Source organism: Pseudomonas sp. GM48 (assembly GCF_000282335.1).
Taxonomy (GTDB): Bacteria; Pseudomonadota; Gammaproteobacteria; order Pseudomonadales; family Pseudomonadaceae; genus Aquipseudomonas.
Genome location: NZ_AKJM01000108.1, coordinates 1 through 57671, shown reverse-complemented (window position 1 = coordinate 57671; position 57671 = coordinate 1). Strand labels below are relative to the sequence as shown.

Sequence of the window (57671 nt, the reverse complement as noted above, 5' to 3'; positions counted from 1 at the left end):
GACCCACGTCGTACAGACACCTGCGATCTGGCTGACCTGCACCTGGCGATTTTGCCTGGCACCGATGTCGCCTTGTTCCATGGGATTTTGCATCTGCTGCTGTGGGAAGACTGGATCGACCGTGACTTCATCAAGGACCATACCGAAGGCTTACCCGAGCTGAAGAAACTGGTGCGCGATTACACGCCGCAGATGGTGTCGCAGCTCTGCGGAATCAGCGTCGGGCAATTGCAGCAATGTGCCGAGTGGATCGGCACATCACCGAGCTTTCTGTCGCTGTGGTGCATGGGGTTGAACCAATCCACCGCCGGCAGCGCGAAAAACAGTGCCTTGATCAATCTGCACCTGGCCACCGGGCAGATTGGCCGTCCGGGTGCAGGTCCTTTCTCGTTGACCGGTCAGCCGAATGCCATGGGCGGACGGGAAACCGGCAGTTTATCCAACCTGCTGCCCGGCCATCGTGACGCCGCCAACCCTGAGCACCGTGCCGACGTGGCCGCTTACTGGGGTGTTGATCAACTGCCTGAAAACCCGGGGCTGTCTGCCATCGAGTTGTTTGAGCAGGTGGCCAGCGGCAAGATCAAAGCCTTGTGGATCGCCTGCACCAACCCCGCGCAATCTCTTCCCGATCAAACCGCCGTGCGCGCAGCACTGCAAGCCTGCCCGTTCGTGGTCTTGCAGGAGGCCTTTCGCACCACCGAAACCGCCAGGTATGCCGACCTGTTGCTGCCCGCCGCCAGCTGGGGCGAAAAGGACGGCACGGTGACCAACTCCGAACGGCGTATTTCCCACGTCCGTCGCGCGATTGTCGCACCGGGTGAAGCGCGTCCGGACTGGGCGATCACGGTGGATTTCGCACAGCGCCTGGAGAAACATCTGCGTCCGCAAGCGACCAGCCTGTTTGCCTTTGACACCCCGGCGCAGATCTTCGACGAATACAAACAGCTGACGCGTGGACGGGATCTGGACTTGTCCGGGATCAGCCACGGGCTGATCGACAAAATCGGCCCGCAACAATGGCCCTTTCCTGCGGGGTCCAGTGCTGGCACCGCCCGCCTCTATCTCGACGGCATTTTCCCGACCTCCAGCGGCCGCGCGCAGTTCGTGACCGATCCGTATCGCGCCGCCAAGGAACAACGGGATGCGCGCTTCCCGCTAACGCTGATCACCGGTCGTCTGCGCGATCAATGGCACGGAATGAGCCGCACCGGTACCGCCGCGCAGTTGTTCGGTCATGTCAGTGAAGCCGTGTTGAGCCTGCACCCGGATGAGCTGCGCCGGCATCGCCTGCAAACGGGAGATTTGATCAGCCTGAAAAGCCGCCGCGGCGCGGTGATCGTGCCGGTCGCCAGTGACGACAGCGTACGTCCGGGCCAAGCCTTCTTGCCGATGCATTTTGGTGACCGTTTTCTCAAGGGGGGCGTAAACAGCCTCACCCTGCCCGCCTTCGACCCGTTGTCGAAACAACCGGAGCTCAAACACAGCGGCGTGCGACTGGAGCCGGTGCAATTGCCCTGGCACCTTTTCGCGCTGATAGAGGGCGATGTCCAACAGCATTTTGAGACGCTACGCCCCCTCTGCGAGGCATTTTCCTACGTCAGCCTCAGCCTGACCGGTCGTGAGCGCCCTGCGCTGCTGATACGCGCTGCCAGCGCCACGGCGCCAGATCCGCAACTGCTGCGCGATATCGATCAATGCCTGGGGCTGAACGATGGACCGGTCCTGGCCTACGACGACCCGCGACGCTCCATCGGTAAGCGGGTGCGGATCGAGAACGGCCGGATCACTGCGATCCGCCTCGCGGGTGAAACCCTCGCCCGGCACTGGCTGCAGAGCCTCTGGCTCGAAGGTCGCGCCGACGAACAGCTACGGCGCTGGCTGCTCGCGCCACTGAGTGCCCCACCGGGCCAGGTCGACGCCGAAGCAATCGGCAACAAAACCCTGTGCAACTGCAAAAACGTCAGCCAAAACGCGGTCTGCGCCGGCATCCGCCGCGGCCTGGACTTGCAAGGTTTGAAACAAGAATTGGGTTGCGGCACGCAATGCGGCTCCTGCGTCCCGGAAATCAAGCGTTTGCTGGCCGCCACCGCGCAGCCGCAAGCCGCCATCTCGTGAGGAAAACACTATGAGCGCAAAAGTCTGGCTGGTGGGTGCAGGTCCCGGCGATCCTGAATTACTGACCCTCAAAGCTGTTCGGGCGTTGAGAGAAGCGGATGTGGTGCTGATCGATGATCTGGTCAACGATGCCGTGCTGGAACACTGCCCCGGCGCGCGGATAATTCCAGTGGGTAAGCGCGGTGGCTGTCGTTCAACACCGCAAGCCTTTATCCATCGCCTGATGCTGCGTTATGCCCGTCAGGGAAAATGCGTGGTGCGACTCAAGGGTGGCGACCCGTGCATCTTCGGGCGTGGCGGTGAAGAAGCGCAGTGGCTACGCGAGCGTGGTGTCGAGACCGAATTGGTCAACGGCATTACCGCCGGCCTGGCGGGCGCGACGCAATGCGATATTCCATTGACCCTGCGCGGCGTGGCACGAGGGGTGACGCTGGTGACCGCCCACACTCAGGATGACAGCAGCCTGAACTGGCAAGCGCTGGCCCAAGGTGGCACGACACTTGTGATCTACATGGGGGTGGCGAAGCTCAGCGAGATCCGTGAGCAACTGCTGGCGGGGGCAATGGCGGCAGATACGCCGGTGGCAATGATTGAAAATGCATCGTTGCCGCATCAACGGGAATGTCGAAGCAGCCTGATGGCAATGGAGGAAGATGCCTGTGCCTTCAAATTGAAAAGCCCGGCAATCCTGGTGATTGGCGCAGTCGCAGCCAACTCCATCCCCTCCTGTGGGAGCGAGCCTGCTCGCGAAGAGGCTCTGTCCGTCGACATCAATGTTGGATATCAACGCGCCTGACGCGTCCCTTCTCACCAAATCGCAGACAAAGAAAAGCCCGGCCTGAGCCGGGCTTTTCTCAGAGCTGCGAGCTAATTACTTAGCTTGAGCTTCAACCTGCGCTTCTACGCGACGGTTAACAGCGCGACCAGCTTCAGTTTTGTTGTCAGCAACTGGGCGGGATTCGCCGTAGCCAACGGACTGAACGCGGGACGACTCAACACCGTACTGGTTGGTCAGAACTTGCTTAACGGCGTTTGCACGACGCTCGGACAGTTTCTGGTTGTAAGCGTCAGGACCGACGTTGTCAGTGTGACCTTCAACAGTAGTGGTGGTGGATGGGTACTGCTTCATGAAGTCAGCCAGGTTCTTGATGTCGCCGTAGCTGTTTGGCTTGACTGCAGCCTTGTCGAAGTCGAACTTCACGTCCAGCTCTACACGAACAACTTCAGCAACAGCTGGGCAGCCATCAGCGTCAACAGTTACGTTGGCTGGGGTGTCAGGGCACTTGTCAACGTTGTCGCAAACGCCGTCGTTGTCGCTGTCGGAGCAGACTTCTGGTGCTGGAACCGGAGCAGCAGCAGGCTTGTTGCCGCCACCGAAGTTCACACCCAGACCTACGGACGGGATGTAGTCCCAACGGCCGTTGTCCAGTTTGTAGTCAGCTTCTACGCCAGCACGAGCGTAGACGTTTTCGAGGAAGTAGTACTTCAGGCCAGCGCCAGCAGTCAGGAAAGTCGACTGGTCACGACCGGTGTGGCCGTCAGCGGCTACGTTGGTCATGCTGCCGTGCTTGACACCACCTTGAACGTAAGGACGCAGAGCGTCGCCAGCGTTGTTGAAGTGGTACTGAGCGTTCAGACCGAACTGGTCGCCCTCGATTTTCTGGTTGCCGGTGTTGTTGTTCGAACGGGTGTGGTCATCGTTGTTGTAGGTCAAGTTCAACGATACGTCGTCGGTCAAGAAGTAACCGATGGAGGCGCCAGGAGTGTAGCCGTCTTCAACATTGTTAATGCTGTCGTTGTACTTCTTCCCGTAGTTGAGCTCGCCTTCAACTGCGCCTTGGCCTTGTGCCAGTGCGCCGAACGAAGTAGCGGCAATAAGAGTACCAATGGCCAAGCCCAAGGTGTTTTTCAGTTTCATCCGTTAAATCCCCATCTGGTGATTGTGAAGCAGTCCCGCAAACCGGGGGACAACTCGGCGGCAAGTCTAACAGAACTTGCCTACACGTAAGAGATATTTGCGCTGAACTAAGTTTCAGCAATGCCTGCAAATTTCTCACGCAATTTATCTAGAGCGCGTTTGTACCGCATTTTTGTTGCACTCAAACCCATATGCATGATGTCTGCGATCTCCTGAAACTCCAGCTCTGCGACAAAACGTAGCACCAGAATTTCGCGGTCAATCGGGTTCACATACACTAGCCAGCGATCAAGTCCACCCTTTTCCTCAGGTTTCGGCGCCTTTTCTTCGGACGCTTCCTCAAGGGGGTCAAGACTCAATGCGTCCATCAAGCGACGCTTTCGCCGTTCCTTCCGATACTGTGTGATGCATTCGTTGTACGTGATGCTATATAGCCATGTCTTGAACTTCGATTTACCTTCGAAGTTCTTCAGGCCATACAGCACCTTCAACATGACCTCCTGACAGACATCGTCTGCGTCGCGATCGTTCCCGAGATATCGTGCACACACATTAAATAATGTTCGCTGGTAACGCCGCATCAGTTCTTCATAGGCACGCGTTACGTGAAATAGCTCTGTATGCGCGCGCGCCACCAACTCCTCATCAGAGAGCTCGCGGGGGTCGTAGCGCATGGATAGCGATTGGGCTTTATTCAAAACAAGTCGGGCCGACAGTCAGGTCAATGTCCGCCGCAGCCAGCATCAGCAGGCATTTTGCGGCGGCATACATTAGCAGGGTTTGCCGGGTTAGCGGCTACTCACGTGCTGCTCAAGGAGGATCCGATTGGAAAGAGAGACTAGCTCACCCTCATCGGTCAGCAATGTGGTTTTAACCGTGCCGATCTCTTCGATCTGGCCTTCGACCTCGCCAACACGCACTTGTTGCCCAACCTGGTACAGCTCACGCACATAGATTCCCGCCAGAATCTGGCCGGCAATTTCCCGGCTTCCCAACCCCATGGCCAGCGCTACCGCCAGACCAACGGTTATCAATACAATCACGATCACATGGTTGAGCAGGTCAGTCTTGACCTCCAACTGGCTGATCGCGACCGAAATACTGATGATGATCACCAGGCCCTGGGCAATTCGTCCAAGCCCTGAAGCATAGTCCAGGCCCACGCCCTCTGCTGCTCCGCGCACCAGCCCGTTGGCCAGCTGCGCCAGCAAAACACCTACCAGCAGCACCAGCGCCGCGCCGAATACTTTCGGCAAATACAACGCAAGCATATCCAGCGTAGCTGAAACCCGCTCAAGACCAAGAGATTCTGCGGCAGAAACCAGAAAAATAAGCAGAACGAACCAATAGACGATTTTGCCGATCAGTGTCGAAATAGGGACATGCAATCCAGCGCGGGACAGCAGTTTGGTCAGGCCGGTGCCACCCATCAAGCGGTCAAGGCCCAGTTTGGCGAGCAACTTGGAGAGCAAGGTGTCCAGCAGTTTGGCCACGACAAAACCCAACAGCAACACAACCAGTGCGCCGAACAGGTTCGGAATGAAGTTCGCAACCTTGGTCCACAACGCAGTCATTGCAGTGACGAGGCTCTGAGTCCAGAGATCAAGTTCCATATTCAATCAGCCTTATCAGCAGTGCGAGCAGCAGGTTTACGAAGACGGGATACCGGCGCGACATGGGCCGATCCGTTATTCAGGGCGATCATCAGTGCAGGCAACCAACGCCCCAGCAGACTGAACAAATCACCGGCGCCGACCTGGCGGTTGGCGGTTTTCAGCACGCGCCCCAGGCACGCATCGTCGTCCCGGGTGGTCGGCGAAGCCTTGAGCATGTCGCGTAAAGACTGTTCAAACGGATCGTGCATACGCACCTCTCGTGATGTCTGTGGAAGACGCGGTCAGTTTTGCTCGGGTCACATGGTTTTCCTCAGACCCAGCGCAAACGTCGGAATAACCACCACTGTCCCAACGCCACCGAGACCATCATCAGGCAGGCGATCAGAAAGCCGTAAGGGCTTGCAGAGAATGGAATTCCACCGACGTTGATCCCCAAAAGCCCAGTCAGAAAACTCATTGGCAAAAAGATCCCGGTGATGATCCCGAAGCGATACATCGTGCGATTCATGCGCACGCTCAACCGACGGTCTTCGGCTTCCAGGACCAGCCCCACCCGCTCCCGGGTCAATTCCAGCTCCTCGAGGTAGCGGGTCAGGCTGTTGTTCAATTCGTTCCAGTAATCACCATCGTCCTCGACGAACCAGGGCAACTTGATCCGCGTCAACTGCCCGAAAATATCTCGCTGCGGAGCGAGAAAACGCTTCAACGCGGCGGCCCTGCGCCGGATCTGCAATACGGCACCGTGCTCCGGCGCATACCGTTCGTCGGCATCCAGTTTTTCTTCTTCCTCATCGACCACTTCCGAGAGGTCGCTGACCAGATCCTGCACCTTGTTGGTGAGGTACTGCGCCATGTACAGGATGAGTTCGGAGGTTGTTTTCGGCCCTTTGCCTTCGGACAGTTGCACCAGCAGCTCTTCAGTGGCACGCAACGGACGCAAACGCAGGGAAATGACACGCTGGGCAGAGCCGAAGATCCGCACCGACACCATGTCTTCCGGCTCGGCACCGGGGTTCAGATTGACCCCGCGCAAAAATAGCAGCAGTTCGCTGTCGGAAAGCTGTAAAAGTCGCGGACGGGTGTTTTCTTCGAGTAGCAGGTCACAGCTGAATTCGCTCAGACCGCTGGATTTGCGTAACCAGGTCTGGGTTTGCGGATGACTGCGATCCCAGTGCAACCACAGGCTTTCATGGGCCTGCAGCTGCAAGTCGTCGAGTTCTGTCCGGGCTATCGAACGCGCACCGCCTTTACCGTCCAGCACCAGGGCATGCACCAGCCCCCATTGCGCGTTTTCTTCCTCGAACATCCTCACCCCTTTGACTGGCTCAACGCTTTATTCAGGCATCTTCAGCGGGACTGGCGAGATGATCACGCCATTGTTGTCCGCATAAATGTATTCGCCTGGACGGAACGTCACACCGGCAAACGTCACCACAACGTTGAGATCGCCGAGCCCGCGCCTGTCGGATTTCCTCGGGTGGCTGGCGAGGGCCTGAACGCCCAGATCGGTCTGCGCGATGATATCGACGTCGCGGATGCAACCGTAGATCACCAGCCCTTCCCAACCGTTTTTCGCGGCTTTCTCGGCCAGCATGTCACCCAGCAACGCATGACGCAGGGAACCGCCACCGTCGACCACCAGCACTTTGCCATTCCCCTTGAGCTCGACTTGCTCCTTGACCCGCGAGTTATCTTCGAAGCACTTGATGGTCACGATTTCGCCACCGAAGGAATCACGGCCGCCGAAATTGCTGAACATCGGTTCCAGCACCTGCACCAGTTCCGGATAGGCGTCGCACAGGTCAGGCGTGAGGTAATGGATCATCGAGAAACTCCTGTAAAGAGGAAGACAGCACGAACATCAGTGATGGCTCAGTCACTGAAAGTGACCAGAACAGCTCAATGCGTCATATCTTAGCCGCAAGCCGACCAGAGCGAAATGCCCTTGTTAGAGCGTCAGGCTCAAACCGCCGCGGCCAAATCCCGCTGTTCTCCCAACAACGGTGTCTGCTGGTCCGCCAGCCAGCGGGCCACCAAAGGCCAGACTTCGGCCTGGGCGGGCTTGCTGACAAGCATTTCAACATGGCCGAAATTATCGGCAAAACCTTGATCGCGACCCAGATTGATAAATTGCTTGTGCCCGGAACCGAGCTGATCGAACAGTTTGCGACAAGCCCATGCAGGATCCTGATGATCACCCGCAGCGCTCACTGCAAGCACCGGCAACTTGACCTCGGCCAAACCCGCCCACCAGTTTTTATCGGCATCGCCAAAGCGCCCGAACAGGCCGTACCAACGCATGCTTTCCAGGGCCAGGCCGATTGGCTCGTCTTCCGGGCCACGCTTGAGTCTTGAACCGGACAACTGGGCAAAACGCTTGAGAATGAAGCGGCCGCCCCACTCCACCGGCGGAATCTTCAATGGCCAATAGTTGCGACTGACCTGGGTACCAAAAAACGCCGCCGAAGCCACGACTGGCTCACCGATGTACTCGCCGCCCAGCGCCGCCGCCAATGTAATGCCGCCCAGCGAGTGACCGATCCAGTGCGGTACCTGCCCGCTCTGCTCGCGCACGAACGCGCCAATGGCTGGCAGATCGTAGCGAGCGTAGTCGGCGACACGGTTCTTGCGGTAGTCGTGGTTACGCTGGGACAAGCCGTGACCGCGCATTTCCGGAATCCAGACGTCGAATCCCAAGCGAGCCAGATAAGCGCCCAACCCCAGGCCCTTGGGAGAAAACCAGAACCGGCGATTGGAAAAGCTGCCGTGCAGCAGGATCACCGGCACGCCGCGGGTTGCCGGTTCATCGGCCATGCCGAGACGCGTCACAGCCAGCTCGACGGTGAAGTCGGGGCTGTTGCCGGGTTTCAAACGATACACATCTTCGCTCAGATCGCCGCGCCGTTCGGCGCTGATCAGGGCGACAGGAAATAGGTTGCTGCTGCTTTGCATAATCTCTTGCACAAAAAAGGGCGGCATCCTACAGGAGCCCGCCCTACTTGAATCTCAAAAAGACCGCTCCCTGTAGGAGCGAGCCCTGCTCGCGAAGAACTTCAGGACACCACGTTTACCCAGGATAAACGCGTTATCGTTGACGTCCATCGCGAGCAAGCTCGCTCCTACAGAGAGAGAGCGGCCCGTTCACACAGGATCAAGCCGAAGCCTGACCCTCTGCCAGGAAGAACCAGGTTTCCAGTACGGAGTCCGGGTTCAACGAAACGCTTTCAATGCCCTGCTCCATCAGCCACTTGGCCAGGTCCGGGTGGTCCGAAGGGCCCTGACCGCAGATGCCGATGTACTTGCCGGCCTTGTTGCACGCGGCAATGGCGTTGGCCAGCAGCTTCTTGACCGCCGGATTACGCTCATCGAACAGGTGCGCGATGATCCCGGAGTCACGGTCCAGGCCCAGGGTCAGCTGGGTCAGGTCGTTGGAGCCGATGGAGAAACCGTCGAAGAATTCGAGGAATTCTTCAGCCAGGATGGCGTTGGACGGCAGTTCGCACATCATGATCACGCGCAGGCCATTCTGGCCACGGGCCAGACCGTTTTCCGCCAGCAGATCGACTACCTGGCTCGCTTCACCCAGGGTACGAACGAACGGCACCATGATTTCGACGTTGGTCAGGCCCATCTCGTTGCGCACGCGCTTGAGGGCGCGGCATTCGAGTTCGAAGCAGTCACGGAACGATTCGCTGATGTAACGCGAAGCGCCGCGGAAGCCCAGCATCGGGTTTTCTTCTTCCGGCTCGTAGAGCTTGCCGCCGATCAGGTTGGCGTATTCGTTGGACTTGAAGTCCGACAGACGCACGATGACTTTCTTCGGCCAGAACGCAGCCGCCAGGGTGCTGATGCCTTCGACCAGTTTCTCGACGTAGAAGCCGACCGGATCGTTGTAACCGGCAATACGCTTGTCGACGCTTTCCTTGATGTCCAGCGGCAGACCGTCGTAGTTCAGCAGTGCTTTAGGGTGCACGCCGATCATGCGGTTGATGATGAACTCCAGGCGAGCCAGGCCCACACCGGCGTTCGGCAGTTGGGCGAAGTCGAAGGCGCGGTCCGGGTTGCCGACGTTCATCATGATCTTGAACGGCAGCTCAGGCATGGCGTCCACGGAGTTCTTCTTGATGTCGAAGCCCAGTTCGCCTTCGAAGATGAAGCCGGTGTCACCTTCAGCGCAGGAAACGGTCACGCCCTGGCCGTCTTTCAACAGCTGGGTGGCGTTGCCGCAACCGACTACCGCTGGAATACCCAGCTCACGGGCGATGATCGCCGCGTGGCAAGTACGGCCGCCACGGTTGGTGACGATCGCGCTGGCGCGCTTCATCACCGGTTCCCAGTCCGGGTCGGTCATGTCGGACACCAGTACGTCGCCTGGCTGGACCTTGTCCATCTCGGACACGTCCTTGATGATGCGGACCTTGCCGGCGCCGATGCGCTGGCCAATGGCACGACCTTCCACCAGCACGGTGCCGGTTTCTTTCAACAGGTAACGCTCCATGACGTTGGCCTGGGTGCGGCTCTTCACGGTTTCCGGGCGGGCCTGCACGATGTACAGCTTGCCGTCGTCACCGTCCTTGGCCCACTCGATGTCCATCGGGCACTGGTAGTGCTTCTCGATGATCATCGCCTGCTTGGCCAGCTCGCTCACTTCGGCGTCGGTCAGGCAGAAACGTGCGCGCTCGGCCTTGTCCACGTCGACGGTCTTGACCGAACGACCGGCCTTGGCTTCGTCGCCGTAGATCATCTTGATGGCCTTGCTGCCCAGGTTGCGGCGCAGGATCGCCGGGCGACCGGCCGCCAGCGTGCCCTTGTGGACGTAGAACTCATCCGGGTTCACCGCGCCTTGTACGACGGTTTCACCCAGGCCGTAGGCGCCGGTGATGAACACCACGTCACGGAAACCCGACTCGGTATCGAGGGTGAACATCACGCCGGCGGTGCCGGTTTCGGAGCGGACCATGCGCTGCACGCCAGCCGACAGGGCAACCAGCTTGTGGTCGAAGCCCTGGTGCACGCGATAGGAAATGGCACGGTCGTTGAACAGCGAGGCGAACACCTCTTTGGCGGCGCGAATGACGTTTTCGACACCACGGATGTTCAGGAAGGTTTCCTGCTGGCCGGCAAAGGAAGCGTCCGGCAAGTCTTCGGCGGTGGCGGAAGAGCGCACGGCCACGGCCATGTCAGGGTTGCCGGCGGACAGCGTGGCGAACGCGGTACGAATTTCGGCATTCAGTTTTTCAGGGAACTCGGCCTCCATGATCCATTGGCGGATCTGGGCACCAGTCTTGGCCAGGGCATTCACGTCATCGACGTCCAGGGCATCCAGTGCATCGTGAATCTGCTGATTCAGGCCGCTCAACTCCAGGAAATCACGATAAGCCTGAGCGGTCGTGGCGAAGCCGCCGGGCACCGATACACCGGCACCTGCAAGGTTGCTGATCATCTCGCCCAGGGATGCGTTCTTGCCCCCCACATGCTCAACATCGTGTTTGCCGAGCTTATCGAGGGAAACTACGTACTCTACCAAGGTGATCTCTCCACTAACTGTGTTGGAAAAGCTCAGAAACCGGCTGCTTAAGTGAGCATTTGCCGGCTATATGGCCTGGACCTGGAAAATAAGTGAGAATGCGGGCCATTGGCGGCCGGCAAATCGCGCCTATCATATCCAAGATTCGTCACTAGCTTAAGGCCCAAGGTGCAAATGAAACGATCTGCTTTCTTTATCTCCGATGGTACCGGCATTACCGCCGAAACCCTGGGTCAAAGCCTTCTGGCGCAGTTCGAAAACATTACCTTCAGCAAAGTCACGCGGCCGTACATCGACAACGTGGACAAAGCGCGGGCCATGGTACAACAAATCAACAAAGCCGCCGAAACCGACGGCTTCCGTCCGATTATCTTCGACACCATCGTCAATCAGGACATTCGTGAGATTCTCGCAACTTCGAATGGTTTCATGATTGACATTTTCTCGACGTTCCTGGCACCGCTTGAACAGGAACTGACCGAACATTCTTCCTACACCGTGGGCAAATCCCACTCCATCGGCACCAGCTCCAATTACATGGAGCGTATCGAGGCCGTTAACTTCGCCCTCGACAACGACGACGGTGCCCGCACGCACTATTACGACAAGGCCGACCTGATACTAGTGGGCGTGTCGCGATGTGGTAAGACGCCGACGTGCCTGTACATGGCGATGCAATTCGGTATCCGCGCAGCCAACTACCCGCTGACCGAAGACGACATGGAACGCCTGCAACTGCCAAACGCCCTGCGCGCCCACCAGCACAAGCTGTTCGGCCTGACCATCGACCCGGACCGCCTCACCGCGATCCGTAACGAGCGCAAGCCCAACAGCCGCTATTCGAGCTACGCCCAGTGCGAGTTCGAAGTGCGCGAGGTCGAGAACCTGTTCCGCCGCGAAAACATCCCGAACATCAACTCCACGCATTTTTCCGTGGAAGAAATCTCCGCGAAGATCCTTGTGGAAAAAGGCGTCGAGCGGCGATTCAAATAATCCTGCGGAGCCTGATCTGCCGCTTTCGCGAGCAAGCCCGCTCCCACACTGGATCTCGGTCGTGCACAAATTTTGTGTTCACGGCAGACCCAATGTGGGAGCGGGCTTGCTCGCGAAGAACGATAACGCGGCATTTCAGATAACAAACAAATCCACAAACCGGTTCACCGCTGTCGCCTCAAACCTCTGCTGATCCTTGCACAGCGCAAAAATCTCCTCGCTACGCTGATCAGTGAATCGTGTCAGCAAGTTCGCCCTGAATTTCTCCTCCAGCAACGGTATTCCTTCAGCCCGCCGCCGCCGATGCCCGATCGGGTACTCCACCACCACATTCTCGGTGCTAGACCCGTCGTTGAAAAACACCTGCAGAGCATTGGCAATGGAGCGCTTGTCGGCCTCCAGATATTCACGGCTGTAACGCGGTTCTTCGACGATAACCATCTTGTCGCGCAGCACATCGATGAGCGGATGCGCCCTGTGGAAATCGTCTTCGTAGTGCTCGGCCACCAGGTTGCCGAAGATCAGCGGCACAGCAGTCATGTACTGGATGCAATGATCGCGGTCGGCGGCATTGGCCAACGGGCCGACCTTGGAAATGATGCGGATCGCCGATTCATGGGTGGTGATGACGATTTTGTCGATTTCATGCAGCCGATTACACACTTGCGGATGTAGCGTCACTGCCGCCTCGCAGGCCGTTTGCGCGTGGAACTCGGCGGGAAAACTGATCTTGAACAGCACGTTTTCCATCACATAGCTGCCGTACGGCCGCGAAAAGCTGAATGCCCGCTTATCTTCAGGCTTGAGCGCCAGATCATTGTTGGTATGGCTGAACAGTACGTCGTAAAAGCCCCACTGCCTGGCACTCAACACACCAGGAATACCCATCTCGCCACGCATCGCAATATCCGCCAGGCGCACGCCACGACTGGACGCATCGCCCGCCGCCCAGGACTTGCGCGAGCCGGCATTCGGCGCATGCCGGTACGTGCGCAAGGCCTGACCGTCAGCAAAGGCGTGGGACAACGCCGACAACAACTGCTCGCGATTGGCACCCATCAGCCTGGCCGTGACCGCGGTCGAGGCGACTTTCACCAGAATCACGTGATCGAGGCCGACACGGTTGAACGAGTTTTCCAGGGCGATCACGCCCTGGATCTCGTGGGCCATGATCATCGCCTCAAGTACCGTGCGTACGGTCAGCGGCGCCTCGCCATTGGCCAGGCGCTTTTGCGACAGGTGATCGGCCACCGCAAGAATGCCGCCGAGGTTATCCGACGGATGTCCCCACTCGGCCGCAAGCCAGGTGTCGTTGTAGTCGAGCCAACGCACGATGCAGCCGATGTCCCAAGCCGCCTTCACCGGATCGAGCCGATAAGACGTGCCGGGAACCCGGGCGCCGAACGGCACGACGGTGCCTTCGACCACAGGTCCCAGGTGCTTGGTGCATTCGGGAAAGCGCAGGGCCAGCAAGCCACAACCCAAGGTATCGATCAGGCAATTGCGGGCGGTGTCCAGAGCTTCCTTGGACTCGACTTTGTAGTTCAACACGTAATCGGCAATGTCCTGCAGGACCTTGTCGTAGTCGGGACGGTTGTTCAGGTCGACGTTGGCACTCATGTTCGATTCACTCTTGTAGGAGCGAGCCTTGCTCGCGATAGTCGTCAACGATAACGCTGGGTGCCTGACACCCCGTGGTGCTCTCAGGTCCATCGCGAGCAGGCTCGCTCCTACAGAGGGTATGGATCAGAACGAATCGCCCGGCACACGCACATAACCTTCCATCAACACCCGCGCACTGCGGCTCATGATGGCTTTGTTCACCGTCCATTCGCCGTTCACCAGGCTGGCCTCGGCGCCGACGCGCAGGGTGCCGGACGGGTGGCCGAAGCGCACCGCATTGCGTTCGATACCGCCCGCCGCGAGGTTCACCAGAGTGCCGGAAATCGCCGCCGCCGTGCCGATTGCCACCGCCGCCGTGCCCATCATCGCGTGGTGCAACTTGCCCATGGACAGTGCACGCACCAGAAGGTCGACATCACCTGCGGCAATCGCCTTGCCGCTGGACGCCACGTAGTCCGCCGGTTTAGCGACGAAGGCGACTTTCGGCGTGTGTTGGCGTTTGGCCGCTTCGTCGATGTTGGAAATCAGGCCCATGCGCAATGCGCCGTAAGCGCGGATGGTTTCGAACATCTGCAAGGCTTTCGGGTCGCCGTTGATTGCGCCCTGCAACTCGGTGCCCTTGTAGCCGATGTCTTCAGCATTGATAAAAATTGTCGGGATACCAGCGTTAATCATGGTCGCCTTGAAGGTGCCGACGCCGGGCACTTCCAGGTCATCGACCAGGTTGCCGGTGGGGAACATCGAACCGCCGCCGCCCTCTTCTTCCGCTGCCGGATCGAGGAACTCGATCTGCACTTCGGCCGCCGGGAAGGTCACGCCGTCGAGTTCAAAATCGCCGGTCTCCTGCACTTCACCATTGGTGATCGGCACGTGGGCGATGATGGTCTTGCCAATGTTGGCCTGCCACACGCGAACCACCGCCACGCCGTTGTGCGGAATGCGGTTGGCGTCCACCAAACCATTGCTGACCGCGAACGAACCGACCGCCGCCGACAGGTTGCCGCAGTTGCCGCTCCAGTCGACGAAGGGCTTGTCGATGGACACCTGACCGAACAGGTAATCGACGTCGTGACCGGCCTTGGTGCTTTTCGACAGGATCACGGTTTTGCTGGTGCTGGAGGTCGCGCCGCCCATGCCGTCGATTTGTTTGTCGTACGGGTCGGGGCTGCCGATCACGCGCAGCAGCAACGCGTCGCGGGCCGGGCCCGGGACCTGTGCCGCTTCGGGCAGGTCCTTGAGACTGAAGAACACGCCTTTGCTGGTGCCGCCGCGCATGTAAGTGGCGGGTATCCTTATTTGCTTTGGAAACGTAGCTGCGTGAGCCATGGTGCTCGTTACTCCTGATCTGAAAGCAGACACGGGACTTGAAGCCCCGTGTCTGTATTGCGTGCGTTAAACGGCAACCGCCGACTCTTCGAGGAAGTCCTGGGCGAAGCGTTGCAGCACGCCGCCGGCCTCGTAGATCGACACTTCTTCGGCGGTGTCGAGGCGGCAGGTCACCGGCACGTCGACGCGTTCGCCGTTCTTGCGATGGATCACCAGCGTCAGCTCGGCACGCGGAGTGCGATCACCGATCACGTCGTAGGTTTCGCTGCCGTCGATGGCCAGGGTGTGGCGGTTGGTGCCTGGCTTGAACTCCAGCGGCAACACGCCCATGCCCACCAGGTTGGTGCGGTGAATGCGTTCGAAACCTTCGGCGGCAATCGCCTCCACACCCGCCAGACGCACGCCTTTGGCCGCCCAGTCGCGGGACGAACCCTGACCGTAGTCGGCGCCGGCGATGATGATCAGCGGCTGCTTGCGATCCATGTAGGTTTCGATGGCTTCCCACATGCGCATCACTTTGCCTTCCGGCTCGACACGGGCCAGCGAACCTTGCTTGACCTTGCCGTTTTCCTGAACCATTTCGTTGAACAGTTTCGGGTTGGCGAAGGTCGCGCGCTGCGCCGTCAGGTGGTCACCGCGGTGCGTGGCGTAAGAGTTGAAGTCCTCTTCCGGCAGGCCCATTTTCGCCAGGTATTCGCCGGCGGCGCTGTCCATCATGATCGCGTTGGACGGCGACAGGTGATCGGTGGTGATGTTGTCCGGCAGCACCGCCAGCGGACGCATACCCTTGAGCGGACGAGCGCCGGCCAGCGCGCCTTCCCAGTACGGCGGACGGCGGATGTAGGTGCTCATTTCACGCCACTCGTACAGCGGCGCGACTTTCGGGCCGGTGTCTTCGTGGATGGCGAACATCGGGATGTAGACCTGACGGAACTGCTCGGGTTTGACCGAGGCTTTCACGACTGCGTCGATCTCTTCGTCGCTCGGCCAGATGTCTTTCAGGCGGATTTCCTTGCCATCCACCACGCCCAGCACATCCTTCTCGATGTCAAAACGGATGGTGCCGGCAATCGCATAGGCGACCACCAATGGCGGCGATGCGAGGAACGCTTGCTTGGCGTACGGGTGAATCCGCCCGTCGAAGTTACGGTTGCCGGACAACACGGCAGTGGCGTACAGGTCGCGGTCGATGATCTCTTGCTGGATCACCGGGTCCAGTGCGCCGGACATGCCGTTGCACGTGGTGCAGGCGAAAGCCACGACGCCGAAGCCGAGCTTGTCCAGCTCTTCGGTCAGGCCGGCTTCATCGAGGTACAGCGCCACGGTTTTCGAACCCGGTGCCAGGGACGACTTGACCCAAGGCTTGCGGGTCAGGCCGAGCTTGTTGGCGTTGCGCGCCAGCAGGCCGGCGGCGATCACGTTGCGCGGGTTGCTGGTGTTGGTGCAACTGGTGATGGCGGCGATGATCACCGCACCGTCCGGCATCTGGCCAGGCACGTCGTCCCACTGACCGGAGATGCCTTTGGCCGCCAGATCCGAAACCGCCACACGGGCGTGCGGATTGCTCGGGCCGGCCATGTTGCGCACCACCGAGGACAGGTCGAACGTCAGGCCGCGCTCGTATTGCGCGTCTTTCAGGCTGTCAGCCCACAGGCCGACCTGCTTGGCGTAGTTCTCGACCAACTGCACCTGCTCGTCTTCACGACCGGTGAGCTTGAGGTAGTCGATGGTCTGCTGGTCGATGTAGAACATCGCCGCGGTGGCGCCGTATTCCGGGGCCATGTTGGAAATGGTTGCACGGTCGCCCAAGGTCAGGGCCGAGGCGCCCTCACCGAAGAATTCCAGCCACGCGCCAACGACTTTTTGCTTGCGCAGGAACTCGGTCAGCGCCAGCACCATGTCGGTGGCGGTGATGCCCGGTTGCAGCTTACCGGTCAGTTCGACGCCAACGCTTTCCGGCAGACGCATCCAGGACGCGCGGCCGAGCATCACGCTTTCGGCTTCGAGGCCACCGACACCGATGGCGATCACGCCCAGCGCATCGACGTGCGGGGTGTGGCTGTCGGTGCCGACGCAGGTGTCGGGGAAGGCCACGCCGTCACGCACCTGAATCACCGGAGACATTTTCTCCAGGTTGATCTGGTGCATGATGCCGTTGCCTGGCGGGATCACGTCGACGTTCTTGAACGCCTTCTTGGTCCAGTTGATGAAGTGGAAACGGTCTTCGTTGCGACGGTCTTCGATGGCGCGGTTCTTCTCGAACGCGTCCGGATCAAAACCACCACGCTCGACCGCCAGGGAGTGGTCGACGATCAACTGCGTCGGCACCACCGGGTTGACTTGCGCCGGGTCGCCGCCTTGCAGGGCGATGGCGTCACGCAGGCCAGCGAGGTCCACCAGCGCGGTCTGGCCAAGAATGTCGTGGCACACCACGCGGGCCGGGAACCACGGGAAGTCGAGGTCGCGCTTGCGCTCGATGAATTGCTTCAGGGATTCGGTGAGCGTGGCCGGGTCGCAGCGACGCACAAGGTTTTCCGCCAGCACACGGGAGGTGTACGGCAGGGTGTCGTAGGCGCCAGGCTGGATCGCCTCGACCGCTGCGCGGACATCGAAGTAATCCAGGTGGCTGCCCGGCAGCGGTTTACGGAATTTTGTGTTCATCGTCAGGACTCGGTCACGGTAGTTACAAAAGGTGGGGCCTGGCACCGGTACTGATCTGGACTCGGTCAAATGTGGGAGCGGGCTTGCTCGCGAAAGCGGTGTAGCAGTCAACATCAATGTTGGATGTCAGTCCGTCTTCGCGAGCAAGCCCGCTCCCACAGTGGTTCCCGGTTCATTCAGTAACCAGCGCGGCAGCCCTCCACCATTCAGCGTTGTTCGATTGGTACGAACTTGCGCTGTTCAACGCCGGTGTATTCGGCGCTTGGACGGATGATGCGGTTGTTGGCGCGTTGTTCGTACACGTGGGCGGCCCAGCCGGTCAGGCGCGAGCAGACGAAAATCGGTGTGAACAACTTGGTCGGGATGCCCATGAAGTGGTACGCCGAGGCATGGTAGAAGTCGGCGTTCGGGAACAACTTCTTTTGCTCCCACATCGTCTTGTCGATGGCTTCGGACACCGGGAACAACACCTTGTCGCCCACTTCGTCAGCGAGTTTTTTCGACCAGCCCTTGATCACCTCGTTGCGCGGATCGTTGTCCTTATAGATCGCGTGGCCGAAGCCCATGATCTTGTCCTTGCGTTCGAGCATGCCGAGGGTGCCTTTGATCGCCTCTTCCGGCGACGAGAAGCGCTCGATCATTTCCATTGCCGCTTCGTTGGCGCCGCCGTGCAGCGGGCCGCGCAGCGAGCCGATGGCCGCGGTGATACAAGAATACAGGTCGGACAGGGTCGACGCGCAAACACGCGCAGTGAAGGTCGACGCGTTGAACTCGTGCTCTGCGTAGAGAATCAGCGAAACGTTCATCACCTTGACGTGCAGCTCGCTCGGTTTCTTGCCGTGCAGCAGGTGCAGGAAGTGGCCACCGATGGACTGCTCGTCGCTCACGCAGTCGATGCGCTTGCCTTCGTGGCTGAAGTGATACCAGTAAGTCATGATCGCCGGGAATGCAGCCAGCAGGCGGTCGGTTTTGTCGTGCTGCTCGGAGAAGTTGTTCTCCGGCTCGAGGTTGCCCAGGAACGAGCAGCCCGTGCGCATCACGTCCATCGGGTGGGCATCGGCGGGGATGCGTTCCAGCACTTCTTTCAGCGCTTGCGGCAGATCACGCAGCTTGCTCAGCTTGCTGATGTAGGCGTTCAGTTGTGCTTGGTTCGGCAGTTCCCCGTACAGCAGCAGGTAAGCTACTTCTTCAAACTGTGCGCCAGCCGCCAGTTCACGAACGTCGTAACCACGATAAGTCAGACCGGCACCCGACTGGCCCACGGTGGACAGTGCGGTTTGCCCGGCAACCTGGCCACGGAGCCCGGCGCCACTGAGTACTTTTGCTTCGGCCATTGCAGTCTCCAATCTTGAATTTGTTAGGGAATCGGCAAATTTATTGATCGGGATTCACCCCGACCTCTGTAGGAGCGAGCTTGCTCGCGATGGTGGACCGTACACCGCGGGGTACCAATTTTCCCGCGTCATCGTTAGCGACCATCGCGAGCGAGCTCGCTCCTACAATTATTTCTTTGACGCAAACAACGCATCGAGCTTCTGCTCGAAGGTGTGGTAGTCGATGCGATCGTAAAGCTCCATGCGCGTCTGCATGGTGTCGATGACGTTCTGTTGCGTGCCATCGCGACGGATCGCGGTGTAGACGTTTTCTGCAGCCTTGTTCATGGCGCGGAACGCCGACAGCGGGTACAGCACCAGCGATACATCCGCCGCAGCAAGCTGCTCGGTGGTGTACAGCGGCGTCGCGCCGAATTCGGTGATGTTGGCCAGGATCGGCGCTTTCACGCGGCTGGCGAACAACTTGTACATTTCAAGTTCGGTGATGGCTTCCGGGAACACCATGTCGGCGCCGGCTTCGATGCACGCCGCGGCGCGATCCAGGGCAGACTCCAGACCTTCCACCGCCAGGGCGTCGGTACGGGCCATGATCACAAAGCTGTCATCGGTACGCGCATCGACGGCCGCCTTGATGCGGTCGACCATTTCCTGCTGGGTCACGATTTCTTTATTAGGACGGTGGCCGCAACGCTTGGCGCCGACCTGGTCTTCGATGTGAATCGCCGCCGCGCCGAACTTGATCATCGACTTGACGGTGCGAGCAACGTTGAACGCCGAGGAACCGAAACCGGTGTCCACGTCCACCAGCAATGGCAGGTCGCAGACATCGGTGATACGGCGCACGTCGGTCAGCACGTCATCCAGGCCGGTAATGCCCAGGTCAGGCACGCCGAGGGAGCCGGCAGCCACCCCGCCACCCGACAGGTAGATCGCCTTGAAACCGGCGCGCTTGGCCAGCAGCGCGTGGTTGGCGTTGATCGCACCGACCACTTGCAGTGGATGTTCGCTGGCGACCGCATCGCGGAAACGCTGGCCTGGTGTGCTCTTGTTCAAACTCATGACTCACCTCGTTTGGCTGTCGGGTTAACGCCGTCCTGGTAGTGACGGGCGATATTGCGTTTGGAGGCGCCGATGTGACGGCGCATCAACAACTCGGCCAGCTCACCGTCACGGTCGGCGATGGCATCGAGAATGCGGTGGTGCTCGGCGAACGCCTGGTGCGGGCGATTGGGTGTGGTGGAAAACTGGATGCGGTACATTCGCACCAGCTGATAGAGCTCGCCGCAGAGCATTTGGGTCAGCGTGCGGTTGCCGCTGCCCTGGATGATTCGGTAATGAAAATCGAAATCGCCTTCCTGCTGGTAATAGCCTCGGCCGGCCTGAAACGCTTCATCGCGCTCATGGGTTTCCAGGACCCGACGCAATTCGTCGATTTCTTCGACGCTCATGCGCTCGGCGGCCAGGCGACAGGCCATGCCTTCCAGGGATTCGCGGATTTCGTATAGCTCAATCAGCTCGGCGTGATTGAGCGAGACCACCCGTGCGCCGACGTGCGGCACACGGACCAGCAGGCGTTGGCCTTCCAGACGGTGGATGGCCTCGCGCAACGGACCACGGCTGATGCCGTAGGTGCGCGCCAGTTCCGGTTCGGAGATCTTGCTGCCCGGGGCGATATCGCCTTTGACGATAGCCGCCTGAATGCGTCGGAAGACGTTCTCGGACAGGGTCTCCGTATCGTCTTGCGCTAAAACCGGGGGATCGAGTTGATCCAGCATATTGTCGACACCTTGTGAGCCAGTGCCGCAAAAACTAGCGAATACTGGCGCCACAGTCAAAGCATAAATCGATATTGTCGACAATCTTCTGATAGCCGGCTGCACCATAACGAAGCAACCCATCTATTTATAGCCACCGGCCAGCGCTGGCGCCAACAAACCACCGTGCTAGAATGCCGCCCGCATTTGTTTGTCACATCTGCACTGTCTGTCATAAAACCCTGATAGGCATACGAGGGAGCTTGCGCAGCGATGCCAGGGCCTTGAATCAAGTCGTACCGCTGCGCATCAGGATTTATGAGACTCAAGCCCTTCCCTGCCCTCCTTTGTTTCCTTTGTCTGCCTGGTTTCGCAATGGCCGGGGAAAAGACTGTGTATGGCCTTAATGAGTACGCATCGCTCAATGGCATCAATCTGGAAGTGGCGGCAAAACTCGACACCGGGGCGAAAACCGCTTCCCTGAGTGCGCGGGATATCAAGCGTTTCAAACGCAACGGCGAGTCGTGGGTGCGTTTCTACCTGGCCATCGACGCCGCCCATTCGCACCCGATCGAACGCCCGTTGGCCCGTGTCAGCAAGATCAAGCGCCGGGCCGGCGACTACGACCCGGAGGAAGGCAAGAAGTACACCGCTCGTCCGGTGATCGAGCTGGACATTTGCATGGGCTCGGCCCTGCGCAGCATCGAAGTGAACCTGACCGACCGCAGCGCTTTCCAATACCCGCTACTGATTGGCTCCGAAGCGCTCAAACGCTTCGATGCACTGGTTGACCCCAGCCTTAAATATGCTGCCGGCAAACCCGCCTGCACCACCGACGCTTATACCGCCGAGTAATTCAAATGCGCTCTCTTACCCTTCATCTGAAACTGCTGATCGCCATCCTGGTGGTGCTGGGCATTTCAGTTACGGCCTATCAGATCTTCGTCCTGGGCATCCCAGTGACCGAAGATGCCACTGACGACCTGTGGAACATCGACGCCAAGGTCGAGTTCGTCGCCAGTGCCAAGGACCCGGTCAAGATCCAGATGTTCGTGCCGCCGCTGAGCCGCGACTTCGTCAGCCTCAACGAGAGCTTCATCTCCAATAACTACGGCGTGGCTGTGAACCGGGTCGACGGCAACCGCAAGGTCACCTGGTCGGCACGCCGGGCCAAAGGTAATCAGACGCTGTATTACCGCCTCGTGCTGACCAAGCGTTACTCCGGCGAAAAAGCCAAGATCAAAGGCCCGACCTTCCGCGACAGCATGACCATCGAAGGCCCGGAAAAAATCGCCGCCGAAGCCCTGCTTGCCCCGATTCGCCAGCACTCGGCCGACGTCGAAACCTTTGTCGGCGAAGCCATCAAGCGGGTCAACAATCTCAATGACGACAACGTGAAACTGCTGCTGGCCGGTGATCCATCCACCGCGCACAAGGCGAAAATCGTCGAGTTGCTACTGTCCATCGCCCACGTCCCGATCGAAAAAGTCCACACCATCCGCCTGGTAGCCGACCAGCCGCAAATGCCGGAACTGTGGCTGCGCAGTTTCAACGGCACCGACTGGCTGTACTTCAATCCGGAAACCGGTGAACAGGGCCTGCCGACCGACCGCCTGCTGTGGTGGACCGGCGACGAAAACCTGATCACCGTCGATGGCGGCAAGAAAGCCAACGTGACCTTCAGCCTGAACAACAGCGAAATGAACGCCATTCGCCTGGCCAAGCTGACCGACGAAAACACCGACGCCAACTTCCTCGAATACTCGCTGTACGGCCTGCCGCTGGAAACCCAGCAGACCTTCATGATCATGGTGATGATCCCGATCGGCGTGCTGGTGATCCTGATCCTGCGCAACCTGGTCGGCATCCAGACCCTGGGCACCTTCACCCCGGTGCTGATCGCCCTGGCCTTCCGCGAAACCCAGCTCGGTTTCGGCATCATGCTGTTTACCATCATCACGGCGCTGGGGCTTTCGCTACGGTCCTACCTCGAACACCTGAAGCTGCAAATGCTGCCGAGGCTGTCGGTGGTGCTGACCTTTGTGGTGGTGTTGATCGCGGCCATCAGCCTGTTCAGCCATAAACTCGGCCTGGAGCGCGGCTTGTCGGTGGCGCTGTTCCCGATGGTGATCCTGACCATGACCATCGAACGCCTGTCGATCACCTGGGAAGAACGCGGCGGCGGCCATGCCATGAAAGTGGCCATCGGCACGCTGTTCGCCGCGTCCCTGGCGCACCTGATCATGACCGTGCCGGAACTGGTGTACTTCGTGTTCACTTTCCCGGCGATCCTGCTGATCCTGGTGGGTTTCATGCTGGCCATGGGTCGTTATCGCGGTTATCGCCTGACCGAACTGGTGCGTTTCAAGGCCTTCCTGAAAAAGGTTGACGCCTGATGTTCGGCTTCTGGAAAACCTGGAAGGCCCTGGAAGCCCAGGGCATCATGGGGATCAACCGGCGCAACGCAGACTACGTGCTCAAGTACAACAAGCGCAGCCTGTACCCGATCGTCGATGACAAGATCATCACCAAGGAGCGCGCCATCGCTGCCGGCATCCATGTGCCCGAGCTGTATGGCGTGATCTCCACCGAAAAGGAAATCGACAATCTCGAAGAGATCATCGGCGCACGCAATGATTTCGTGATCAAACCGGCGCAGGGCGCTGGTGGCGACGGCATCCTGGTGATCGCCGACCGCTTCGAGGGTCGTTACCGCACGGTGTCCGGCAAGATCATCAGCCATGAAGAAATCGAGCACCAGATTTCCAGCATCCTGACCGGCCTGTACTCCCTCGGCGGCCACCGCGACCGGGCGCTGATCGAATACCGCGTGATTCCTGACCAGATTTTCAAAAGCATCAGTTATGAAGGCGTGCCGGATATTCGCATCATTGTTTTGATGGGTTACCCGGTGATGGCCATGTTGCGTCTCCCGACGCGCCAGTCCAACGGCAAGGCCAACCTGCACCAGGGCGCCATCGGCGTCGGCGTGGACCTGGCCACCGGCCTGACCCTGCGCGGCACCTGGCTGAACAACATTATCAACAAACACCCGGACACCACTAACGCCGTTGACGGTGTGCAACTGCCCTACTGGGACGGTTTCATGAAACTCGCCGCTGGCTGTTATGAGTTGTGCGGGCTGGGCTACATCGGTGTCGACATGGTCCTGGACCAGGACAAAGGCCCGCTGATTCTTGAGCTCAACGCCCGGCCAGGGCTGAATATCCAGATTGCCAACGACTGCGGCCTGACGTCGCGTACTCATGCGGTCGAGGCGCGACTGGAAGACCTGAAGGCCCGTGGCGTGACTGAAACCGTCGGGGAGCGCGTGGCGTTTGTTCAAGAGATGTTTGGGCATATTCCTGCGGTCGAGGGCTGATTTTTTGTGGCGAGGGAGCTTGCTCCCGTTGGGCTGCGCAGCGGCCCTCTGGTTTATCAGGTAGACCGAGTCAGCCGGGTTTGCGACGGCTGCGCCGCCGAACGGGAGCAAGCTCCCTCGCCACAGCGTTTTATTTCAGCCGTTATCCATATGCTTCTTTCCGACACCCCTCTAGGACCAAATCCTGCAGAGGACTACAATCGCCACCCCGCCTCGATGGCTGATCTCCCCCACCCATGTTGACCTGCTCCGTACACCCGCTGCCCTATCGTGCCAACCCCGCCGAGTACTTCGCGGCGATTCGCCATGCCCCCGGTGCCGTGCTGCTCGACAGCGGCCGCCCCAGTGCGGACCGCGGTCGCTATGACCTGCTCAGCGCCTGGCCGCTGGAACAACTGACGGTATCGCCTGACGAAAGTGGCGACGATTTCCTGCAACGCCTGCGCGATAACCTGACACGCCTGGGCGAAGCCACTCTGCCGGCGCCCTACGAGTTGCCGTTTGTCGGTGGATTGATCGGCTACCTGAGTTACGATTTCGGCCGACATCTGGAGCGCCTGCCGAGCCAGGCTCGGGACGACCTGCAACTGCCTGACGCACGTTTCGGCTTGTACGGCTGGGCATTGATTAGCGATCACCATTCGCTGACCAGTCAATTGGTGTTCCACCCGACTCTGCCGGACAGCGAGCGTCAGCGCCTGATCGAGCTGTTCAGCCAGCCTGCTGCGGAAGTGGGCGCGCCCTTCAAACTGCTCACCCCGATGACTGCCGACTTGAGCGCTGACGAGTACCGACAGGCAATCGAGCGCATTCAGCAATACATTCAGGCCGGCGACTGCTATCAGGTCAATTTCGCCCAACGGTTTCGCGCGCCCTGCCAGGGTGATTCGTGGGCCGCGTACTGCGCACTGCGCGCCGCGTGCCCCACGCCTTTTTCCGGTTTCCAGAGTTTGCCTGACGGCGCTGCCGTACTCAGCCTGTCGCCGGAACGCTTCGTCAAAGTCAGCCAGGGCCATGTGGAAACCCGCCCGATCAAGGGCACCCGCCCTCGGGGCCTGACGCCTAAGCAAGACGCCGCGAACGCCGCCGAACTGCTGGCCAGTCCCAAGGATCGAGCGGAAAACCTGATGATCGTCGACCTGCTGCGCAATGACCTCGGTCGCACCTGCCGCACCGGTTCGGTCCGGGTACCGGAATTGTTCAGCCTGGAAAGCTATCCGAACGTGCATCACCTGGTGAGCAGCGTCACCGGTGAACTGGCGGACGGCCGTGATGCCCTGGACCTGATCGCCGGCAGCTTTCCCGGCGGCTCGATTACCGGTGCGCCAAAGATTCGCGCCATGCAGATCATCGATGAGCTGGAACCGACCCGGCGCGGGCTGTATTGCGGTTCATTGGTGTACCTGGACGTGCGCGGTGAGATGGACAGTTCCATCGCCATCCGCAGTTTGCTGGTCAAGGACGGCCAGGTGTGTTGCTGGGGTGGTGGCGGGATTGTCGCGGACTCGGAGTGGCAGGCCGAATATCAGGAATCGATCACCAAGGTGAAGGTGCTGCTCGATACCCTGCAAAACCTCTGACACACCACCCGCCCCTGTAGGAGCGAGCTTGCTCGCGATGAACCTGAAAACGCCGCGGGGTGTCAGTCTTGCCGCGTTATCGTTGACGACCATCGCGAGCAAGCTCGCTCCTACAGGAAATGTGCTTACAGGCTCAAGGTCCGGTTCGAAGCCTTGATGAACTCCTGCTTCAATGCTTCAAACGTGTGCACCGCCGCGAACTGCGGGAACTCGGCGATCACGTTATCCGGCGCATGGAACAGAATCCCGGCATCGGCCTCGCCCAGCATCGTGGTGTCGTTGTAGGAATCCCCCGCCGCGATCACCCGGTAGTAGAGGCTCTTGAAGGCCAGGACCGACTGACGCTTGGGATCTTTCTGACGCAGTTGGTAGCCAGTGACTCGCCCACTGTCGTCGGTAATCAGACGATGGCAGAGCAAGGTCGGGAAGCCCAGCTGACGCATCAGCGGCTGGGAGAACTCATAAAAAGTGTCCGACAGGATCACCACCTGGAAGCGCTCACGCAGCCAGTCGACGAACTCGATGGCGCCATCCAGCGGCTTGAGCGTGGCGATCACTTCTTGAATGTCGGAGAGCTTCAGGTCGTGCTCGTCGAGTATCCGCAGGCGTTGCTTCATCAGCACGTCATAGTCGGGAATGTCCCGGGTGGTGGCCCTGAGGGATTCGATCCCGGTTTTTTCGGCGAAGGCGATCCAGATTTCCGGGACCAGCACACCTTCAAGATCCAGACAGGCAATTTCCACAAGACACTCCCATTTGTATTGATTATTGAGTCGAGCGAGCAAAAAGACTGCCGAACTCTAGCGATTCGGGCCTGCCTGCGCAACGCAGAGGATGTCCCCCGGCCGGTGCAGCTTTTTGTTACCATCGACCCCATATAGAGCGCCCAGCGCCACCGACCTGTAGGAAGCCGCCCTGATGAGCCCAACGTTCGACGTCGTGGAACTCGCCACGACCTATGCCAACAAATCCGCCCAGGACATCCTGAAACTCGCGTTTGCCGAGTTCGGTGATGACCTGTGGATATCTTTCAGCGGTGCCGAAGACGTGGTGCTGGTGGACATGGCCTGGAAGCTGAACAAAAACGTCAAGGTATTCAGCCTCGACACCGGCCGCTTGCACCCCGAGACGTATCGCTTCATCGATCAGGTGCGCGAGCACTACAAGATCGACATCGAACTGGTGTCGCCGGACTACACCAAACTTGAACCGTTCGTGAAGGAAAAAGGCCTGTTCAGCTTCTACAAGGACGGCCATGGCGAATGCTGCGGCATCCGCAAGATCGAACCATTGCGCCGCAAGCTGTCAGGCGTAAAAGCCTGGGCCACCGGCCAGCGTCGGGACCAGAGCCCCGGCACCCGTAGCGCCGTCGCGGTGATGGAAATCGACACCGCGTTCTCCACCCCGGAACGCACCCTGTACAAGTTCAACCCGCTGGCGCAAATGACCAGCGAAGAGATCTGGGGTTACATCCGCATGCTGGAACTGCCTTACAACAGCCTGCACGAACGCGGTTTCATCAGCATCGGCTGCGAACCCTGCACCCGCCCGGTACTGCCGAACCAGCATGAGCGTGAAGGCCGCTGGTGGTGGGAAGAAGCGACGCAGAAAGAATGCGGGTTGCATGCCGGGAACATCATCAGCAAGTCGAAAGCCTGATCCCAAGCCTTGTGAAATACCCCTGTGGGAGCGGGCTTGCTCGCGAAGGCGGTGTATCAGTCAGTAAATGTATCGACTGACCCGACGCTTTCGCGAGCAAGCCCGCTCCCACACTGGTTAGTGTCAGCCCACAAAAAATGTGTACACACGAATGTCACCGTAGGTGCCATTTGTGTGTGCACTTTTAGTTTCTGCGCCCCAAAAAGTTACATCTCCTTTCCCCCCGCCTCGCCCAAGCCCCTCTCAAAAAAATAAATACCTGTTCAACCGGTCAATTTAAATTTTCTGTTTTTCAGTCAGTTATCTGCTTTCGATAACAAAACGAAATGAGCACTGGCTTTTATAGAATCCTGACTGGCATGGATCTGGCTTAAGTGCATACATGTTTTGTATACAATCAACTCAAAACATACACACACTTTAGATCCGCAAGCCTGAAGCGCCCTATCCCGTACAGGCTGCAGATGCCCCGTAACCAATGATATTCGCCACCCGCGACGAAGATTTGTCGAGCCAACGCTCATGCACAGTCATCGCGGCGTCGAGCATCAGGAGCCTGCCGGAATGCGTACTAGTCTCTCCAATAACAAAATCGCGCTGGATCTACCCTCCTCCCATTCCCCCCACACGACCGACAGTCAAGCGCATCACGTCCCCGTCGTGCTCAGTCCCCGACTGCACAACAAAGACCTGGCACCGACCAAGGCCGAAGGTCGGCGCTGGGGTCGCTACAGTATCTTTGCCCTGTGGACCAACGACGTTCACAACATCGCCAACTACTCGTTTGCCATCGGCCTGTATGCCCTGGGCCTGGGCGGCTGGCAGATCCTGTTGTCCCTGGGGATCGGTGCGGCGCTGGTGTATTGCTTCATGAACCTGTCCGGCTACATGGGACAGAAGACCGGGGTGCCGTTTCCGGTCATCAGCCGCATCAGTTTCGGCATTCACGGTGCGCAAATTCCTGCATTGATCCGCGCCGTTATCGCCATCGCCTGGTTCGGTATTCAGACGTACCTGGCCTCGGTGGTGTTTCGCGTGTTGTTGACGGCGGTCCATCCCGGATTCGCCGACTACGACCACAACTCGATCCTCGGCCTGTCGACCCTGGGCTGGGTGTGTTTCGTGGCGATCTGGTTCGTGCAACTGGCGATCCTTGCCTATGGCATGGAGATGGTGCGGCGCTACGAGGCGTTTGCCGGCCCGGTGATTCTGCTGACCGTCGCCGCTCTCGCCGCGTGGATGTACACCCAGGCCGATGCGACTATCGCCTGGTCGATCCGCGAGCCGCTGACCGGGTCCGAGATGTGGCGCAATATCTTTGCCGGTGGCGCACTGTGGCTGGCGATCTACGGCACCTTGATCCTCAACTTCTGCGACTTCGCCCGCTCTTCGCCGTGCCGCAAGACCATCAAGGTCGGAAATTTCTGGGGCTTGCCGGTAAATATTCTGGTGTTTGCCAGCATCACCGTCCTGCTGTGCGGCGCGCAATTTCAGATCAATGGCCGAATCATCGAAAGCCCGACCGAAATCATCGCCTCGATCCCCAACACATTCTTCCTGGTGCTCGGTTGCCTGGCGTTCCTGATCGTCACCGTGGCGGTGAACATCATGGCCAACTTCGTCGCCCCGGCCTTCGTGCTCAGTAACCTGGCGCCGAAATACCTGACGTTCCGCCGTGCCGGCTTGATCAGCGCAACCATCGCCGTGCTGATCCTGCCGTGGAACCTCTACAACAGTCCGCTGGTGATCGTGTACTTCCTGTCCGGCCTCGGTGCCCTGCTCGGCCCGTTGTACGGCGTGATCATGGTCGACTACTGGCTGATTCGAAAAGGCCAGGTCAACGTGCCGCAGTTGTACAGCGAAGACCCGAACGGCGCGTATTACTACAGTCGCGGGGTCAATTTGCGCGCCGTGGCGGCGTTCATTCCCGCCGCCCTGATCGCCATCGTCCTGGCGCTGGTGCCTGGATTCCACAGCGTATCGCCATTCTCCTGGCTGATTGGTGCCGGCATCGCCGGGATGCTCTACCTGATCATCGCCAAGCGCCAACCGCACTACGCCGATGTCAGCGGCGAAGCCATCGCGGTCGACAACGTCAGCCATTAAACCTGCTGCGGCCCGACGTTGTCGGGCCGCAGAACCACCTGCAATAAGGACTTCCCATGCGCATTCTCGTGGTCAACGTCAACACCACCGAATCCATCACCCAGGCCATCGCCCGCTCGGCGCAGGCCGTGGCCTCACCCGGCACGGAAATCGTCGGCCTCACCCCGCACTTCGGCGCTGACTCTATCGAAGGCAATTTCGAAAGTTACCTGGCGGCCATCGCGGTCATGGACCGGGTGATGTCCTACGACCAGCCATTCGACGCGGTGATCCAGGCCGGCTACGGCGAGCACGGCCGCGAAGGTTTGCAGGAACTGCTCAACGTACCGGTGGTGGATATCACCGATGCTGCCGCCAGCACGGCGATGTTTCTCGGTCACGCCTATTCCGTGGTCACCACCCTCGACCGCACCGTGCCGCTGATCGAAGACCGCCTCAAGCTCTCCGGCCTGTGGGACCGCTGCGCCTCAGTGCGGGCCAGTGGTTTGGCCGTGCTGGAACTGGAACACGAACCACAGCGCGCACTGGAGGCCATCGTGCATCAGGCGGAACTGGCAGTGACCCAGGACAAGGCCGAAGTGATTTGCCTGGGCTGCGGCGGCATGGCCGGGCTGGACGAACAGATTCGCCGGCGTACCGGCGTGCCGGTAGTGGACGGCGTGACGGCGGCGGTGACTATTGCCGAGTCCCTGGTTCGGTTGGGGTTGTCGACGTCGAAAGTGCGGACGTATGCGACGCCGCGGCCGAAAAACATCATAGGCTGGCCGGGGCGGTTTGCCCGCTGAGTTCGCAACTGTTGACCGAGTTGCCCCCTTCGCGAGCAAGCCCGCTCCCACACTGGATCTCCAGTGAACACAATTTTTGCATTCACAACAGATCAAATGTGGGAGCGGGCTTGCTCGCGAATGCAGCACCTCGGTCCTGAGCCTGACTCAAAGAGCACTAAACCTCTGCCCCAACCCCCGCTCGGCAAACTGTTCAATGATGAAATCGACAAATGCCCGGGTCTTGCCAGGCAGCAGTTTTTGTTCAGCATAGTAGATAGAAATGTTGCCATCATCGACATACCAGTCCGGCAACACCCGCAGCAACCGGCCCGTTTCCAGATAGCCCACCGCAAACGGCATGCTCACCAGCGCAATGCCCAGGCCCTGTGCTGCCGTGGCGCAGGCTGCCTCGGAATCGCTCATGGTCATCCGTGCCTTGAGTGTCAACGGGTTATGGTGCTGATGGCGATGGGTCAACTGCCAAGAGCGCACACGACCGGTTTGCGGCGCGCCGCTTCAGCAAAGCTGCCAACCTCGGCACTGCGCACAAAGCATTCGATACTGCTGAAGGTTTCCATAAGCGCCACTATAAACTTTTGGTTTACACGGACTATCGCAACTATGGTCTACACGGCCTTCGGTGATCATTAGAAAATAAAACGAGGTCTTTAGATTTTGGAATGAAACCAGTCCAAAGGGGCGATGTTGCGCATCGAGCTGCTGCATAGGCACATGCTGTACGGCACTTCTGTCGGAGATGTGAAGGAACTTGGCAGCTGTCTGGAATTTGGCTTCGAGCAACACGATCTAGATCTCGCCAAGCCGGCTAACCTAAATTGGCTGGAGATTGCAATGGCAATGGCAATGGCAATGCAGCTCTGACAAACCGATGCCGTATGCGCAAATGCATTGCGTACCAGGTTGCGACTGAAGCCTGAAAAACCCATGCAGGTCTATGGGGCAAGCTTGATAGCTCGCATTGGCGCTGATAACGCCGAGGATTCTTGACTCATCTTTATTGAGAGTTTGGATCGGCTTCGAAATTACCACTTGCTTCCTTGTTACCCCCCTCACTTGAGAACAGGTAAATCGTCCCACCGATGCTACCAGCTCCCCCCTGCTATTAATCTTTCGTGGCTAGCCCGAATGTTTTTCAGTGCCTGGGCATGCAGCTGTGAAATCCGTGACTTTGAAACACCCATTAGCTCACTTATTTCTATAAAGCTTAAATGCTGGTGATAATGGCCTTGAATGACTTGCCTTTCATTCGCCGAAAGAAGCTTCACACACTCGTTCAACGTGTCGCTCTCACGCTCCACTTCGTAGAGGCTCAGCGGGTTATTATCCTTAGGTTCCTGGTCGACAATGCCGGACTCCAGAAACAACCCGAATGCCAAGCCAATAGCGACGTTCGCCACCTGCTCCAGATCGGACTCAGTTCGCCCATCCACCTGCGTACCGGAAATACTCTCTAGCCGCTCTCGATAATAGCGACGCTGATCGCTCACATAACAAGACAACCCTTTGAGGACGTTGCCCTTTACATAGGGTTCGGCATAAGACTGGAAACGGGTACTCAATTCAGGATTAAACCGATCGATTGCCTGCAACAGACCAATCGACGCCAGGTTCACATAATCGCCCCATTCCGCCAGTGGATGCGGATAGCGGGAATATAAAAATCCGACAATCATCCGAAGCCATTGGCCGTAAAAAAAGAACAACCGGCTCCGGGCCGCATCTGTTTTGCCGTCCAGCCAATTACGCCACAAGGCTTGCTCATCATTACCTTCATTGCTGGTGTTATCCGTCTCCATGGAAGGCTCCACCTTTGGCCTAACCGAGATTGCGCATCAACGTCTGGGCGATCAGGCCCCATCCATCGATCAACAGAAACAGCATGATTTTCAACGGCAGAGAAATTGTAATGGGCGGCACCATGATCATCCCCAAGGACATCAGAATTGACGCCACGACCAGATCGATGATCAAGAACGGCAGGAAGATCATAAAGCCGATCTGAAAAGCTATTTTCAGTTCACTCAACATAAATGCCGGCACCAGTTTTACCGGGGACAGCCCTTCCGGCTCTTGTGGCAGCGGATCCTTGGCCAACTCATAAATCAGACGCAGATCTTCTTCATGGGTTTGCCTGATCATGAAATCACGGATCGGCACCCAACCCTGCAGCGCTGCGCCGTCAAGTCCCACCTTGTTTGCAAGAAACGGCTTGATGCCTGCGTCATAGGCTTTTTCCAAGGTTGGAGCCATGGCGAATAGCGTCAGGAACATCGACAGCACGATCAATACGATATTCGGTGGCGTCTGTTGCAACCCCAATGCCTGCCTGGTCAGTGACAACACCACAATGTTGCGCGTGAACGTAGTCAGGGAAATGACCAAAAAAGGTAAAAACGAAAGCGCCGTCAGCAAGACAACGATGCTGACCGGTGATTGGATCTGGTTGATGTGCAGGCTGCCCCATTCGGAGAAGTCATCCGCTGCTGTGGCGAATGAGGCAAAGCAACTCAGCACTAAAAACAGCAAACGGCGAGTCATATCGAATACATCAAGAGCGAGCATCCAATGCAGAAGATGAGGAATGTTGAGACAGAATGGTCACTGTGGTTCCGTTAGAAGATTCAGTGACCAGAACCTGGGACGTTTCTGTCTTGAGCAGATAAACCTTGGTCTTGGTTGACAGTCGCAACGCACGTACGCATTGCAACTCGGCCGGGCCGGGTGAAGCGCTGGCAATCCCCACGTGATTTCGCGCATACCAGCGCATCACGACGTAGACAATTGCCAATAACAAAACCGTGATCAGCATCACCTTGATCATCAGAACAAATGACAGCGGATCGTCCTGCCGCAGCGGTAATCCGAGGGGTTGAGCTACGGTTTCAGGCGTCACAATATTTCCGTCAACTGAATACCGAAATTATCGTCGACTGCCACCAGATTGCCCCGGGCAACCGGTTTTCCATCCAGGCACAGCGACGCCGGTTCATGGACCTGCTCCAACAACTTGACCACATCGCCAGCCTTGAGCGCGAACAACTCATCCACGCTCATTGATGCGTTACCGATCTGAACCACCAACTCCACGACCACGTGTTTGATCAAATTCATGTCCCGCTTAATCAGCGGTGATAGCTCGTCATTGGCCACGATTCTGGCCTCATCGAGTTCAATTGCATCTACCGTTGCGCTCACGCTTAAGCTCCTGATTATTTGATGGAAATTAGTTGCACTGCTAAGTGGTCGTTCTGTTTGGCCAAGTATCCGCCAGCCACCACTGGGCCTTCGGTCAGTTGTAACGAGACTGGATCGGCTAACAATGCACTGGCCCGCAAGGTATCCCCCGGATGCAGATCTCTCATCTCACCGATGGAGAGGCTCGCCAAGGGCAAACGCACGGACAGCTTCACCCGGGCGTTACCCAATGCCTGCTTGCGTTCGATCAACGGTTTGCGGGGAACGGAAGGTTCAAGCGCAGCATCAAGCAATGCCGCATCCAGCAACAGATACAGTGTCGATTGACCAACGCGCAGTTGCAGCAGTACCTGAGCATTGAGCAAATCCGAGAATGGCCTGGACGGTTCGGCCGCCAAGAGGGAGATTGCGCTTTGCCCAAGGGCCTCAAGTACATTGTTAATCAAGGCCAGTTGGGCTTCGCGCAATAGGTGTCTGGCAGTCTCGTCTTCAGGCGCTTCATGGGTAAAAGGCCCGAATATCATCGACCGCCAATCACCCGCCAGGCTGATCGAGCCATTGGCTGATTTTGCACGCTGCCATACCAGTGTCGAAGCCAACTCACTGGAATCGCCCAGGGCCGAACAGCTCATCTCGCACGTGTAGCGTTCGTCACTAAAACACCACTGCTCGTACCAGTGCCGAGCCACAGGTGGTAATCGATCACATGCCATCCGCAGGCGAGTCGTGCCGACAAATCCCAACATCCTCATTGATCAGCCTCCTCTCGTTCCGTTGTACAACTGCTCCAGCATCTCATTGGAGACCGTCATGACTCTTGAGCTGGCCTGATACCCTCGCTGAATGATCAAAATGTCGCCGAACTCTTGCGCCAGATCGACGTTCGATAACTCCAGATAACCACCCTGAATACGACCAAACTGCTTCTCCCCTGCTCGACCAAATTGCGCCTGCATGGAAGAAGGCGAGTGGTAAAGCGAATTAGCTCCCGCGATCAATGCGCTTTCATCAGCGAAATCCGCCAGCGCGAGCTGACTTCCATCACGTTTCTCACCGTTGGCGTAGGTAAACTTGAGAATGCCCTGCTCATCGAATGCGAAGGTATTCAGACCTGCGATCGCACTGCCGTCGACCACCCGCGCGCCCAGCGTGTGGCTCGGTCCGCTGGCGACCTGCGAGGCCAGGTTAAAGCTACCCGGCGTTCCGAAATCCAACAGAATGCTTTGAACCGCGCCATTGGCCATCAGAGGAACAGACAAGGTATTGAAGCCGGCAATGGGGCTGCCATCTGCCCCGAATGCGATGGTACCGGTCTGTAACTGTGCGCCGCTCGCATCAGATACCGTGACTCTCCAGCTATTGACAGGTGTCGTTTGCGGTTCGAATTTGACGCTCAGGGTGTGGCTCGCACCGGTGGCATCAAAAACCTGGATCGAGTTGATTTGATGGGTCGAGTCCGTAGGACCGCTGCGAGCCAATGCCCCAACCATCTCGACTCGGGTGGTCGCCTGCGGTGGCAGGGTACGTTGGCGCTGGATATTGATGTCGAACAGGTTTCCAGCCGAGTCGATACCCGCGGTGCGACGCTGACTGATGGTATCGACCAGATAACCGTCCTTATCGACCTGGAATTGCCCGGCGCGGGTATAGGACAGAGCACCCTGCTCATCGCGTAGAACGAAGTAACCGGCGCCATTGATCGCCACGTTGGTGTTATTTCCAGTCTGGCGATTCTCGCCAGGTTTGATACGAACCTCCGTACCGGCAATGCCCGAACCAAAGCTCTGGCCATCCTGTCCGTTGACGGCCCGATAAAAGGTATCGCTGCCCCTGTAGCCGGGCGTGTTCATGTTCGACACATTGTTGGAGACGTTATCCAAGCCCTTGGCGAAGGAAAACAGGCCACTCATTCCATTAAAGAAAGCTTGCAGCATCACGCCCCCTGCCTGACAAGTTTGATTTGTGACAAACGCACGTCTGTCAGGACTGAACCGTCGGTTCGTTTGACGGACAGCACCGGCCCGGTCGACGAAAACGCAATCGCCGACACCGAGCCAATCACTGTCCCACCGGTAGTGATGCTGACTTCAACTTCGCGCCCCAGCAGCCCCAAGGACTGCGACGTGGCATTCATGGACACCAGGTTGTTGGTGTTTTCGTTAGTGACCCGGGTCTGTTCAAGATTGGCGAACTGCGCCATTTGCGCCAAAAACTCGCGGTTGTTGATCGGCTCCAGCGGGTCTTGAAATGTCAGCTCGGTCAAAAACAACTTGATGAAATCTTCCTGCCCCAAACGGCTCTGGGCTAATTCCGAGGTGGTGGAACTCAGCTCATTACCAATCGCTTCAACGGCCATTGTGTTCACCTTTGTAATCGTTCGAAAGGGACGATGCGCGCCAGACCTCCTCCCCATTGAGCCAGATTTGCTGCGGGCACTCAGGCATTGATGAGGCCCGACGAGATAACTCGTCAATCAATTCATCGCGCTCTTGCGGCGTCAGCCGGTAGTCTCGAACCAGCAACTCGAGCCCGTTACCCCGAGGCAGGAACTGAAAGTGCCGATCCGGCCATTTCCAGGTGAAATAGCTCAGAAGCTGTCGACTGGCAGAATCCTCAACCTCCTGCCGCTCGACCTCAACTGGTTCGCCCCATGATCCGTCCGGGCTTTTTATCAGGGCTGCACTGGGCATGAGGGAGATCGTCGAAGCAATCGGCAATGGGTTCAAAGATTCTGAATAACCAAGTTCCACGCCTCCTGACGCAACGCCTTGCCGGCCCTGATCCGCCAGGATTATTTGGGAGAGATAAGAAAGATGGTGCCCGGCATGTGCACCCAACGCATAAAGCTCAAGCGTCCCTACGGCCCTGGATTCTGACGCATCCCCTGAGCCCGGCCTTACAATCCGCGCCAGATCCGCCTCAGGAAATTCGGAATACGGTAGTCGTTGTTCCGAGATGACGTGTTCGTTGCTCTGGCGACCCGCGCTTTCGTTCGACGTTGACGAATGATCACGCAGCCCTATCTTCCGTTCGAAGTCCCGGGTATGCGTTTCGCGAACGGGGGCACGTTGTTGATCAGCCGTTGCGGTCCACAGTGACGCTCCCACTTTAACGGCCATGTCCCATTCCCTGAGTTTGCTGCGCATCAAAAATGTCGATGGCTTCGTGCTCGCGCACAGCCTTATCAAGCAGTACCTGTACCCGGTCTTTTGCCTTGCCGATCAGGTCTTCGTTCACCTTGCACTTGAGCAGTTGCGTCATGGCCGAATGTGACAGGCGTCGTGCTTCGGCGACGGGCTGATGCGCAGCTTCAAGCCGCTGGAAGGCAGCTGTCTGCGCCAGTAACCGTTGTTCATGCTGGGAAGGATCAAGCTTGGCTCCAATGCGCCCCAACACCTCAAAGCCCGACTGAACGCTGTCGTAGCGAACCTGTTCCTCGCTCAACAGACGCTCGGCTTGTGCCAGCTCACGGCGACTACGGTTGTATGCAAGCTCTGCCTTTTCCCGTTGCATGGCACGCAAACGAGACGCCGCATCCAATTGCCGTAACTTGCGCCATTCATCCTGCATCGCTCACCCCTTTGCCCAGCCGCTGGACCAACTGGAGAACGGTTTGCCAGGTACCTGATGACGAGAAATGTTCTTGAGGGGTTTGCTGCAGCAACGCGTCAAACTCAGGTTTCAAATCAATCATTGTGTCCAGCAGAGGCTGTGAACCCTTTTCATAGGCCCCCAACTCAATCAGGTCCACGCTGTTCTGATAGCTGCCAAGTGCTGAACGAAGGCGCTCAACCTGACCTTTCTGCTCTTGGGTGTGCAGGGCTCCGGCCAGTCGACTGATGCTGTGCAATACATCAATTGCCGGCCAGTGCCCACGCGCAGCGACACTGCGACTCAAGACAATATGCCCGTCGAGAATGGCACGCATATGATCAGCCACTGGCTCATTCATATCGTCCCCCTCGACCAGTACGGTATAGACCCCTGTGATGGAGCCTTGCCCGTTCAACGCACCGGCACGTTCCATCAAGGGCGGCAACAGGGCAAATACTGAAGGCGTATAGCCCCGACTGCCCATGGGCTCGCCCGTTGAAAGCCCGATTTCACGCTGTGCAAGGGCAAAACGGGTGATCGAGTCCATGATCAGCAGCACATGCTTGCCCTGAGCCCGGAACCATTCGGCGATGGTCGTTGCCGTGTAGGCCGCCTGACGCCGTAGAACCGCCGGTTGCTCAGCCGCTGCAGCAATCACCACAGCTTTTTTCAAACCTTCCGGTCCCAGGCTATCGCGAATAAAGTCACCTACCTCACGGCCGCGCTCACCAATTAAAGCGATCACGATCACATCAGCCTCTGCATACTTGCTCATCATTCCCAGCAATGTGCTTTTTCCCACACCACTGCCGGCAAAGATACCGATTCGCTGGCCGCGACCCAGAGGTGTGAAAACATCGACAGCTTTCACACCAGTGACCAGCGTGGTGTTGATCGGCGAACGGTGCAGAGGATTGATCGGCGCCACGAAACGAGGCATCCGCGTCAGCCCTCCAGGGGCAGGCAAATCATCCAGCGGCTTGCAGGTCGCATCCAGGACACGCCCCAACAGACTTTCCCCTACGGGAACAGTGTAAGGGGCTCCACGCGCATGTACTTCGCTGGCCAGGCACAAACCATCCACCGGGCCATAAGGCATCAGCAAGGTATATTCGCTACGCAAGCCGACAACTTCAGCCGCAATAACCTCCCCCCCTCGGGCGGGGTGGATGTCCACCAACTCACCAAGCCGGACATCCAGACCGGTCGCGTGAAGCACCATGCCCTGAATCGAGCTCAAACGTCCCAGGCGCCGACAAAGGCGGGTCTGGGCTAGCTGTGTCAGCAGTCGACTCTCAAGCCCGTGCCACACATTCATCTCCTTGCTCGGTCAGCACTGATGCGGCTTTGGCCAGCTGAGTTTGCACACCGACATCCAGTTGACCGACCTCAAAATCGATCAAACAACTTCCTGCAGAGGCCTGTGGATCGACCTGAAGCGATGTCAACAACGCATCATCAGGTGCCAATCGAAGCAATGTTTCATAATCCGCGCGGGCAACGCGAATACGCATCGGACCGGTCAATTGATACTCTTCGATTGCTTGCCTCGCCAGGTCGGCGACTAACGAACGCGTATCGGTATGCTGCCCCAACAGGCGCGTCACCACGGCCAGCGCGAGCCGTCCAACCAAGGGCTCCATGGCTGGCATCAACTGCTTCTGTTGCAAGCTCAAGGCTTCGACCAGTTGCGCAAGTTGAAGGCGTTCCGTTTCGAGCGAAGCACGCAAGGACGCTTCCTTCTTCAGCCATTGCTGCTCCTGCTTAGCCAAGGCCTCAGTCAGTTGCGCACGGGCTTGTTTGCCGCCTTCCAATAGTCCTTGCGTCAAACCTTTATCGCGACTCTCCCGCTCTACTTCTGCTAACTCCAACGCGAAGGTGTCACGCAAAGTCGCCTTAACGTCCGGTTGACGTTCCTCATCGAGCGACATCTTCGTTCGGACATTGCCGTCAAGCACCGGCAGACGTCGAGTACCCAGGTTTTGGGAGGGTTGACGCAGCACCGTGGATGACATTGGCGGCTTAGGGGTGCTCATCGCCTGCCTCCTGAGCTTCCATCCGGGCTCTCAAGCTATCCATCAGTGCAGGGGGCAATATCTGCTTGGCAAATTTGCTGTCCCATCGACGGATGTCGGTGCTGTTGGCCAGGCCCCCCAGCACTTCACGACGTACAGCTGGCGTTTCCAGTTGAAGTACCAGTGCGCCCCAAAAGGGATGCGTCGCTTTCGAGAGCCGGGTTTTGAGTCGAGTATTGTCGGGCGTCGTTCGACTGGCCGACGGTGCTACCGCCAGCTCGTTCATCACGGCCGCAACAATGCTGGGATCGTTCGTCAACCCCAGCAGATTGATCTCCTCCAACAGTTCCTCAACCTTGTGACGCTCGTCAGGCTCCAGCCGTGCAAGAACCCAGTCCCGGTCTTCGGCATGAGAACAGGCAAGGCGGATAGCCGCTTTACGAAGCGCAGAGAATTCCATGACGTTAACGCCCCTCCAGTAGCCAGCGGCGCAAGTCGACCAGCAATTGCTCACGCTCGACTGATGTCAGTCGCGGTACCAATGCAGGGGAGGACACAGTTTTTCTACGTCCTTTCGCCCAAAGCATCAACAGACTGATCACCAGCGTCACCATCAATCCAATGCCAAGCCAGCGAGCCCATGGCAACGACACATCATCGTTGGTTAAGGGGGCATGACTCACCGGCACCGGTTCCGCCGGGGTCTCGACCACTGAAGGCATCTGCGGTACGGGCATATCGGGGATATATACCATCACCAGTCGATCACCGCGCTTGAGATCCAGCCCCAATGCCGCTTCAAGCAAGGCCTGGATATCTTTCTGCTGAGCGTCCGTCACTGGTGTACTGAGCACTACTCCGACAGTAATACGCTCAATCCTGCCAGCCGCATGCTCGGTTTCGGCGCGCGCCTTACCCACCTCATAATCAATTTCCCGATTGTTCTGGGAGCGCTTGCTCGTGGACTCGCCACTGGAGTTCTCGGTGGACTCCGTACGTTTTTCACGACGTATTTTGTTTGAGAGCGGTTGTTCGCTGATTGATCTGACACGGTCAAAGTTCATCAGTACCCGCACAGACACATCGACGCCACGATGACCGAGCGGACGTGCCAACAACTCTTCAGCTTTCAACTTCAACGCCTGCTCGACCTGAGCAGTCAATTGCAGATGCTCCGGAGCCGCCGCTGCGCCATCAGAGGCACTGAGCACCTGTCCATCTTCATTGAGCACCGACACACGCTCGAGCGTCATCCCCTCCACCGCCGACGACACCAGTTGCTGAATACCCCTGACCCGTTGAGGTATCAACGTCCCCGTGGAACGCAGACGTACAATCACCGACGCCTTGGGTGGTTCTTCCGCCTGCTGGTAGAGGCTGGTTTTCTTGAACGTCAAATGCACGCGGGCATATTCCACTTCGGAGATGCTCATGATCGTGCGCGCCAATTCTCCTTCCATGGCCCGTTGGTAATTGATTTTCTGACTGAACTCCGACATGCCGTAGTCGGCCTTGTCGAACAATTCAAAACCCGTACCGCCGCGTGTCGGAATACCTGCCTCAGCCAGATACATACGCGCGGATGCTGCGTGATCGGCCAGAACTTCAATCGCACCCTGCTGTGTATTGATCCGATAGGGCACATGGCGTTGACTCAATGTGGCCAGAATCTGAGCCTGGGATGCCTCGTCGGCATTTCTGTACAACGCAACGTATTGCGGCCGGATCACCCACCACACTGACACGGCCAGCAGGCCGACAATCAGCAAAGCGCCTATCAGAAAGACGCGGGTACGGCCTGCGAGGAACGAGGACACCGATTGATTCTCCATGGTTTAGATCTGCAGCCGTGTGAGTTCCTGGTAGGCATCTACCAGGCGGTTGCGCACTTCTACGGCCAACTGCAGCGACAGCTTCGCTTGCTCCATGGCCATGACCAGATCGTGGGGTGCAATATTTTCGCCCAGCGCATAAGCCGAAAGCAGCTCGCTGGCTTGCCCGGTTTGTGCACTCAGTTGGGTTGCGCCCGATTTCAACAAACCGACAAAATCGGTGCCCTGGGGTCCCATCGGCCCGTCCGCCAGGGCAGAGGCCGGTGAAAGATCGGTGGTTAATGCAATAGGCGCGATGGCGGCGGTCATATCACTTTCCAATTTCAAAGGCTTTGAGCGTCATTTCGCGCAAGCTGTTGTAAGAGCGAATATTCGCTTCATAGGCACGGGTTGCCGATACCAAAGTAGCCATCTCCCTGGCGGCTTCGATGTTCGGGTAATGCACCATGCCATCCTGGTCAGCCATGGGATGGGCTGGATCATGAACCAAACGGGTGTCGCTTCGCGGTTGGGCATGAACGAGGGGCTGCTGTAACCCCAGTTGTCCAGCAAAGCTGGCTGGAGGCGATACGCTGAGTAACGGCGAACGTTCGCCCGGACCTATCGCCACGTTGGCGATCGCCAGGTTGTAGCTAGCGACCTCTACCCGTGAACGCTCATAGGCCATACTCCCGCGAACAATCTCGCTGATGTTGTCCAGAGGCATCCTCAGCGACCTCCCCGGATAGCCAACTGCATCAACGCGAACTGGCGTGACACGCCATCAGCCAAGGCCTGATAGCGGCCGCTCGCAGCGGACATTTGCGCAACTTCACCGTCCAGTGCCAATGGCGAGCCCGGCGTATAGCTTTGCAAATACGGCGTTAGTTCGCTGTCCTGCATCGAACGCAGTGCCTGCCCAAACAACTCAGGATCGTTGTGCAAGCCACGCAATGCCGCCATCGGTTCGAAGCTGTTGAGACGCATGGCCTTGCTCCCCGGAACGTTAGCCATGGCGATATTGTGTGCCGCGACCTTCGCCTGCAATTGCTCCAGGCTCATGGCGAAGCGAACAGTCTCTATTGCAAGATTCATATCGGCTGACATCAATCGTCCTTATTGAACAATGAGTTCGGCGTGCAATGCGCCCGCCTGTTTGATTGCTTGCAACACAGTGATCACTTCTCTCGTGCTCAATCGAACCCGATTGAGGGCTTTCACCAGATCTCCCACCGTCGCGCCCTCGGCCAGTTTTACGGGGCCGTGTTCTTCTTCATTCACAGTCAGTTCGGTATCGGGCACAACCACCGTACCGACGCTCGGCCCAGTGCGTGCGACCCAGGACGGCTGCGAAACCTGGAACTTGGTGCTGATCACCACACTCAGTGAGCCCTGGGAAATGCTGACCTCACCCAATCGAACGTTGGCGCCCGCCACCACGGTGCCAGTGCGCTCATTGACGACCACCCGGGCAGCATAATCCGGTGCCACTGAAACGTTTTGTACCCGCGAGATCAACCGAGGCACGGTCATACCCGCAGTGACGGGGACCTCAACTTTGGCGGCATGCACCACTCGCACGCCGGGCACCCCCAACTCGCGACTCAAGGCATCGGCAATACGCTGCGCAGTGGTGTAATCCGGCTCGTTGAGAATCAGCACCAGACTTCTCGAAACCTCATCATTTTCTGAAAAGGCCGAACGCTCCACACTGGCGCCTCGTGGAATACGCCCGACCGTCGGATGGTTCTTCTGCACCGAATTGGAGTTGGCCTCAAAAACGTACCCGCCCACCGACATCGGTCCTTGGGCCAGGGCATAGAGTTTTTCGTCCGGACCATACAGAGGCGTCATCAACAAAGTGCCCCCCAGCAGACTGCGAGCATCGCCCAGAGAAGAGACCTCGACGTCCAGCTTGTCCCCCGACTCGCTGAACGACCGCAAGTTACCGGTGACCATCACCGCCGCCGAGTTGCGGGTATTGAGGTCACTCTCGGCGACGTTCACGTTAAAGTTCTTCAGGGTATTGACCAGCGACTGACGGGTGGCCCGATTGCGGTCGGTATCGCCCGTTCCAGCCAAACCAACCACCAGGCCATAACCGATGATGGAATAGTCCCGCACGCCTTGAATACGTGTCAGCTCCTTGATCCGGACATCAGCCAGGGTCGGTTGCAGCCAAAGAGTGAACAACAGACCCGAAAGCAGTCGAGCAACAATTTTCATAAGATACGCAGCCACTTGAGCACCCGAAAAACGATGTTCTGCTTCTGCGCATCGGTCACCACACCGTCACCGACGATGTCGATTTGTGCGTCTGCCAGGCGATAGGAAAGCACCGTGTTGTTGTATGCGATGTCATCCGGTCGAACCAGACCGGTGATTCTCACCTGCTGTTTTTCATCATTGACCATCACTCGCTGCTCGCCACTGACGCGCAGCAAACCCTCGGGAAGTTGTTCAATGATCCGTACGGAAACGTTTGTGCGAATTTGCCCGCTACGGTTGGTCTGTCCAGCAGCATTGGTATCGCCCCTCAAGGCCAGGTTCGCTTGATGGGTGTTACTGTCCAGGGCCGTGCGCGCGGCAATATCGGTATTGCTGTCGGCTCCCGTACCGGCCGCGCTCTGGGCCGTAGTGGATTCCACCACCAGAACCGTCAGAGCATCGCCAAGATGGTAACCACGGCGGTCGCCGGTCAGCGACCGATAGCCATCGGGATCGATCAGGCTCTGTGCGCAAGCCACTCCCGGCAGCAGCATCACAAGCAACGCTCTGCGGGCGTCATCTTTCCACATGAACCTCTCCTTTGCCGGCGACCACAGCCAACAGGCTCGACTCGGCTCCGTCCAGCATCACCGGTACCCGCTCCCCCAGAACACCCGGACGCAGCGCCTTGCCTTCAGTGCGCAGCATCAGGCCAGGGCCATAGACCACCACGGTCACCGGAGCATCGCGATACACCAGAGGCTCAGCCTTGAGATGACGCTTGAGCACCGGCATGCCGGCATTGACCGATTGATTCAGCCACTGCCCTGCAACATCGTTGGGCAGATCGTCCGGCGAAAGTTGCGCCGCCGCCAGGTCGACCCGTTCCAGACGCGGTTGAACATCGGTCACGACCTGATCGGCTCGCCCATTGCGGCCATAGACCCACGCCTGCTTCCAGGCCTGGACCTTGAACCAAACCGTCACCACACTGGGCCGATCATGGCCGCACACTGTGCCACTGAATGCGACCGGCACCCGGCTGCGTATGCCCTGGCTCAACAACCTGACTTGCGGACGAACCATAGTCGGGAGCTCACCCATAGGCGTGAGCTGAAGTTCAACCTCTGGTGTAGCCAACTGCGCCTGAAGATTTTGGGTTGCCGTCGCCAAGGCATTACTTGACGCGACAGCATCGCAACCGGCACCGAACGCCACCTCGGCAAAACAGCCACTGCTTGCGACCCAAAGCCCGAACCCGGCCAACCAATGAATATTCATAATGGTCAACGGCGCAGGTTATTGATGGTTTCCAGAATCTGATCGCTGGCTTGCAGCAATCGCGCATTCATCTGGTAGGCACGTTGAGCCAGAACCAATCCGCTCATTTCGTCGATCAGATTGACATTCGACATCTCGACATACCCTTGCAACAGAACACCCTGACCATCTCGACCCGGCTCTGCATAGATGGCTTCGCCGCTGGTCAGCGTCGGGCGATAAAGACCATCGCTGAGCTTCGTCATTGCTTCGGCACTGGCGAATTTGGCCAATTGCACCTGACCGACGTTAATGACCTCCCCCGTCTCGGTAATGGTCGCCTGAACCTCGCCGTTCTGTTTGATCACCAGGTTGCGCGCGTCCGGCGGCACCCGTAGATCGGCTGTCAGCGTTTGCCCGTCCGGCATTGCCAATTGGCCTTCGCTGTCGAGGTGAAACCGTCCTGCGCGGGTGTACGCCAGCTCGCCCGTAGGTAATGCCACTTCGAAAAACCCATCACCCTGAATGGCCAGATCCAGCGCGTTACCACTCTCACGAACTGTCCCCGGGCTGAAGACCTGACTCGGCTGCGAAGCCTGAATACCTGCGCCGGTCAGCAAGCTCTCGGTCATGCCACCACCGTCGTCACGTGTCCCGACTTCCCGGACCATGTCGTGAAAGTCCACCTGACTGCGCTTGTAGCCAATGGTCTGCATGTTGGCGACGTTGTTCGAAATGCTGTCGATCCACGCCTGGTTCGCGGCCAGACCGGAGCTGGCAATACTCAATGAATCAATCACAACCACACTCCTGGTCAGTCCTTGCCTAATTGGTTGATACCGCTGTTGAGCATGCCGTCGTAAGCCGACAGCGCTCGCTGCATGGTTTCGACATGCCGCGACACTTCCATCATCTTCACCATGTCGGTACCCATCGCCGCATTCGAGCGTTCCAGCAGCCCTTGATGCACAACGAAATTTTTGGCGGGTGTGATCCCGGTATTGGCCGCATACAGCCCTGCCCCAACGGCGAGCAGTTGCTGCGGATTGTCGACGCGCACAATGCTCAGGTGACCTACCGGCCGATCATCGACACTGACCTGGCCGCCAGCGTCGACCTTTAACACCCCGCCCGCCACCTGCAGTGGGCCTTCTTCTGCCAGTACCGGATAGCCTGCCTTGCTGACCAGATAACCGGTGTTGTCGACCTGAAAGCGTCCATCGCGACTTAACAACACCCCGTCAGGGGTCTTCAGCGCAAACCAGGCGTCCCCCGACAGCGCCAGGTCGGTGACTCGCCCGGTGTGTTGCAGCGCACCACCATCGGTACTGATCCTGGTCTGCGCCTGGATGTCGTCGAGTCCGCCCGGTACGCCAGTGCCAGCCACATTCGAAGTCATGACATTGAACGTGCGCTCAGACTTATAGCCATAGGTATTGGCATTGGCGACGTTCTGCGACACGGCTTTCAAGTTATCGATATCACGCTGGATGACCCCAGCCAGTTGCATGATCAAGTCGCTCATGGGGACTCCAGGCTAGGGAAGCCGGGCAGGTCAATCATGCCTGCCGACGTGACACGAGCGTGCTGCCCCACTTCGTTCACCGACAACACGGCCATGTGGGGCACGGCTCGAGACATGAAGGCCCGCAAGACACGTCGTAACGGCGCCGCACACAACAACACCGGCTGTTTGTTACCACTGAGTTGCCGTTCTGCCTCCCGTGCGACGGTGGTGACAAATCGCTCCAGTTCCTGGGCCGGTAACAACGCCGATTGCAAGCCTTCGCGAGGACGTGCAGCGGCAAGCATGTAACCTTCCAGCTGCGGCGCGATCGTCAATACGTTCAGCTCACCGTTTTTATCTACCAGGCGCTCATACAGCGCCGCGCCCAGACGTTCCCGCACCCGCTCGACGAGATCCTCGGCATTCTTGTGGCTACGCCCCGCGTCCACCAGCACCTCAAGAATGGTTTCAAGGTTGCGGATAGACACCTGCTCACGCAGCAACAATTGCAGTACTCGCTGGATGTCCGAATAGCTGAGTACCTGAGGCACCAATTCGTCGACCAGGCTGCCCAGGCCCGCACGTTTCTTTTCGATCAATCGCTCGGTCTCGGCACGGGTCAGAAACTCCGGTGCATAACGGCGTGCCAGCTCGGATAAATGGGTCAGCAATACGGTGTCGGGTTCAACCAGGGTGTACCCCGCCGTCCGCGCCTGAGCGCGTTGCGCAGTGTCGATCCAGAGCGCCTTGAGCCCGTAGGTCGGCTCCTTGGTCGCACGCCCTTCAAGCACCAGCGTCACTCCACCCGGGTTGATCGCCAGTAATTTATCGAACTCCAGCTCGCCCGTGGCAATCACCGCTCCCTGTACGCAGACCTGATAGGTGCCATTGGCCAACTTCTTGTCGACATGCACATTGAGCTGTGGCAATGCGAATCCAGAATCCTTGGCGAACTGCTTACGCAGATTGTCGATGCGCAAGCTCAATGTGCTGGTCGCGGCCAGGACGTGAGCGGCGAGATCTGCGCTTAAACGCAGTTCAAACGCATCAGTGTTCATCAATGCGTAGACGTCGGCGGATTCGTTGTCTTCCCCTGCCAGCAGGTCGTTCTTCTGTGGATCCTCGCCCTCAGTGGCACTGCGCCGCAACTTACGGTAAGAGAACCAGGCCGCTGCGGAAAACCCGGAAAACAGCATCAACAGCGGAATCAAAGGCAACCCTGGCATCATCGCCAGAAACAGCGTAACCAGCGCCACCACAACCAAGGTCTTGGGATAAGCCGACACCTGTCGTCCCAACTCGGGGCCCAGGCGGGCATCGGTGGCGGCTCGGGTGATGATGATCCCGGCAGCCACCGCGATAATCAGCGAAGGGATCTGCGTCACAATGCCGTCGCCAACCGTCAACAACGTGTAGTGATGCAACGCATCGCCCCAGCTCTGGCCCTTTTGCAGAATGCCGACCGACAATCCACCGATAATGTTGATCGCGATAATCACAATGCCGGCAATCGCGTCGCCTTTGACGAACTTGGACGCTCCATCCATGGCACCGTAGAAATTCGATTCACGCTCCAACTGGCTGCGTCGGCGCTTGGCTTCTTCCTGGTCGATGATGCCCATGTTCAGATCAGCGTCGATGCTCATCTGTTTACCCGGCAAGGAGTCCAGGGTGAAACGCGCGGCCACCTCGGCCACGCGCTGGGCACCACTGGTGACCACCACATATTGCACAACCACCAGGATCAGGAAGATCACAAAGCCGATCACGTAGTTGCCACCCACGACATGGGTGCCCACTGCAGCGATGACCAGCCCCGCATCCCCATCGGTCAGGATCAGCCGCGTCGCGGAGATATTCAGCGCCAGACGAAACAACGTGGTCATTAACAACAGCGAGGGAAAGGTCGAGAAGCTCAGTGGCTTATCGATGTCGAAGGTCACCAGCAACACCATCAGCGCGACGGCAAAGTTGGTCAGCAACAGCAAATCCAACAACCACGTCGGAATCGGCGTGAACAACACCAGCAAAATTCCGATGACCGCCACGGCCAACAGCAGATCGCTGCCCTCGGAAATCACGCGGGACAAGAGAGGCTTCATGAGGCGAGCACCTTGTTACCTGGTAGTGTGATCACCCAACGATAAATGCGCGCCACGTCGGTCTGAGTTGAATCCGGAATGGCTGAGTCGACCCGCGCCAGAGCGTGCAGCGCTCGAGCCAAGGGCGGGCGACGCAAAATCGGTACCTGGTGTTTTCTGGCGACATGACAGATGCGCCAGGCGTGAAGGCCGCGCCCCATGGCCAGCACCTTGGGTGCAAGCATGCTCGACGGTCGGTACTGCAAGGCCACGGCATAATGCGTCGGGTTGGTGATGATGACGTCGGCGTCCTTGACCTGCCCCAGCGCAGAAGCCTTTTTCAACAGCGCCTGCTGGATACCTTTGCGCTTGGAACGAACTTCAGGATCCCCCTCACGGCGCCGATACTCGTCTTTCGTTTCCCGACGACTCATACGCATCTGTCGACTGAATTCGCGCCGCGAATACCAAATATCAAACAGCGCCGCAGCTGCCATCACAGCCAATACCGTAAAACCCAATTGCATCAGCAATTGCTTGCCGGCCTGAGGCAGTTCGAGAGGCGAAATCGTCGCCATGCCCAACAATTGCGGCAACACGCTTTGGAACAGGTAATACAGGACCAGCGAGAACAACGCCCCCTTCACCAGTACCTTGATCAGCTCGACAAACATGCGTCGCGAAAAGATTTTTTTCAGCCCCAGGATCGGGTTGAGTCGCTTGAAATCAGGCTTCAAAGCCGTCATTGAAAACACTGGGCCGCTGAAGATCAGGTTTGTCAGGATCGCCATCAGGATCAGGGCACCGATCAGCGGCAATAACCCGTACACCACTTGTCGCAGGCTGTAGCCGCCCTGCTCACCCAAATAACCAAACCCTTGTCCCAGTTGCCCGGCGTTGCTCAGCCACCAGTGGGTATGGGTCGCGATCAAGCTGGCCAGCGGATAAGCGATAGCCGAGAAGACCATCAGGAAGGTCAACAACATGATGAAGGACAATAGATCGGGGCTGCGGGGTACCTGCCCTTTCTTGCGCGCTTCTTCGAGCTTGTAGGGTGTGGCCTCTTCGCTCTTGTCCTGTTGATCGCTCATTGAGCACCAGCCGGCGAAAGGGCAAACCGCAAGGCGTTTTCAATCAGAAGCGGCAAGCGCTGCACGATCATCGGTAAGGTCAGGATGAAGATGAACATGCCAACACCCAACTTGATGGGCAAGGACAGGAAATAGACATTCGCCTGGGGCATGGAACGGGATAACAACGCAAACGCGGTATCGATCAGCCACAGCCCGACTATCACTGGTACAACAATCATGAACGCCAGCAGAAACTGCTGCGTCATGACCGTCGCCAAAGACAAGGAAAGCGTGGAGAGCGACACACTGCCGGGCGGAACTGCCACCAGAAGCTGAGCGAAAACCCTGAGCAAATCGTGATGCAGATTGAGCACGATAAACAATGCGCCCAACGACCAGCCCAGCAACTCGGCCATCAGACCGGTCATGTTCGAGGTACCCGGATCAAACACACCTGCCGCATTCAAGCCAATTTGAGTGTCGATCAACTTACCGGCCATATCGACCCCGGCATGGGCGGCATGGAAACCGAACGCCATCAACACACCCAGCAGCAACTCGCCCAGCAGTACAGGCAGCGTAAAGACAGGTGCAGGGGTGAGCGTCATGCTGCTTGCCAACACCGCGGACAACACCAGTGCCAGGATCAATCTGACGGTCAACGGAACGCGCGTAAAAACCAGGACCGGTGAAACCACCACGAGCGGAATCAACCTGACCGACACCAGAAGCGCATTGAGAAAAAACGAAGTCAGCACAACTCACACCCAAAACGACGCGCAGAACACTAGAAGCTAGCGGCCCGAGTTAATGCACTGAGTGCGAATTGTTTGAGGACCGTCAGCATCCAGTTCCCGAAAACCAACAACATGACGACCGTCACGATCAGCTTGGGGATGAAGGTCAGGGTCATTTCCTGGATTTGGGTCGCGACCTGAAGGATGCTGACCAAAAGGCCAACGATCAGAATGGCGAGCAATAAAGGAGCTGCCACCATCGCGGCGGTCAGAAGCGCTTCTTTGAGCGCGTAAAGCATAAAGTCCTGCGTCATCCATAACCCCTGCTGCGCTGAACCGAGTGCGCGTTTCAAGCACGCCTCAGCCCGCATGGCAAACCGCCATCAATCTGGCTATGGTAGCGACATTTGTTTAGGAGACGCAACAGAATGTTACGGAGTGGATACATAATTGGTGGTGACTGGTTTCGTGACCCGGTAGTCCATTGCAGACCAGAAGGGGCTCAGCCCTCCCCTAATGGAATACAGGTCACTGTATTTTTTTTGATAAAGACAGGAAACTTCACCCCCCCTGGCTTTCAGTATGCCTATAACGGTGCCTGTCATTGAGCGCTCAGCAGTGACCATCCCCCAGACGACCGCGCTTTTTTTTCAAGCCCTCGGCATCCGCATTTCGCAACTGCGCAAGAAACAAAACATTACGCAAGCCCAGCTCGTCGGCGCTGGATATCTCGTAGCAGACAATGAATGCCTATGAGATGGGCCACCGCTGCGTGCCGATCTCGGCATTGCCCATACTCGTACAAGCACTGGCCGTGTCGATGGAAGATTTAATCGGCACAACACCAGCCGCGGCCGCCAAAAAACGCGAGCGAACGTCGAAGCTACAATAGCAGATGGAACGCATCACCAAATTACCGAACACCAAATAGATATTTGTAATTGATACGCTCGATGTCATGCTCACGCAGCAGGGCTAAAGACAACAGCAGAAACAATAGCCCAGCGCAATGGCTAGACCTTTTAAACAGTCAACAACTAAAAACAGCCAGCGAATCTCAACAATAAACTTTAAGATCCGTGATATTGTCGTATCAGTTTTCCGCCTCAACCTCATAAGCTTTCATTTTTTCCGGCGACTTAACTGAGATACGCCCGGCATCAGCGTCAACTATAATATTTCTACACTTACACGCCGCAGCATTTTGCGGCATGGAAAGCAAAGTCTCCCCGCATATTTCGCACTCATAACGAATACGTTCACCTGCCGGAAAACCTCTAGACGCCTCAAAATTTATGTACTTTTTTTCAGTCATTTTTTTTACCAAATTAAATTATGGCTTTTGGGGCACCACTCGATTAATCATGCGAATGTATTGTTGATCAACCAAGTCCTGGATGGTTAATGGGAGCTCATGCTGCTTACCCAAACCAATTTCACCGAATGCCGAAGCAGCAGGCCCACTTGGAACATTTTGAATTGGCTTTAGTACTTCATAAGTACTTAAAGGTTTCATATCAGTACCAATTGGCAAGGCTCGCATGGGATATGGGACATCTACCGGAGCCACAAATGAACCGAAATCTTTGAAGCTCCCAGCCTCATCAAAAAACCCACCATAGCGACTGAATTGATAACCCACATCTAGATTTTCTAAATTTGGCTCCTTCAGAAAACCTCTGTTAGCCGGCCAATAAGTTTGAATAGCTGTTCCTATAGACCGCTCTGCAGCTTGTACACTGCCTGGAACAACAAATACAGGTACATCATCACTAATTAATTGAAAGTTTTGCGCCCCTGAGAAACGAGTGCCACTCACACTTCCATAACTCAAGGCCTCCGACTGTACCACCCGAGAAAGTGCAAGATCAACCTTGTTAGACAACCAAGTCGACGGCGTGAGCAGTCGTCCCAGGAATGGTACGACTGGCACTGGCATTGGCACTGACATTGCGGCCACCAGCACATCCTGGTTCGCCTGTTCAAAGGTACGCCCGCTTAACTCCGCCACCACAATAGGGACGGCGTTCACTGCAGCCCATCCAGCGTTGACCCCCAACGCAACGCCGTTGTGAATAACGGCATTAAGCCCATATGCCATGTCGAGCAATGAATTGCCCGTGTCGAAATGAGTGGGATTGGTACTCATCAGATCCGTATCTGCATATACACCAGCAGAGAACAACGGTTCAGCCACATTGAAGACAGCTCGCCGCAAGTTATCGGGTAATACGCCTCCATTTTTTTCGGCTTCACGAGCTAGATGGGTAACCTCTGCCGTCGTTAGCGTGTCGGGTAATTGTCCGTTATCCAGCATTTGTTGAAACTGGTTGGTAGCAAGCGAAGCCATAAGGTTCTTGCTAAGAACATCGCTGTTGTTTTCAGTAAAGCTAGCCTGCGCCCCTCGCTTGAAAGCCTCATCAACAATATTTTGCCGCTGACTGTTGCCCGATTTCGGACCAAAGAAACTGCCACCCGGCAGCGAAGCTTCGATCAAACCATTGCCTATTGCGTTACCAAAGGCATCTGCCGCTACGTTCGCATAGTCCAGCTTGCCACCCTTACCAATCAAGGCCCGAACACTGGAGTTGACCTGAGCGCCAATGACACCGTTTATGAAGTTGTTCTTGAAGTTATCGGTAGCCAAGCCTAACCCTTGGCTGATCCGAGCGGTGGCCACCGAAGCCAGCGCTGACGTGGCTATGGAACGCCAACTGAAGCTGGCATCCAGACCTACAATTTTGCTGGCTCCGTAATTACCAATAGAGTTCAGCACGGCTGCGGAAGCGATTTTGCCATAGTTTCCCGCCTGAGCCAGTTGCTGAGCAGTCTGCCCGCCTGCCACCAGCCCACCGACTCCTGCTCCAACGCCTGCGGCCAATCCCCCCATGGCGACCTGCCCCCAGGAAAAACCACTGGTCGCGCCCATGGCATTGCCGGCCAGTTGGGCAGCAGCGCTGCCCGCCATGCCGCCCACTACGGCGGCTCCGAGGCCAGCCCAACCTGCCGCACCACTAAGTGCGGCAACCCCGGCCGCGCCAATAGAAAGACCTCCCGCAGCCCCCACCGCCGCCAACGCCGCCCCCGCCGTAAACACCGTCGCCACCACAGCTACCACCACCATGACAACACTTGCCAGACCACCACTCTTCTTTTTCTTGGGCTTTGGCGGTTTATAAATCGGCACAGGAGTCAGATCGCCAGTCACTTCGCTCTGATCGTAGGCCTTGAAGGTGTCGGCGTTGTTGGCATTGCTGCCGGTAACGTTGGGGATGACCAAGCTGGTGCCGCGCACCAGGGAATCATCGCTGCTCAGACCATTGGCGTCGGCGATGAGGTACCACATGCTCGAATCGCCCCAGGTTTTCTGGGCGATGCTTTGCAGGGTATCGCCGTCCACGATCACGTAACTGCTTGGAGTACGCGCCACCTCATCGGGTGAGATCGATGCGATGGTGTCGAAGATTTCCGGCGTGCTGTTATTGCCGATGCTCGCCAGCACATTACCGTTATAGGTGGCATAGCGCTGGGAAGTGCTACCTTCCGTGCGTATGGTCAGTTGGCCATTACGATCCGAAGCGAAACGTCGAGTAAATGGAGTTGATCCGGTTGCAACTGCGGTAAGCAGTTCACCGCGAGCGCTGTAGCTCATGGTCGTTCTGCTGTTAGTACCGCTGTTAATATTTGCCTGAATTATCAACTCTTTCCATGTATCGAATCCTGCATGAGTTGTTTGATTCTCCCCCCACATGGCGATACCACCGTTCTTGTCATAGACGGTATATCGATAGTGAACGGAACGTCCCGCAGCGTCGTACCCGACGGTAGAGTCACGCTCCACGCCATCAACGCCAACCTTTCGTGTTTCATTGAAGAAGGTGTATTGATAGGCCTTCCAGCTGCTGCCGTTCCAACGGGTTACCAGCTGATTGTTGAGCTTTCCGTCTCCACGATAGGTGTAGGTAGTACGGGTGCGTTCACTGCCGTTGACGTCCTCTTGGAAGATACGATTATTGCGGACGTCATACTGGGCACTGAATATCAGGGTGGCGTCGCCCAGTATCGAGGCATAGGAAGTGTCGGGATTGGTAGACAGATTTCGAACAGAAGCCCGCTTGGTGACCGAAAGCAATGAACCAAGGTCGTTATAAGTGTAATTTTTCAGTACGTACTCGTGGCAGGGGTAACCGAAGAAGTCGATGGTTGCTACGTACTCCTCGGAAGACGTCCGATTACCCGCTGCATCGTAGGTGTAGACTTCGCCCTTCCCTTTACCGCCAATGACACCAGCGGCTACTTGCCCGCCACTATTGAGGAAGCCGTCCTCGATCAGTACTCGTCCTTCCAGATCATATTTGAACCGGTTATCGAGTACCGTGCGTACGCCGGATTGGCTGGTGGTATCCATTGTCACACGGCGACGATTGCCCAATTCGTCATAGCTATAGGTAAGGGCATCAATGCGGGCGGTAGCACTCAGCATGTCGCGTAAACCGACATGCTGAGTACCGGCGGGTGTTCTTACTCCTTCCAGCCTGCCCATGGCATCATATTTGTAATACGTTTCAAAGCTGGCGCCGCCCGCTGCTACGCCTGCCTGCATGATGGTGGAGTTGAATTCACGTACTTTATTCCCGTTCAGATCATATTCCGAACCCGTGACTGCCCAGTTTTGCGTTGTACCTTCGATCACAAACTTGGTCAGGCCATTCGCAAAGTAATGGTAGGTTTTGTCAGGGCCATCGGCGACCTGCTCTTTTTCCAACTCACCAAAATAATTGTACGTGTAGGTATAGGTATGTCCGCCCCAGTCTTTATACCCAACAAGTCGAGAAACATCTCCCGCTGAGTATGTCCAGGTCTTGGTACTTCCCAGCTCGTCTTGTTCAAGGGTTTTGCGGTTTAGTGCGTCGTACTCATAGCTGAACATCACACCCGATTCGTTATTGCTATGGGTGATATTGCCGCGCTCATTATAAACAGTGTATCGAGTGTTCCCCGCCACACCTGACATGTAGGACGACCCCTCGCGACCGTCTTCCACGTTCCTCAGTGATTCCGCCGTCTCGACAGTGCCGTTGATTTCGGCATACAGGCGACCGGCCTGATCGTACTTGTTGGTCAGCAAGGTGACCTTGGCGCCGTTACGGATGATGCCGTGATTGATCTGCCGGTCCATGACATCGTAGCCATCGACCAACACGGTGCCCAAGGCGTCCTGGGTGGAGACGCGGTTTCCATGAATGTCATAGCGGTATTGCCGCGAATTGCCCAGAGCATCGACGTCGCGGATCAGTTGACCGACCTGGTTGTAGACGTGCTGGCGGGTGCGCAGCAAGGTGTTGGTGGCCACGCCGGTGTAAGGCCCGACCAGATCGGCTTCCTGGATCAGTCGGCCGACGGCGTCGTAGCGCTTCTCGTGGATCAGACTGGCGCGGTAGCCGGTACCGTTCTCCCGCAGGATGTCGACGACTGGCAGGGTCTCGGTGAGCACCTGGTTGGCCTGGTTATAGGTGTAGCTGGTGACGTAGCCACGCGCATCGGTACGGCTGAGCACGTTGCCCCAACGATCGGTGGTTTGCCGGATGATCGGGGTGCTCAGGGTCAGGGTGGCGCTATTCAGGGTGTCGGCGTTGAGGTTGGCTTCGAAGGCCGGCAGGTGTTGCTCGAGGGTGCGGCCGAGCAAGTCGTTGCGCATATAGGTGATGCGGTCGTCGGCGGTTGTGTTCCAGTCCCCCAGCACCGTGCTTTTGCTGACTTTGCCGGAAAGATCATACTGGAACGCAGTGACACTGGTAGCGTTGCCGTAGGATTCGAGCCGACCGGCCTGGTCATAGTTGAAGATCTCTACAACGCCGCCATTGACTTCCTTGCGGGCGACTTCACCGAAACGGTTATACATTGCGCTTTCACGCGCGGACACCTTGGTGTCCCAACCCACGGTGTACCAGTCCTCTGTGGCGATCTGTTGGCCGAGCGTGTCGTACTCGAAAGTACGGCGGGTGGTGTGATTCATTGCCATCGGCACGCCAAACACCGTAATCCAGGCGCTCATCGTGACATTGATTTGCCGTGTTTCCTCGAGGCGCCGGCCGGCGACGTCGACCTTGTAGTTCTCCGAGGAGCCGGCGGCGTTGATCTGCTGGATCTCATGGCCGGCGGCGTCGTAGCGGGTGCGGGTGGTCTGGCTCAGACCGGCCTGCACGTTGCCAGCGCTATCGGTGCCTGCCACGCGGACTTCCGCGATCTGCTGCCCGAAAGCGTTGAGCAGGAAGGTGGTGGTCGGTGAGGCGATGACAGTGGCGCTGGCAAAAGGATTGACGGCATCGCTCTTGGCTGTAGCCCTGGCGGGCTCGGTGACTTTGAACACTTGGCCAAGGGCGTTGTAGTCGGTGCTGACGACGTTGCCCTGGGCGTCAGTGACGGTCGTTACGTTACCCACGCCGTCATAGGTACTACGGCTGATCAGCAGATCGGCAGTCACCAGCGTGGCACTGACCGCTCCAGTGGAGGCGTTGATGTTCTGTTGCCAGAAGCGCGCGCCTTCCAGGGCGGTCTGGCTGAGTCGACCCATGGCGTCGTAGGTGAAGCGGGTGCGGCGGTCGTTGGCGCTGGCCGTCGGGGCCGCCGACAGGACATTCTCGTTCCAGCTGGTGAGCTTGGTGGCGTATTCGGTCTGCCGGGTCAACTGGCCGAGAGCGTCGTACTCCATGCGGGTGTAATAGCCGAGGGCATCCACACTGCCAATGCGCTGGCCGTCCAGATTGTAGTAGTGCACGGTGCTGGCGCCGGTCTGCACGGTGGCGCCGCTGGCGTTACGCGCTACCTGGGTCTCGCGCACCAGTTGGCCGAAGGCGTCGTAGCTGTAAAGCGTGGTTGGCGCCACGGTGGTCAGGGTCGAGGTGGCGACGTTGCCATTGAAGGTGTAGAGGCTGACCAGGTTCTGTTGCACCGCGGTCTTGCGCCCGAGGGCGTCATAGCTTGTTGTCAGGGTGCGGTCCTGGGCGGCGCTGGGCACCAGGGTGGCGGTGGTGATGTCGGTCCCGAGGTAATACCCCTTGGCCGGCACGGCTTGGGTCAGGGCGTTGGTGTAGCGCACGGTGCGGGTGGTCTGTCCCAAGGCGTCGTAGGTATAGGCGGTCACGCCCTTGAGCGCATCGATGTCATGGCTGACCCGACCCAGCACGTCGTAAACTTTGTAGCTGTCGACGAAGTCTGTGGCCGCCACCCCGCTGTTGTTGACCCGTACGCGGTTGCGCACGGCGTTGCCGAGGTTGTCGTAGGTGACCTCGGTGCTGACCTGGAAGGTGTTGGCGGTGCCGTCCGTGCTCTGTTGATACTGGCCGCGGAGCTTGTTGTACCAGCCCGGGCTGGTGGTGCGGATCTGCCGGCCGATGGCGTCGTAGGCGTAGGTGGTGGTGCGCGCCTGACTCAGATCGTCCAGTGCCGGGGCGGCAGCTAAGCTGGCCCGCAGACGCCCCTCGCTACGGCTGCTCACATTGCCCAGGGCATCGTAGGTAATGCTGGTGACCACGTAGGCGGCCGCGAGCGTAACCTCGCCGGTCACGGAGATGCTGGCCACATAGACCGCCGGAGTGATTTCCTCCACCAGACGGTTGAGCGTGTCGTAGTTATAGGTCCAAACGCGGCCGTTTTTATTGGTCAGGGTTTTGCGGTTCCCCACCGCATCGTAGGTGTAAGTCTCGACCTTGCCTGCGGCATCGGTAACGGATTTTTGTCGACCGACGGCGTCGTAGGCGTAGGTGGTGGTGCGGTCGTTGTTACTGTCCGGGCGCAGCAGCGCTTGC

The 57671-nt window shown here is 58.0% G+C and carries 53 protein-coding genes and 1 pseudogene (1 of these 54 running past the window's edge); 11 read left to right on the top strand and 43 right to left on the bottom strand.

All coding sequences use genetic code 11. The annotated features are described in order from the left end of the window. Both PMI28_RS09810 and cobA read left to right on the top strand, forming a co-directional pair. Window positions 1-2115 carry the 3' portion of a nitrate reductase gene (locus PMI28_RS09810; RefSeq protein ID WP_007988937.1) on the top strand. Its footprint begins 603 nt before the window's first position, so 2115 of the gene's 2718 nt are visible here — the last part of the coding sequence; its start codon lies beyond the left edge, outside the window; the stop codon is at window positions 2113-2115. Window positions 2116-2125: 10 nt separating this feature from the next. Further along, window positions 2126-2911: a uroporphyrinogen-III C-methyltransferase gene (cobA, locus tag PMI28_RS09815; RefSeq protein WP_007988935.1), complete on the top strand. Its 786-nt coding sequence runs from the start codon at window positions 2126-2128 to the stop codon at window positions 2909-2911. A gap of 75 nt (window positions 2912-2986) precedes the next feature. On the opposite strand, the gene PMI28_RS09820 is transcribed toward cobA, so the two are convergent. From PMI28_RS09820 to ppsA, 8 genes are all read right to left on the bottom strand, one after another. Beyond that, window positions 2987-4033 carry an OmpA family protein gene (locus PMI28_RS09820; protein ID WP_007988933.1) on the bottom strand — a complete coding sequence of 349 codons (1047 nt, stop codon included), beginning with the start codon at window positions 4031-4033 and terminating at the stop codon, window positions 2987-2989. Window positions 4034-4140: 107 nt separating this feature from the next. Then, a complete protein-coding gene (sigX, locus tag PMI28_RS09825) occupies window positions 4141-4731 on the bottom strand; it encodes an RNA polymerase sigma factor SigX (protein ID WP_081501451.1) in 591 nt (196 codons plus the stop codon). 90 nt (window positions 4732-4821) lie between these two features. Continuing rightward, window positions 4822-5646 carry a mechanosensitive ion channel family protein gene (locus tag PMI28_RS09830; protein WP_007988930.1) on the bottom strand — a complete coding sequence of 275 codons (825 nt, stop codon included), beginning with the start codon at window positions 5644-5646 and terminating at the stop codon, window positions 4822-4824. Between the two features lie 2 nt (window positions 5647-5648). Next, window positions 5649-5897 carry a hypothetical protein gene (locus PMI28_RS09835; RefSeq protein WP_007988928.1) on the bottom strand — a complete coding sequence of 83 codons (249 nt, stop codon included), beginning with the start codon at window positions 5895-5897 and terminating at the stop codon, window positions 5649-5651. Between the two features lie 62 nt (window positions 5898-5959). Beyond that, on the bottom strand, window positions 5960-6955 hold the full coding sequence (locus PMI28_RS09840; RefSeq protein WP_007988926.1) for a zinc transporter ZntB: 996 nt from the start codon (window positions 6953-6955) through the stop codon (window positions 5960-5962). A 27-nt stretch (window positions 6956-6982) separates the two neighbouring features. Continuing rightward, on the bottom strand, window positions 6983-7471 hold the full coding sequence (gene rraA / locus PMI28_RS09845) for a ribonuclease E activity regulator RraA (protein WP_177318975.1): 489 nt from the start codon (window positions 7469-7471) through the stop codon (window positions 6983-6985). Between the two features lie 140 nt (window positions 7472-7611). Further along, window positions 7612-8601 (bottom strand): alpha/beta fold hydrolase, encoded by a 990-nt coding sequence (locus PMI28_RS09850; RefSeq protein WP_033063482.1) that lies wholly within the window; start codon window positions 8599-8601, stop codon window positions 7612-7614. 199 nt (window positions 8602-8800) lie between these two features. Then, on the bottom strand, window positions 8801-11176 hold the full coding sequence (ppsA, locus tag PMI28_RS09855; RefSeq protein ID WP_007988920.1) for a phosphoenolpyruvate synthase: 2376 nt from the start codon (window positions 11174-11176) through the stop codon (window positions 8801-8803). 174 nt (window positions 11177-11350) lie between these two features. Here ppsA and ppsR point away from each other — a divergent pair, with 174 nt between their 5' ends. Further along, window positions 11351-12169 (top strand): posphoenolpyruvate synthetase regulatory kinase/phosphorylase PpsR, encoded by an 819-nt coding sequence (gene ppsR / locus PMI28_RS09860; protein ID WP_007988917.1) that lies wholly within the window; start codon window positions 11351-11353, stop codon window positions 12167-12169. Between the two features lie 135 nt (window positions 12170-12304). On the opposite strand, the gene prpD is transcribed toward ppsR, so the two are convergent. The 6 genes from prpD to PMI28_RS09890 all read right to left on the bottom strand — a co-directional run bounded on the left by prpD (window position 12305) and on the right by PMI28_RS09890 (window position 20888). Continuing rightward, window positions 12305-13789 carry a 2-methylcitrate dehydratase gene (prpD, locus tag PMI28_RS09865; protein WP_033063481.1) on the bottom strand — a complete coding sequence of 495 codons (1485 nt, stop codon included), beginning with the start codon at window positions 13787-13789 and terminating at the stop codon, window positions 12305-12307. A gap of 126 nt (window positions 13790-13915) precedes the next feature. Then, the gene (gene prpF / locus PMI28_RS09870) at window positions 13916-15118 is read right to left on the bottom strand and encodes a 2-methylaconitate cis-trans isomerase PrpF (protein WP_007988913.1); all 1203 of its coding nucleotides are present in this window, start codon (window positions 15116-15118) and stop codon (window positions 13916-13918) included. 66 nt (window positions 15119-15184) lie between these two features. Beyond that, window positions 15185-17779 carry a Fe/S-dependent 2-methylisocitrate dehydratase AcnD gene (gene acnD, locus PMI28_RS09875; RefSeq protein WP_007988912.1) on the bottom strand — a complete coding sequence of 865 codons (2595 nt, stop codon included), beginning with the start codon at window positions 17777-17779 and terminating at the stop codon, window positions 15185-15187. Window positions 17780-17985: 206 nt separating this feature from the next. Continuing rightward, entirely contained in the window at window positions 17986-19113 is a 1128-nt protein-coding gene (gene prpC / locus PMI28_RS09880; RefSeq protein WP_007988910.1) for a bifunctional 2-methylcitrate synthase/citrate synthase, read from the bottom strand. A 168-nt stretch (window positions 19114-19281) separates the two neighbouring features. Beyond that, window positions 19282-20172 carry a methylisocitrate lyase gene (gene prpB, locus PMI28_RS09885; protein WP_007988902.1) on the bottom strand — a complete coding sequence of 297 codons (891 nt, stop codon included), beginning with the start codon at window positions 20170-20172 and terminating at the stop codon, window positions 19282-19284. Beyond that, window positions 20169-20888, bottom strand: a complete 720-nt coding sequence (locus tag PMI28_RS09890; RefSeq protein ID WP_007988894.1) for a GntR family transcriptional regulator — start codon at window positions 20886-20888, stop codon at window positions 20169-20171. The genes prpB and PMI28_RS09890 overlap by 4 nt, the downstream gene beginning before the upstream one ends. Window positions 20889-21185: 297 nt before the next feature. On the opposite strand from PMI28_RS09890, the gene rloA reads away from it, so the two are divergent. From rloA to pabB, 4 genes are all read left to right on the top strand, one after another. Beyond that, the gene (rloA, locus tag PMI28_RS09895; protein ID WP_033063480.1) at window positions 21186-21722 is read left to right on the top strand and encodes a retropepsin-like aspartic peptidase RloA; all 537 of its coding nucleotides are present in this window, start codon (window positions 21186-21188) and stop codon (window positions 21720-21722) included. Window positions 21723-21727: 5 nt separating this feature from the next. Then, complete coding sequence (rloB, locus tag PMI28_RS09900; RefSeq protein ID WP_007988892.1) at window positions 21728-23263, top strand: osmotic stress tolerance membrane protein RloB; 1536 nt, start codon at window positions 21728-21730, stop codon at window positions 23261-23263. After that, the gene (locus PMI28_RS09905) at window positions 23263-24249 is read left to right on the top strand and encodes an alpha-L-glutamate ligase-like protein (protein WP_007988891.1); all 987 of its coding nucleotides are present in this window, start codon (window positions 23263-23265) and stop codon (window positions 24247-24249) included. Before rloB ends, PMI28_RS09905 begins: the two co-directional genes overlap by 1 nt. A gap of 236 nt (window positions 24250-24485) precedes the next feature. Continuing rightward, window positions 24486-25829 (top strand): aminodeoxychorismate synthase component I, encoded by a 1344-nt coding sequence (gene pabB / locus PMI28_RS09910; protein WP_007988890.1) that lies wholly within the window; start codon window positions 24486-24488, stop codon window positions 25827-25829. A gap of 125 nt (window positions 25830-25954) precedes the next feature. On the opposite strand, the gene thrH is transcribed toward pabB, so the two are convergent. After that, entirely contained in the window at window positions 25955-26572 is a 618-nt protein-coding gene (gene thrH / locus PMI28_RS09915) for a bifunctional phosphoserine phosphatase/homoserine phosphotransferase ThrH (RefSeq protein WP_007988889.1), read from the bottom strand. Between the two features lie 175 nt (window positions 26573-26747). On the opposite strand from thrH, the gene PMI28_RS09920 reads away from it, so the two are divergent. From PMI28_RS09920 to PMI28_RS09930, 3 genes are all read left to right on the top strand, one after another. Then, a complete protein-coding gene (locus PMI28_RS09920) occupies window positions 26748-27488 on the top strand; it encodes a phosphoadenylyl-sulfate reductase (protein ID WP_007971943.1) in 741 nt (246 codons plus the stop codon). A 564-nt stretch (window positions 27489-28052) separates the two neighbouring features. Next, the gene (locus tag PMI28_RS09925; RefSeq protein WP_007988887.1) at window positions 28053-29594 is read left to right on the top strand and encodes an NCS1 family nucleobase:cation symporter-1; all 1542 of its coding nucleotides are present in this window, start codon (window positions 28053-28055) and stop codon (window positions 29592-29594) included. A gap of 56 nt (window positions 29595-29650) precedes the next feature. Further along, window positions 29651-30379 carry an aspartate/glutamate racemase family protein gene (locus PMI28_RS09930; RefSeq protein ID WP_007988885.1) on the top strand — a complete coding sequence of 243 codons (729 nt, stop codon included), beginning with the start codon at window positions 29651-29653 and terminating at the stop codon, window positions 30377-30379. Window positions 30380-30526: 147 nt separating this feature from the next. Here PMI28_RS09930 and PMI28_RS0128755 read toward each other — a convergent pair. Beyond that, window positions 30527-30871, bottom strand: a pseudogene (locus PMI28_RS0128755) (LysR substrate-binding domain-containing protein); the annotation flags it as partial. A gap of 192 nt (window positions 30872-31063) precedes the next feature. Between PMI28_RS0128755 and PMI28_RS0128750 the strand changes: the two are divergent. Then, window positions 31064-31243, top strand: a complete 180-nt coding sequence (locus PMI28_RS0128750; RefSeq protein WP_033063478.1) for a hypothetical protein — start codon at window positions 31064-31066, stop codon at window positions 31241-31243. Window positions 31244-31464: 221 nt separating this feature from the next. On the opposite strand, the gene PMI28_RS09935 is transcribed toward PMI28_RS0128750, so the two are convergent. From PMI28_RS09935 to PMI28_RS10050, 27 genes are all read right to left on the bottom strand, one after another. Next, window positions 31465-32178 carry a sigma-70 family RNA polymerase sigma factor gene (locus tag PMI28_RS09935; RefSeq protein ID WP_007988881.1) on the bottom strand — a complete coding sequence of 238 codons (714 nt, stop codon included), beginning with the start codon at window positions 32176-32178 and terminating at the stop codon, window positions 31465-31467. 19 nt (window positions 32179-32197) lie between these two features. After that, window positions 32198-32920 (bottom strand): flagellar type III secretion system pore protein FliP, encoded by a 723-nt coding sequence (fliP, locus tag PMI28_RS09940; protein WP_033063477.1) that lies wholly within the window; start codon window positions 32918-32920, stop codon window positions 32198-32200. Window positions 32921-32930: 10 nt separating this feature from the next. Further along, a complete protein-coding gene (locus PMI28_RS29800) occupies window positions 32931-33275 on the bottom strand; it encodes a hypothetical protein (RefSeq protein ID WP_007988872.1) in 345 nt (114 codons plus the stop codon). Continuing rightward, the gene (locus tag PMI28_RS09945) at window positions 33272-33577 is read right to left on the bottom strand and encodes a FliM/FliN family flagellar motor switch protein (protein ID WP_007988870.1); all 306 of its coding nucleotides are present in this window, start codon (window positions 33575-33577) and stop codon (window positions 33272-33274) included. The genes PMI28_RS29800 and PMI28_RS09945 overlap by 4 nt, the downstream gene beginning before the upstream one ends. Before the next feature lie 14 nt (window positions 33578-33591). Further along, entirely contained in the window at window positions 33592-34329 is a 738-nt protein-coding gene (locus tag PMI28_RS09950; protein WP_007988868.1) for a FliM/FliN family flagellar motor switch protein, read from the bottom strand. Between the two features lie 3 nt (window positions 34330-34332). Further along, window positions 34333-35511, bottom strand: coding sequence for a flagellar basal-body rod protein FlgF (gene flgF / locus PMI28_RS09955; RefSeq protein WP_007988866.1), 1179 nt, complete (start codon window positions 35509-35511; stop codon window positions 34333-34335). Further along, window positions 35511-35933: a flagellar hook capping FlgD N-terminal domain-containing protein gene (locus PMI28_RS09960; protein ID WP_007988864.1), complete on the bottom strand. Its 423-nt coding sequence runs from the start codon at window positions 35931-35933 to the stop codon at window positions 35511-35513. Before PMI28_RS09960 ends, flgF begins: the two co-directional genes overlap by 1 nt. Next, on the bottom strand, window positions 35923-36696 hold the full coding sequence (locus tag PMI28_RS09965; protein ID WP_007988863.1) for a hypothetical protein: 774 nt from the start codon (window positions 36694-36696) through the stop codon (window positions 35923-35925). The genes PMI28_RS09960 and PMI28_RS09965 overlap by 11 nt, the downstream gene beginning before the upstream one ends. Continuing rightward, entirely contained in the window at window positions 36686-37147 is a 462-nt protein-coding gene (locus PMI28_RS09970; RefSeq protein WP_007988854.1) for a hypothetical protein, read from the bottom strand. Before PMI28_RS09970 ends, PMI28_RS09965 begins: the two co-directional genes overlap by 11 nt. Further along, the gene (locus tag PMI28_RS09975) at window positions 37137-38489 is read right to left on the bottom strand and encodes a FliI/YscN family ATPase (protein ID WP_033063475.1); all 1353 of its coding nucleotides are present in this window, start codon (window positions 38487-38489) and stop codon (window positions 37137-37139) included. Before PMI28_RS09975 ends, PMI28_RS09970 begins: the two co-directional genes overlap by 11 nt. Then, window positions 38467-39207: a FliH/SctL family protein gene (locus PMI28_RS09980; RefSeq protein ID WP_007988851.1), complete on the bottom strand. Its 741-nt coding sequence runs from the start codon at window positions 39205-39207 to the stop codon at window positions 38467-38469. Before PMI28_RS09980 ends, PMI28_RS09975 begins: the two co-directional genes overlap by 23 nt. Then, window positions 39194-39646: a hypothetical protein gene (locus PMI28_RS09985; RefSeq protein ID WP_007988849.1), complete on the bottom strand. Its 453-nt coding sequence runs from the start codon at window positions 39644-39646 to the stop codon at window positions 39194-39196. Before PMI28_RS09985 ends, PMI28_RS09980 begins: the two co-directional genes overlap by 14 nt. Window positions 39647-39650: 4 nt before the next feature. Next, window positions 39651-41018: a flagellar basal-body MS-ring/collar protein FliF gene (gene fliF / locus PMI28_RS09990; protein WP_033063474.1), complete on the bottom strand. Its 1368-nt coding sequence runs from the start codon at window positions 41016-41018 to the stop codon at window positions 39651-39653. Window positions 41019-41021: 3 nt separating this feature from the next. Continuing rightward, the gene (gene fliE / locus PMI28_RS09995; RefSeq protein ID WP_007988845.1) at window positions 41022-41327 is read right to left on the bottom strand and encodes a flagellar hook-basal body complex protein FliE; all 306 of its coding nucleotides are present in this window, start codon (window positions 41325-41327) and stop codon (window positions 41022-41024) included. Window position 41328: 1 nt separating this feature from the next. Further along, the gene (locus tag PMI28_RS10000; protein ID WP_007988844.1) at window positions 41329-41724 is read right to left on the bottom strand and encodes a flagellar basal body rod protein FlgC; all 396 of its coding nucleotides are present in this window, start codon (window positions 41722-41724) and stop codon (window positions 41329-41331) included. Window positions 41725-41726: 2 nt separating this feature from the next. Further along, a complete protein-coding gene (locus tag PMI28_RS10005) occupies window positions 41727-42104 on the bottom strand; it encodes a hypothetical protein (protein WP_007988843.1) in 378 nt (125 codons plus the stop codon). Between the two features lie 9 nt (window positions 42105-42113). Further along, the gene (locus tag PMI28_RS10010) at window positions 42114-43223 is read right to left on the bottom strand and encodes a flagellar basal body P-ring protein FlgI (protein WP_007988841.1); all 1110 of its coding nucleotides are present in this window, start codon (window positions 43221-43223) and stop codon (window positions 42114-42116) included. Beyond that, the gene (locus PMI28_RS10015) at window positions 43220-43795 is read right to left on the bottom strand and encodes a flagellar basal body L-ring protein FlgH (protein ID WP_007988839.1); all 576 of its coding nucleotides are present in this window, start codon (window positions 43793-43795) and stop codon (window positions 43220-43222) included. Before PMI28_RS10015 ends, PMI28_RS10010 begins: the two co-directional genes overlap by 4 nt. After that, window positions 43782-44291 carry a flagellar basal body P-ring formation chaperone FlgA gene (flgA, locus tag PMI28_RS0128745; protein WP_007988837.1) on the bottom strand — a complete coding sequence of 170 codons (510 nt, stop codon included), beginning with the start codon at window positions 44289-44291 and terminating at the stop codon, window positions 43782-43784. The genes PMI28_RS10015 and flgA overlap by 14 nt, the downstream gene beginning before the upstream one ends. Before the next feature lie 200 nt (window positions 44292-44491). Then, window positions 44492-45265, bottom strand: coding sequence for a flagellar hook-basal body protein (locus PMI28_RS10020; RefSeq protein ID WP_007988836.1), 774 nt, complete (start codon window positions 45263-45265; stop codon window positions 44492-44494). Window positions 45266-45279: 14 nt separating this feature from the next. After that, window positions 45280-45990, bottom strand: a complete 711-nt coding sequence (locus tag PMI28_RS10025) for a flagellar hook-basal body protein (RefSeq protein WP_007988834.1) — start codon at window positions 45988-45990, stop codon at window positions 45280-45282. After that, a complete protein-coding gene (locus PMI28_RS10030; RefSeq protein ID WP_007988833.1) occupies window positions 45987-48074 on the bottom strand; it encodes a flagellar biosynthesis protein FlhA in 2088 nt (695 codons plus the stop codon). Before PMI28_RS10030 ends, PMI28_RS10025 begins: the two co-directional genes overlap by 4 nt. Next, entirely contained in the window at window positions 48071-49144 is a 1074-nt protein-coding gene (locus PMI28_RS10035; protein ID WP_007988831.1) for an EscU/YscU/HrcU family type III secretion system export apparatus switch protein, read from the bottom strand. The genes PMI28_RS10030 and PMI28_RS10035 overlap by 4 nt, the downstream gene beginning before the upstream one ends. Continuing rightward, a complete protein-coding gene (locus tag PMI28_RS10040) occupies window positions 49141-49884 on the bottom strand; it encodes a flagellar biosynthetic protein FliR (protein ID WP_007988829.1) in 744 nt (247 codons plus the stop codon). Before PMI28_RS10040 ends, PMI28_RS10035 begins: the two co-directional genes overlap by 4 nt. 29 nt (window positions 49885-49913) lie before the next feature. Next, complete coding sequence (locus tag PMI28_RS10045) at window positions 49914-50216, bottom strand: flagellar biosynthetic protein FliQ (protein WP_238540703.1); 303 nt, start codon at window positions 50214-50216, stop codon at window positions 49914-49916. 740 nt (window positions 50217-50956) lie between these two features. Then, complete coding sequence (locus PMI28_RS30560; RefSeq protein ID WP_157395771.1) at window positions 50957-51178, bottom strand: hypothetical protein; 222 nt, start codon at window positions 51176-51178, stop codon at window positions 50957-50959. An 18-nt stretch (window positions 51179-51196) separates the two neighbouring features. Next, window positions 51197-57547 carry a glycohydrolase toxin TNT-related protein gene (locus PMI28_RS10050; RefSeq protein ID WP_238540702.1) on the bottom strand — a complete coding sequence of 2117 codons (6351 nt, stop codon included), beginning with the start codon at window positions 57545-57547 and terminating at the stop codon, window positions 51197-51199. Window positions 57548-57671: the final 124 nt, after the last annotated feature.

What these genes read in the sequence shown, in the direction of transcription:
- PMI28_RS09925 (WP_007988887.1), top strand. Translation starts at nt 28,053, where the DNA reads ATGCGTACTAGTCTCTCCAATAACAAAATCGCGCTGGATCTACCCTCC.
- fliP (WP_033063477.1), bottom strand. Translation starts at nt 32,920, where the DNA reads ATGACTCGCCGTTTGCTGTTTTTAGTGCTGAGTTGCTTTGCCTCATTC.
- rloB (WP_007988892.1), top strand. Translation starts at nt 21,728, where the DNA reads ATGCGCTCTCTTACCCTTCATCTGAAACTGCTGATCGCCATCCTGGTG.
- rloA (WP_033063480.1), top strand. Translation starts at nt 21,186, where the DNA reads ATGAGACTCAAGCCCTTCCCTGCCCTCCTTTGTTTCCTTTGTCTGCCT.
- PMI28_RS09980 (WP_007988851.1), bottom strand. Translation starts at nt 39,207, where the DNA reads ATGAGCACCCCTAAGCCGCCAATGTCATCCACGGTGCTGCGTCAACCC.
- PMI28_RS09820 (WP_007988933.1), bottom strand. Translation starts at nt 4,033, where the DNA reads ATGAAACTGAAAAACACCTTGGGCTTGGCCATTGGTACTCTTATTGCC.
- PMI28_RS09960 (WP_007988864.1), bottom strand. Translation starts at nt 35,933, where the DNA reads ATGGCCGTTGAAGCGATTGGTAATGAGCTGAGTTCCACCACCTCGGAA.
- PMI28_RS09965 (WP_007988863.1), bottom strand. Translation starts at nt 36,696, where the DNA reads ATGGCCGTTAAAGTGGGAGCGTCACTGTGGACCGCAACGGCTGATCAA.
- PMI28_RS09890 (WP_007988894.1), bottom strand. Translation starts at nt 20,888, where the DNA reads ATGCTGGATCAACTCGATCCCCCGGTTTTAGCGCAAGACGATACGGAG.
- PMI28_RS09970 (WP_007988854.1), bottom strand. Translation starts at nt 37,147, where the DNA reads ATGCAGGATGAATGGCGCAAGTTACGGCAATTGGATGCGGCGTCTCGT.
- PMI28_RS09975 (WP_033063475.1), bottom strand. Translation starts at nt 38,489, where the DNA reads ATGAATGTGTGGCACGGGCTTGAGAGTCGACTGCTGACACAGCTAGCC.
- flgF (WP_007988866.1), bottom strand. Translation starts at nt 35,511, where the DNA reads ATGCTGCAAGCTTTCTTTAATGGAATGAGTGGCCTGTTTTCCTTCGCC.
- prpC (WP_007988910.1), bottom strand. Translation starts at nt 19,113, where the DNA reads ATGGCCGAAGCAAAAGTACTCAGTGGCGCCGGGCTCCGTGGCCAGGTT.
- PMI28_RS09830 (WP_007988930.1), bottom strand. Translation starts at nt 5,646, where the DNA reads ATGGAACTTGATCTCTGGACTCAGAGCCTCGTCACTGCAATGACTGCG.
- PMI28_RS30560 (WP_157395771.1), bottom strand. Translation starts at nt 51,178, where the DNA reads ATGACTGAAAAAAAGTACATAAATTTTGAGGCGTCTAGAGGTTTTCCG.
- ppsR (WP_007988917.1), top strand. Translation starts at nt 11,351, where the DNA reads ATGAAACGATCTGCTTTCTTTATCTCCGATGGTACCGGCATTACCGCC.
- pabB (WP_007988890.1), top strand. Translation starts at nt 24,486, where the DNA reads ATGTTGACCTGCTCCGTACACCCGCTGCCCTATCGTGCCAACCCCGCC.
- PMI28_RS0128750 (WP_033063478.1), top strand. Translation starts at nt 31,064, where the DNA reads ATGTTGCGCATCGAGCTGCTGCATAGGCACATGCTGTACGGCACTTCT.
- prpF (WP_007988913.1), bottom strand. Translation starts at nt 15,118, where the DNA reads ATGGCTCACGCAGCTACGTTTCCAAAGCAAATAAGGATACCCGCCACT.
- prpD (WP_033063481.1), bottom strand. Translation starts at nt 13,789, where the DNA reads ATGAGTGCCAACGTCGACCTGAACAACCGTCCCGACTACGACAAGGTC.
- PMI28_RS09930 (WP_007988885.1), top strand. Translation starts at nt 29,651, where the DNA reads ATGCGCATTCTCGTGGTCAACGTCAACACCACCGAATCCATCACCCAG.
- prpB (WP_007988902.1), bottom strand. Translation starts at nt 20,172, where the DNA reads ATGAGTTTGAACAAGAGCACACCAGGCCAGCGTTTCCGCGATGCGGTC.
- fliF (WP_033063474.1), bottom strand. Translation starts at nt 41,018, where the DNA reads ATGGAGAATCAATCGGTGTCCTCGTTCCTCGCAGGCCGTACCCGCGTC.
- PMI28_RS10015 (WP_007988839.1), bottom strand. Translation starts at nt 43,795, where the DNA reads ATGTGGAAAGATGACGCCCGCAGAGCGTTGCTTGTGATGCTGCTGCCG.
- PMI28_RS10025 (WP_007988834.1), bottom strand. Translation starts at nt 45,990, where the DNA reads ATGAGCGACTTGATCATGCAACTGGCTGGGGTCATCCAGCGTGATATC.
- PMI28_RS10010 (WP_007988841.1), bottom strand. Translation starts at nt 43,223, where the DNA reads ATGAAAATTGTTGCTCGACTGCTTTCGGGTCTGTTGTTCACTCTTTGG.
- PMI28_RS09935 (WP_007988881.1), bottom strand. Translation starts at nt 32,178, where the DNA reads ATGGAGACGGATAACACCAGCAATGAAGGTAATGATGAGCAAGCCTTG.
- PMI28_RS09985 (WP_007988849.1), bottom strand. Translation starts at nt 39,646, where the DNA reads ATGGAATTCTCTGCGCTTCGTAAAGCGGCTATCCGCCTTGCCTGTTCT.
- PMI28_RS10005 (WP_007988843.1), bottom strand. Translation starts at nt 42,104, where the DNA reads ATGTCAGCCGATATGAATCTTGCAATAGAGACTGTTCGCTTCGCCATG.
- fliE (WP_007988845.1), bottom strand. Translation starts at nt 41,327, where the DNA reads ATGACCGCCGCCATCGCGCCTATTGCATTAACCACCGATCTTTCACCG.
- cobA (WP_007988935.1), top strand. Translation starts at nt 2,126, where the DNA reads ATGAGCGCAAAAGTCTGGCTGGTGGGTGCAGGTCCCGGCGATCCTGAA.
- acnD (WP_007988912.1), bottom strand. Translation starts at nt 17,779, where the DNA reads ATGAACACAAAATTCCGTAAACCGCTGCCGGGCAGCCACCTGGATTAC.
- PMI28_RS09920 (WP_007971943.1), top strand. Translation starts at nt 26,748, where the DNA reads ATGAGCCCAACGTTCGACGTCGTGGAACTCGCCACGACCTATGCCAAC.
- PMI28_RS09905 (WP_007988891.1), top strand. Translation starts at nt 23,263, where the DNA reads ATGTTCGGCTTCTGGAAAACCTGGAAGGCCCTGGAAGCCCAGGGCATC.
- flgA (WP_007988837.1), bottom strand. Translation starts at nt 44,291, where the DNA reads ATGGTTCGTCCGCAAGTCAGGTTGTTGAGCCAGGGCATACGCAGCCGG.
- PMI28_RS09950 (WP_007988868.1), bottom strand. Translation starts at nt 34,329, where the DNA reads ATGAGGATGTTGGGATTTGTCGGCACGACTCGCCTGCGGATGGCATGT.
- PMI28_RS10030 (WP_007988833.1), bottom strand. Translation starts at nt 48,074, where the DNA reads ATGAAGCCTCTCTTGTCCCGCGTGATTTCCGAGGGCAGCGATCTGCTG.
- PMI28_RS09835 (WP_007988928.1), bottom strand. Translation starts at nt 5,897, where the DNA reads ATGCACGATCCGTTTGAACAGTCTTTACGCGACATGCTCAAGGCTTCG.
- PMI28_RS10035 (WP_007988831.1), bottom strand. Translation starts at nt 49,144, where the DNA reads ATGAGCGATCAACAGGACAAGAGCGAAGAGGCCACACCCTACAAGCTC.
- PMI28_RS09840 (WP_007988926.1), bottom strand. Translation starts at nt 6,955, where the DNA reads ATGTTCGAGGAAGAAAACGCGCAATGGGGGCTGGTGCATGCCCTGGTG.
- PMI28_RS10000 (WP_007988844.1), bottom strand. Translation starts at nt 41,724, where the DNA reads ATGCCTCTGGACAACATCAGCGAGATTGTTCGCGGGAGTATGGCCTAT.
- PMI28_RS09850 (WP_033063482.1), bottom strand. Translation starts at nt 8,601, where the DNA reads ATGCAAAGCAGCAGCAACCTATTTCCTGTCGCCCTGATCAGCGCCGAA.